Genomic DNA, 55,903 nt, shown 5'->3' with positions numbered 1-55,903 from the left:
CGATGTCGCCGGTACGCTTGCCCTGCCGCAGCACCTGCTTCACCGCGGCATCGATGCGATCGGCGAGGTCGGCACGGTTGAACGTGTAGCGGAACATCATGCCCACCGACAGGATCGTCGCCAGCGGGTTGGCCTTGCCCTGCCCGGCGATGTCCGGCGCGCTGCCGTGGATCGGCTCGTACAGCCCCTTGTTGTTCACGTCCAGAGATGCCGAGGGCAGCATGCCGATGGAACCCGCCAGCATCGAGGCCTCGTCCGACAGGATGTCGCCGAAGATGTTGCCGGTGACGATCACGTCGAACTGCTTGGGATTCTTCACCAGCTGCATCGCGGCGTTGTCCACGTACATGTGGCTCAGCGCGACGTCCGGGTACTGCTTGCCCACCTCGATCACCACCTCGCGCCACAGGCGCGAGGTCTCCAGCACGTTCTCCTTGTCCACCGAGCAAAGGCGCTTGTTGCGCTTCTGCGCCGCCTGGAACGCGACATGCGCGATGCGCTCCACCTCCGGGCGGCTGTAGTGCATCGTGTCGTAGCCTTCCTCGGCGCCCTCGGCGTTGCTGCGGCGGCCGCGCGGCTGGCCGAAGTAGATGTCGCCGGTCAGTTCGCGCAGGATCAGGATGTCCAGCCCGGCGATGACCTCGGGCTTGAACGAGGATGCGGCCGCCAGTTCCTCATAGGCCAACGCGGGACGCAGGTTGGCGAACAGGCCGAGATCCTTGCGGATGCCCAGGATGCCCTGCTCCGGGCGCACGGCGCGCGGCAGGCTGTCGTACTTGGGGCCGCCGACGGCGCCCATCAGGATGGCATCGGCCTCGCAGGCCGCCTTCTGGGTGGACGGCGGATACGGATGGCCCTCCGCATCATAGGCGGCACCGCCGAGATGGCCGAAGGACCATTCGATCTTCTCGCCCTCGGCCTTCAGCAGCTCCAGCACCTTCACGGCTTCCGCCATGATCTCGGTGCCGATGTAGTCGCCAGGGAGAATCAGGATCTTCTTGTTCATTTCTCTCTATTCGCTATGTTCACGGCCATCTCAGACCGTTCGTGGTGAGCCTGGCGAACCATGAATGGTCCATTGGCCACCGTTCACCCTTCGATCCTTCGACAAGCTCAGGATCAGGGCGAACGGTGCGGGCTTCAGTTGAACAGCCAGGGCGCTTCCGCGCGGCGCTTCGCCTCGTAGGCCCTGATCGCATCGGCCTGCTGCAGCGTCAGGCCGATCTCGTCCAGGCCGTTGACCATGTTGTGCTTGTGGTGAGGATTGATCTGGAAGCGGAACACGCGGCCGTCCGGCAGGCGCACTTCCTGCGCCGGCAGGTCGATGGTGACCTTGGCCGCCGCATCCGCCGCCACCGCCTCGAAGATCGCCTGCACTTCCTCGGCCTGCAGCGTCACCGGCAGGACGCCGTTCTTGAAGCAGTTGGAGAAGAAGATATCGGCGAAGCTCGGCGCGATCACGGCGCGGAAGCCGTAGTCGTCCAGCGCCCATACCGCGTGCTCGCGCGAGGAGCCGCAGCCGAAGTTGTCGCGCGCGATCAGCACCTGCGCGCCGGCATGCTTCGGCTCGTTGAGCACGAACTCCGGGTTCGGGCGGCGCGTCGCCGGGTCCACTTCCAGCGTGCCCGGATCCAGGTAGCGCCAGTCGTCGAACAGGAAGGGGCCGAAGCCCGTGCGCCGGATCGACTTCAGGTACTGCTTGGGGATGATCGCATCGGTGTCCACGTTGGGACGGTCCAGCGGCGCCACGTGAGAAATGACCTGCGTAAATGCCTTCATGTCTGTCTTCCTTACAACTTCATTTCCAGGCGCCGGCAATCCGGCACCGGTGAACGTGCACGGTCGCCGCGGAAGCGGCGCTCGCGCACGAACCTGAATCCGATTCCCTCGTACAGCTTCTGGGCGCGGGGATTGGTCACCGCCACGTCCAGTGCATAGAGCTGAAAGCCGCGCTGGCGCGCCTGCGCCATCTGGAAATTCAGCATCCTCGCGCCGATACCCTGGCCGCGGCATTCCGGCGCCACGCCGAAATTCGCCACGTACAGCATCTCCGGCGTCAGCGGTTTCATCATCGGCGACAGTTCCAGGCCGCGCCGGATCACGCCGAAGGCCGCCGGCAGCGGGTAGAACGACAGCACCTGCCGCATCAATCCCAGCGTCAGCCGTCCTTCGTCGCGCTGCCCGTAGAAGGCGCCCACGCCCACCACGCGCCCTTCCCGCTCCGCCACCCAGTGGTTGCGATGGCCCTGGAACCCGCCGCCCTGGGCAAAGGCATAGCGCAGGAAATCCAGCGCCCCGCGCCCCGCCGCACGCAGCATGTAGTCGAAGGCCTCGGGCCCGGCGCTGTACACCAGCGGCGCCGCGGCCTCCGCGTCCTCCGCCCGCGCCGGCCTGAAACCCAGGCTCATCGTGCCGCTTCCATGCCTACAGCGAGCGCACGTCGACGAAGTGGCCGGCGATACCCGCCGCCGCCGCCATCGCCGGGCTCACCAGGTGGGTACGCCCTCCCTGCCCCTGGCGGCTTTCGAAGTTGCGGTTGCTGGTCGAGGCGCAGCGCTCGCCCGGCTCCAGCCGGTCGGCGTTCATCGCCAGGCACATGGAGCAGCCCGGCTCGCGCCACTCGAAGCCCGCCTCGGTGAAGACCTTGTCCAGGCCTTCGCTTTCGGCCTGCGCCTTCACCAGGCCTGAGCCCGGCACCACCAGCGCCAGCTTCACGTTCGCGGCCTTGCGCTTGCCCTTCACGACCGCGGCAGCGGCGCGCAGGTCCTCGATGCGCGAGTTGGTGCAGGAGCCGATGAACACCTTGTCGATGCTGATCTGCTCGATCGGCGTGTTGGCAGCCAGGCCCATGTAGGCCAGCGCCTTCTCCATGCCGTTGCGCTTGACCGGATCGGCTTCCTTCGCCGGATCGGGGACGCGCGCCGAGACCGGGCCCACCATCTCGGGCGAAGTGCCCCAGCTGACCTGCGGCTCGATGCTCCTGGCGTCCAGCTCCACCACGGCGTCGAACTTCGCGCCCGGGTCGCTGCGCAGCTGCTTCCAGTTGGCCACGGCGGCGTCCCATTGCTCCGGCTTCGGCGCGTAGGGGCGGCCCTTGACGTAGGCGATGGTCTTGTCGTCCACGGCCACCAGGCCGGCGCGCGCGCCGCCCTCGATCGCCATGTTGCACAGGGTCATGCGGCCTTCCATGCTCAGGTCCTCGATCGCCTCGCCGGCGTACTCGATGACATGGCCGGTGCCGCCGGCGGTGCCGATGCGGCCGATGATCGCCAGCGTGATGTCCTTGGCCGTGACGCCCGGGCCCACATGGCCGTTGACGCGGATCAGCATGGTCTTGGCCTTCTTCAGTACCAGCGTCTGCGTGGCCAGCGTGTGCTCGACCTCGGAGGTCCCGATGCCGAAGGCCAGCGCGCCGAAGGCACCGTGCGTGGAGGTGTGCGAGTCGCCGCAGACCACGGTCATGCCCGGCAGGGTGGCGCCCTGCTCCGGGCCCACCACGTGGACGATGCCCTGGCGGTGATCGGTCATGCGGAATTCGGTGATGCCGTACTCCGCGCAGTTGGCGTCCAGCGCATCGACCTGGGCGCGCGAGATCGGGTCCTTGATGCCCTGCACGCGGTCGGCGGTGGTCGGCACGTTGTGATCGGCCACGGCCAGGTTGGCATTCAGGCGCCAGGGCTTGCGGCGGTTCATGCGCAGGCCGTCGAAGGCCTGTGGGCTGGTCACCTCGTGCACCAGGTGGCGGTCGATGTAGATCAGGGCGGAGTTGTCGCCCTGGTCGGCGACCACATGGGCGTCCCAAATCTTTTCGTACAGGGTTTTTGCCATGGCTGGACCTCAAATTCCCGAAGCTTGGTCTTGCGAATGGCGCGCATTCTAGGAGCGTGTTATCAATAACTCCAATGAATCGTTTTCATCCAGTCCATTCCATATGGGAATTCGACCATGGACACCCAGAACCTCACCACCTTCATCGCCGTCGCCGAGTCCGGCTCCTTCACCCAAGCCGCCGAAGCCCTGCACCTGTCCCAGCCGGCGGTGAGCAAGCGCATCACCGCCCTGGAGGAACAGGTCGGCCAGCCCCTGTTCGACCGCGTGGGCCGACAGGTGAGCCTGACCGACGCCGGCCGCACCCTGCTCCCCTACGCGAAGAAGGTGCTGCAAGACCTTGAAGATGGGAGGCGGGCGCTCTCCCACCTGCATGAGAAGGTGGCCGGGCGCCTGTCGATCGGCACCAGCCACCACATCGGCCTGCACCGCCTGCCGCCGGTACTGCGCGCTTTCACCCAGCAGTACCCGGAAGTGGACCTGGACATCCATTTCATGGACTCCGAGGTGGCCTGCCAGGCCGTGCTGGCGGGCAAGCTGGAGCTGGGCATCGTCACCCTGCCCACCCAGCCGCTGCCGCACTTGCAGCAGCGCGCCGTCTGGGACGACCCCTTGTCGGTCGTGGTCGCTCCCGGCCACCCCCTGCTGGACAAGCCCCGCGCCCGCCTGCAGGACCTCGCCGGCCACCCGGCAGTGCTGCCGGACGAGGCCACCTATACCCACCGCATCGTCACCCGCGCCCTGCAGCAGCACGGCCTGGTGCCGCGCATCCGCCTGGCCACCAATTACCTGGAAACCCTGAAGATGCTGGTGGGCATCGGCCTGGGCTGGAGCGTGCTGCCGGACTCGATGATCGACGGCAGCATCCGCCGCCTGCCGATCCCGCAGCTGGCCCTGCATCGTGAACTGGGCGCCGTCTGGCACGAGCGCCGCACCCTGTCCGGCGCGGGCCTGGCCCTGCTGGGCAGCCTGGAATCCGACATACGGGGCCGTATGGCCCCCTGAACAGTTGTTTACTGTTCCTGCGGCCAATGTCTCCCGGGTCAATGGGTGTTCAGAATACGCCCACTTATTTAGCTCGGTGACGAGGACTTTCCATGCCTGCCTACAAAGCTCCGCTGCGCGACATGCGCTTCCTGATGAACGAGGTGTTCGACTACCCCGCTCACTACGCCGGCCTCTCCAACGGCAAGGATGCAGACCCCGAGACCTGCGACGCGATCCTGGGCGAAGCCGCCAAGTTCTGCGAAGAGGTGCTGGCCCCGCTGAACCTCTCCGGCGACCAGGAAGGCTGCCACTTCGAGAACGGCAAGGTCACCACGCCCAAGGGCTTCAAGGAGGCCTACGAGCAGTTCGTGCAGGGCGGCTGGCAGGGCCTGTCGCACCCGACCGAGTTCGGCGGCCAGGGCATGCCGATGTCGCTGGGCCTGCTGAAGTCCGAGATGATGGGTACGGCCAACTGGTCGTTCACCATGTACCCGGGCCTTTCGCTGGGCGCCATGAACACCGTCATGCAGCACGCCTCCGAGGAGCTGAAGGCGATCTACATGCCGCCGCTGACCGAGGGCCGCTGGACCGGCACCATGTGCCTCACCGAGCCGCAGTGCGGCACCGACCTCGGCCAGGTCAAGACCAAGGCCGAGCCGCAGCTGGACGGCAGCTACAAGATCACCGGCACCAAGATCTTCATCTCCGCCGGCGAGCATGACCTGACCGAGAACATCATCCACATCGTGCTGGCGCGCCTGCCGGACGCGCCCCCGGGCACCAAGGGCATCTCGCTGTTCATCGTGCCCAAGATGAACGTCAACGCCGACGGCAGCGTCGGCGAGCACAACAACGTGGTCTGCAGCGCCATCGAGCACAAGATGGGCATCAAGGCCTCCGCCACGGCCGTGATCAACTTCGAGCAGTCCACCGGCTACATGATCGCCAAGCCCAACAAGGGCCTGGAAGCCATGTTCACCTTCATGAACACCGCCCGCATCGGTACCGCCGTGCAGGGCATCTGCCACGCCGAGGCCTCGTTCCAGGGAGCGCTGGCCTACGCCAAGGACCGCCGCTCGATGCGCGCCCTGCGCGGCAAGCAGGAGCCGGACAAGGTCGCCGACGCGCTGATCCATCATGCCGACGTGCGCCGCATGCTGCTGACGCAGAAGTGCTTCGCCGAAGGCGGCCGCGCGATGATCTACTTCGCCGCGCAGCTGGCGGACCACATGACCAACGGCATCATCGAGAACGACCAGGCCAAGTACCACGAGTGGGACGACAAGCTGGGCTTCTTCACGCCGATCCTCAAGGGCTTCCTGACCGAGATGGGCCTGGAAGCGGCCAACCAGGGCATCCAGGTGTTCGGCGGCCATGGCTACATCAAGGAACACGGCATGGAGCAGATCGCCCGCGACGCGCGCATCTCCACGCTGTACGAAGGCACCACCGGCATCCAGGCCCTGGACCTGCTGGGCCGCAAGGTGCTGCTGCAGACCCGCGGCAAGGCCGTGCGCGAGTTCACCGGCCAGATCGCCAAGTTCGCGGTGGACAACCTGCGCGACGCCCGCCTGCGCAACTTCGCCACCACCCTGGCCAAGTACGCCGCCGAGTGGAACGTGCTGACCATGCGCGTGATGCTGATGGCCCGCAAGGACCGCGAAGTGGTCAGCTCCGCCAGCCATCACTTCCTGATGTACTCGGGCTACGTGACCATGGCCTACTTCTGGGCCCTGCAGGCCGCGGTGGCCAGCGACAAGCTCTCCAAGGGCGGCGCCGAGGAGCCGGCGTTCTACAAGGCCAAGATCGCCACGGCGAAGTTCTACTTCGACCACATCCTGCCGCGCGCCAAGGGCCACGCCCAGTCGATGACTAAGCCCAGCAAATCCATGCTGCGACTGCCGGTGGAGAGCTTTGTTTTTGAGTAAAGCAACGAACGGCGTGGAGGGGCCCCACGCATTGCGTGGGGATCCTTAGCGTCGCGAGTCTGCGGGTTGAGTTGACTGACCCCGCCCTAACCCGGCGGGGTTTTTCTTTGCGTGGCTCCACGCATCGCATGGGAATCCTCAGCCTCGTGAATTTGCAGGCTTGAGTGACCGGCTCTGCCCTGACCCGGCAGGGCCTTATCCGTTGGGGAGCCACTTTCCCACACCCCACCCCGCCATTTTCTCTATCCAGCCCCGTCCCGCTCCCGCCGCTAGCCTCACCAGATTGCAACGAGGCCGCCCGCCATGGACATCCGTCGCAGTACCCTGCTCGCCGCGCTCGCCAGCCTGACTACCGGACCGCTGGCCTACACCCACAACTACTCCTGGACCCTGCTCTCGGCCACCTGGCGCAGCACGGGCCTGCGCCAGGAAGACCTGCGCGAGCTGCTGCGCTACTGCGTCGGAGAAGGCTACATGGAGCTGCACGGCGACGAGATCGAGGCCAGCTATCGCATGACCACCGCGGGCCAGGCGGCCATCGCCGAATCGCGCTGGTTCCCCTGGACCCGCTGGCGCGACAACCGCACCCTGGCCCAACTGCGCATGCGCGCCCGCATCCCGTCCAAGGACGGCAGCAACCGCCGCGACTCCGACCCCATGCCGGCGCCGGCTCACTGACCGGCCGCGCTCAGCCGGCGCGGATCGCCGCGTCGAACTGGTCCATGCTGGCATAACCCGGCTGCGCGGCGGTGCGCGCCAGCCAGGCCCGCACGGCCGGATAGGCCGCCAGATCAAACCCTCCCTCGTGCGCCACGTGCGTGTAGGCATACAGCGCGATGTCCGCGATGCTGTAGGCCTCGCCGACGAACCAGTCGCGGTCCGCCAGATGCCGCTCCATGACCGCCAGTGCGGCATGGCCGCCGGGATGACGCTCCTGCAGGCGCGCCTCCTGCTCCGGCGGACGGCCGAGATAGCGGATGATGTAGCGCGATGTGGCGATGTAGGGCTCGTGGCTGTACTGCTCGAAGAACATCCACTGCAGCACCCGGGCATGGTCCAGGCGGTCGGCGGGCAGCAACGGCGTGCCCTCGGCCAGGTAGTGCAGGATGGCGTTGGACTCCGCCAGGAACACGCCGCCCGGCAGCTCCAGTACCGGCACCCGGCCGTTGGGATTCCGGGCCAGGAATTCCGGGGTGCGGGTTTCCTTCTTCAGGATGTCCAGGTGTACCCAGTCATGAGCGATGCCGAGCTGCGTCAGCAGCAGCTTCTGCTTGTAGCAATTGCCCGAATAGATGTCGCCGTAGACCTTCAGCACGCCACGCTCCAGGTTATGCACCCCATCGCGCGATATTTTGTCCCTGTTGCGCCGCCCCTGTCAGCCGTATCTTGAAGCCGTCTCCACCGGAGCCGCGTCATGCGCATCAGCCCGACCGTCCTGAGTCTCGCCCTGGCCCGCCAGCTCTCCGGACCGCTGCGCTACACCGACGACTATTCGCCGCAGGTGCTGGAACTGGTCTGGCGCCGCACCGGCCTGCGCCAGCGTGACCTCGCCCTGGCCCTGGGAGACTTCTGCGAGCGCGGATGGCTCAAGCCATACCGGCGCGAAGGCCGCGAGCGCTATCACCTGACCATCGAAGGCGGCATCCAGCTGCACGGACAGCGCGAGCCCTACTGGAAGCACTGGCGCGAGGATTGGCTGCTGCAGCGGCTGCGCCAGCGCCGCCGCGATCCGCAGGCGGTCGGACCTGTACAGCGGCGCGCCGGGGACCTGGCGCCCGCCTGAGGCTACTCCCGGATGTCGCGCAGCCCGCGCCAGGCGATCAGCCAGGCCAGCAACGCCACGCCCGTCGATACCAGCCACAGCAGGTCCGGATGCAGGACCTCCCACAGCAGGCCGCTGCCGAAGCCGCCGATGGCCCCGCCGACGCCGTAGCTGAGGCCGGTGTAGATCGCCTGTCCGCGCCCCTGCATCGCCCCCGGGAAGAGCTGCTGGATCAGGCTCACGGCGGCGAAATGGTAGAGCGCGAAGCTCACCGCGTGCAGCGCCTGCACCGCGGTCATCCAGGGCATGTTGTCGATGAAGGTCATCTGCAGGAACCAGCGCAGCGCCGTGCCGGCCAGGGCCCAGAGCATCATGCTGCGCAGGCTCCAGAAGCGGCGCAGGCGGTGCATGACGAAGAAGATGCCGACCTCCGCCACCACGCCGAAGGCCCACAGGAAGCCGATCTCGAACTTGTTGTAGCCGTGGTCCTTCAGCCAGATGCTGAAGAAGTTGTAGTAGGGGCCGAAGCTCATCTGCGACAGCAGGCAGGCCACCAGCAGGGCGATGACCTCCGGCCGGCGCATCACGCCCATCACCGATTCCGCCGCGCCGGAACGCGGCCCGATGGGCGCCTCGGGGATGCGCAGCCCGGTCAGCCAGCACAGCGCGAACAGGCCGGCGACGGTCAGCGGCATCCAGCCCACGCCGATGCGCTCGAACAGCGGCCCCATCGCCATCACGGTAACGACGAATCCGATGGAGCCCCACAGGCGGATGCGGCCGTAGCGGTCGGCATTGGCGCCGAGGTGGTTGAAGGTCACCACCTCGAACTGCGGCATGGTGCCGTTGTTGAACATGCCGTAGACGAAGAAGCACAGCGCCAGCAAGGCGAACCCCGGCGCGAGCTGCGCCGCAGCGAAGGCCAGCAAACCCATGCCCAGGGTGATGCGGATGGCCGCCATGCGGCGGGCGTCACGGTCGGCGTACTGCCCCCAGAGATAGGGCGAGACGATGCGGGTCAGCGCCATCAGGCCGCCGATGGCGCCGATCTGCGCCGGCGTGCAGCCCCGCTCCTGCAGGAACAGGCCGGTGAAGGGCATCAGCGTGCCGATCGCGGCGAAGTACCAGAAGTAGAAGCCTGCCAGCCGCTTGGCCGGGACGTGCGCGCTCATGGCAGGAGGGGATGCATGGGGGCGGCATTGTACGCCGCCCCCGGGGACGACAGGCTCACCCCGTTGCGGCAGCCCTGGCGGCCGCGACCAGGTCGCCCAGTCCGCGCGATTCGGCCAGGCCGGCGAGCTTGCGGACCAGTTCCGGCCGCTGGCCGGCGATGCGCCGCACCGTGTCCGCCAGCGCCGCACGGCCCTCGGTGGGAATCGCCCGGGCCACCTCGAACAAGGGCTCCCAGAGACCCGCCTGGTCCACTTCCTCGGCAAAGCGCTCCTGCAGCTCGGCGGGCATCGCGGCGGCGATGGTGGCCATCCAGGAGCGCTCCTCGGGGCTGAACTGATCGACCAGGCCCAGCAGCTTCGGCACCAGGTGGGCCTGTTCGGCGGCCCGGAACAGCCGCAGCAGCTTCTGCGGGTCGGCGGCGCGAGCCGTCTGCGCCATCTCGCCCTCGGTCATGCCGGCCACCAGCGGCAGCATCAGGCGCCAGAGGTTGTCCTCCTCCGCGGTGCGGAACAGGCTCTGGAGCACCTGCGGATCGGCCAGCGCATCCAGGTGCACCAGGCGCGATTGCTTCTCCGGGCTCATCTGCGCGATCACCGGCAGGATCGAACCCCAGAGATCCTGCTCCTGGCTGCGCTGCAGCAGCCGCGTCAGCGCGGCATCGCCTTCGTCCGCCATCATGTCGCCGAGCTTGCGCATCATGCCGCCATCGGCATAGGCCATCAGCGACAGGGCCTCGGCCCACAGGTTCTTGCCCTCGTCCTGCGCCAGCTTGAGGAAGCGCGGAAAACGCTCGTCGGGCACCATGCGCATCAGCTTGGGCACCTGGTCCTTGGCCTCGATGAACAGACCGATGCGCAGCAGGTGCTCTTCGTCCGTGATCGCCGCCATCACCCGGCGGATGGCCTCGTCGGTGAGGTAGCCGACGAACAGGCCCATGGTGATGTACTCGCGGCGGCGGATCAGCTCCATCGCCACGTCGCGCACGATCTCCACCGGCATCTGGCGGATGATGTCGCCCACGCGGCGCGGGTCCAGCTCCAGCGTCACGTCGGCCAGGAACGGAATCTCCATGCGCTGCGCGATCTCCACCGCGCGGTCCGTCGGCATCTCGCCGGCGATGCGCGCGATGAACACCGGCGCGAAGGCCTTCTGGCCGATGAAGGCCGTCAGCTTGCCAGGCAGCAGCTTGGTGGTGGCCGCCAGCTTCTGGAACAGCGAGCGGCCGCGGTTGAACAGGTACTCGTGCGTGGTTTCGCGCAGGTGGCGGATATCGGTGGCCGGTGTGTGGCTGAGGAATTCCAGCTGCTCGGGCTTCAGGCCCAGCACGCGGGAGAGCTTGATGATCTCGGCGCGGATTTCGAGGGTGGACATGGCTACGCGACCAGCGTGGAGGGGCCCCACGTCAGTGGGGATCTTGGCGTCGGGAGTCGGAGCAGTAATGAGGCGCCCCGGAAATCAGCAGAGATCAGCATGGGTAGTCGCCTCATTACTTGATCCCCAGCACTTTCTTGACCGGGCCGCGCAGCAGCATCGGGATATGGCCCAGCGCATCCTCGATGGCCTTGGCCAGCGCCTCGCGCTGGCGCTGCTGGGTCTGCGCCACGGCATTGGACAGCAGGTCGATCTGCGCGGGCGGCAGGCTGGCCAGGGCCTGGAACTCGGAGGACGGCCGGCCCAGCGATTCGGCCAGGCGCTGCAATGAGGCTTCAGAGGACATGGTTCTCCTGCGATCTTGTTCTGGCAATGCGCGGGATCATGCCATCGGCCCGCAAATCCCGGCCTTGGCGCTGCGGACAGGGGTGGCGGCGCAGGCGCCAGTACCCCCTGCGAACCGTTCACATCGAGTAGCGCGGCGGAGCGGCGCGTATCGAGATGCCGCAGTGATTGGCCTCGATACGCACGCGAGGCTACTCGGCACGAACGGACAGGGGAATCAGCCCGGAATCCGCGGCGTCGCCGGCACCACGTCCGCATTCTGCGCGCGGTGCCTGAGATAGTGGTCCATCAGCACCAGCGCCAGCATCGCCTCGGCGATGGGCGTCGCGCGCAGGCCCACGCAGGGGTCGTGGCGGCCGGTGGTGCGCATGTCCACGGCATTGCCGTCCTGGTCGATCGACTTGCCCGGCGTGGTGATGCTCGACGTGGGCTTGATGGCGTAGCGCGCGTAGATGGTCTGGCCGGTGGAGATGCCGCCGGCGACGCCGCCGGAATGGTTGGCGAGGAAGCCCTGCGGCGTCATCTCGTCGCGGTGCTCGGTGCCGCGCATGCCGGCCACGCGCATGCCGTCACCGATCTCCACGCCCTTGACGGCGTTGATCGACATCAGCGCGAAGGCGATGTCGGCGTCCAGGCGGTCGTAGACCGGCTCGCCCAGGCCCGGCGGCACGCCGGTGGCTTCCACGTAGAGCTTGGCGCCGATGGAGTCGCCCTCGCCGCGCAAGCCTTCCACCAGCGTTTCCAGCTGGGGAATCTTGCCGGGGTCGGCGCAGAAGAAGGGGTTGTCGTACACCGCGGACCAGTCGCGGATCTCGCAGTGGATGTCGCCCACCTGCTCGGTGCAGCCGCGGACCTGGATGCCCAGGCGCTGCTTCAGGTATTTCTTGGCGATGGCGCCGGCGGCCACGCGAACGGCGGTCTCGCGCGCCGAGGAGCGCCCGCCGCCGCGGTGGTCGCGGATGCCGTACTTCTGGATGTAGGCGTAGTCCGCATGGTTGGGGCGGAACACCTGCTGGATCTTGGCGTAGTCGTAGGAGCGCTGGTCGGTGTTGCGGATCAGCAGCGCGATCGGCGTGCCGGTGGTCTTGCCCTCGAACACGCCGGACAGGATCTCGACCTTGTCCTCTTCCTTGCGCTGTGTGACGAACTTGCTGGTGCCGGGCTTGCGGCGGTCCAGTTCCGGCTGGATGTCGGCCTCGCTCAGCTCCAGGCCCGGCGGGCAGCCGTCGACCACGCAGCCGATGCCGGCGCCATGGCTCTCGCCGAAGGAGGTCACGCAGAACAGCTTGCCGAAGGTATTTCCAGACATGTTCTTGTCTTAAAGATGCTCGATCAGGTCTTCACGCGAGATGATGAACACGCCGTCGCCGCCGCGTTCGAACTCCACCCAGGTCACCGGCAGGCGCGGCCAGCGCGCCTCGAACTCGGGCACGCTGCCGCCGACCTCGCAGACCAGCCAGCCGCCCTCGACCAGGCGCGAGGGTGCCTCGGCCAGGATGCGCGCCACCAGGTCCATGCCGTCCTTGCCGGCGGCCAGGGCCATGCGCGGTTCCTGGTGGAACTCCTCGGGCAGGGCCTTCCACTCGGCGACGGGCACATAGGGCGGATTGCTGACGATCAGGTCGTAGCGCATCTCGCCCAGGCCGCTGAACAGGTCGGACTTCAGCGCACGCACCTGCTCCCCGCAGTCATGCCGCTCGATGTTGGCCTTGCACACGGCCAGCGCACCGGGCGACAGCTCGGCCAGGTCCACCTGGGCGTCCGGGAAGGCGTGGGCGCAGGCGATGCCGATGCAGCCGCTGCCGGCGCAGAGGTCCAGGATGGTCTGCGGTTCCTGCTGCAGCCAGGGCGCGAAGCGGCGCTCGATCAGTTCGCCGATCGGCGAGCGCGGCACCAGCACGCGCTCGTCCACCGTGAACGGCAGGCCGCAGAACTGGATTTCGCCGATCAGGTAGGCCGCCGGCTGGCGGGTCTTGATGCGCTGCTGCAGCAGCTTGAGGACGGCGGCTCGCTCGGCGTCGGTCACCACGGCTTCCAGGTACACCGTCGGCAGGTCCGCCGGCAGGTGCAGGGCATGGAGCACCAGGTGGAACGCCTCGTCCAGCGCGTTGTCCGTACCGTGCCCGAAGTACAGGCCGTTCGCCTTGAACTGGCTCGCCCCCCAACGCACGAGGTCGCGCACGCTGCGCAGCACGGAAGTCTGGGTGGACGGGGAAGGCATGGGCGGCGGGCTGTGGGATAATCCGGGAAAGTCGCGAATTATACGCGCCGCGTCCTCATAACACCCTGAAATCATGGCCAACGCCCATAAATCCGTCCTGTACGGCATGATCGCCGCCCTCGCCGCCGTGCTGGGCGTGGTGGTCGCCGTGACCCTCTCCCAGCCCCGCGGCACGGCCGAACTGCAGTCCGGCACCCTGCTGCCGCAGCCGCGCGCCCTGCCCGCCTTCACCCTGACCGACCAGGACGGCCAGCCCTTCACGGCCGCCAGCCTGGCCGGCCGCTGGACCTTGCTGTTCCCCGGCTTCACCTACTGCCCGGACGTCTGCCCCACCACCCTGGCCCTGCTCAAGCAGGTCAAGGCCGGCCTCGGCCCCGAGCAGCCGCTGCACGTGGTATTCCTGTCGGTGGATCCGGAGCGCGATACCCCGGCACGGCTGAAGAGCTACATCGCCCAGTTCGACCCGGCCTTCGTCGGCGTCACCGTGGGCGAGCCGCAGCTGGCCGACGTCACCCGCGCGCTCGGCATCGCCTACGCCAAGGTGCCGGGCGCCTCGCCGGAGAGCTACCAGATGGATCACTCGGCCTCGATGATCCTGCTCAATCCGCAGGGCCAGATCGTCGCCTACCTGACGCCTCCCTTCGAGGCGGGCAGGCTGGTGGCCGACCTCAAGCCCCTGGTGGCCCCCTGATGCGTACCGTCCTTCTGGCCCTGCTGCCGCTGCTGGCCCTGGCCGCCTGCCGGCAGCCGCCGGGCGAGCTGCGGCTCGGCGATGCCTGGATCCGCGAGGCGCCGTCCGAAGGCCCCATGGCCGGCTATGTGCGCATCGACAACGGCCTGCCCGAGGCCCTGCGCTGCGACGGCGCCACCAGCCCGGACTTCGGCGCCATCGAGATCCACCGCAGCGCGCTGGAAAACGGCATGTCGCGCATGCTGCGCGACCAGGTCGTCGAGGTGCCCGCGCGCGGCCAAGCCCTGCTGCAACCCGGCGACTATCACCTGATGCTGTTCCGCCCGCAGCGCGCGCTGAAGGCCGGCGACCACGCCACCATCACCCTGCTGTGCGGCACCCGGCACGCCAGCGCCGAATTCACCATCCGAGCCCCCTGATGAAACTCCGCGGCAAACCCCACACCGACGCCAGCCATGGCGACCTGCTGTTCGCCCGCCTGCAGCTGATCCTGCCGACGCGCTTCCTGTCCTGGCTGATCTACCTGGTGACGCGCATCGAGCAGCGCACCTTCAAGAACCTCTTCATCCGCCAGTTCATGAAGCTGTACCGCATCAACCTGACCGAGGCGCAGCACGTCCAGGCCGAGAACTACGCCAGCTTCAACGACTTCTTCACGCGCGCCCTCAAGTCCGGCGCCCGCGTGCTGGACCCGGATGCACAGACGCTGCTGAGCCCGGTGGACGGCACGGTCAGCCAGGCCGGCGACATCCCGGACGGCCGCATCTTCCAGGCCAAGGGCCACGAGTACAGCGCCGCCGAGCTGCTCGGCAGCGAGGAACTGGCCGCGCCCTTCAACGGCGGCAAGTTCACCACCATCTACCTGGCACCGTACAACTACCACCGCATCCACATGCCGCTGGCCGGCACGCTGCGCCATTGGGTCTATGTCCCCGGACGGCTGTTCAGCGTCAACCCGGCCACCGCCCGCGCCATGCCGGGGGTCTTCGCCCGCAACGAACGCGTCTGCGCCGTGTTCGATACCGAACGCGGCCCCTTCGCCCTGGTCATGGTCGGCGCGCTGTTCGTCGGCTCCATGGAGACGGTCTGGGCCGGCCGCATCAGCCCGCCGCACAAGCGCTCCGGCATCGAGCACTTCCACCCAATCCACCCGGTGACGCTGGATCGCGGGGCCGAAATGGGACGCTTCAACATGGGCTCCACAGTGATCCTGCTGACCCCTCCGGGCATGCTGGACTGGCAACCGGTCATGGCGCCGGGCAATCCCCTGCGCATGGGTCAGCGCATCGCCCGGTTCAGGGCCTGATCCGGAGTCCGGCCCGGGGGCTGAACCAAAGCACGCGGGCCGCGTCCAAGCGGCTACACTGCCGTCATCGCCCTGGCAACGCCGCCGCATGAAGAAAACGCTCCTGAGCTGCCTCACCGCCGCCGCCCTCCTGGCGGCCGCCGCCACGCAGGCCGAATCGCCGGCGGCGCTGGACCTGCCGCAGATCGGCGAGCCGGCGGACAATGCGCTTTCGCCCTCGGAGGAGAAGGCCCTGGGCGGCCGGGTGGTGGCGCAGCTCTACGGCGCCAACTACATGCTGGAAGACCCGGAGCTGAAGGACTACATCTCGACGCTCGGCTGGCGGTTGGCCTCGGCCAGCCAGACGAAGCCGCCGAACCTGACGTTCTTCATGATCCGCGACCCGCGCATCAACGCCTTCGCCCTGCCCGGCGGCTACATCGGCGTCAATGCCGGCCTGATGCTCGCCGCCAGCAACGAAAGCGAGGTGGCCGGCGTGCTGGGCCACGAACTGGCCCACGTCACCCAGCGTCACATCGCGCGCACCCAGGAAGACACGCAGGCCGCGACCGTCGCAACCTGGCTGGCGGTGATCGCCGCCATCATCGCCGGCTCCGCCGATCCCGACGTGGTGGTGGGCGCGCTCTCGGTCGGCCAGGCGATGAACTACCAGCGCCAGGTCAACTACACCCGTGCGCATGAACTCGAGGCCGACCGCATCGGCATCCAGACCATGGCGCGCGCCGGCTTCGACCCGGCCGGCATGTCCGGCTTCTTCTCCAAGCTGGAGCAGCAGACCCGCCTCTACGGCAGCGGCCTGCCGGAGATACTGCGCACCCATCCGCTGACCACCAACCGTATCGCCGAGGCGCGCAGCCGCGCCGCGGAGATGCCCAGGGTCTCGCTGAAGGAATCGATCGAGTTCGGCCTGATGCAGGCCCGCGCCCGCGTGCTCTCCGCCGAGCGCCCCAGCGAGGCAATGGATCACTACAGCAACGAGCTGGCCGCCGGCCATGACACGCCGACCAACCGCTACGGCCTGGCGCTGGCGCTGTCGGTGCAGGGCCAGGCCGACAGCGCCGCCGGCGTGCTCGCGCCGCTGCTGGAGAAGTACCCGCGCCATGTGACGCTGAACCTGCTGCAGGCGCGCATCCTGGCGCTGCAGCAGAAGAACGACGCCGCGCTGGCCGTGCTGTCGCGCACCACGCAGCTCTATCCGCGCTATGCCCCGGCGCTGCTGGAGTACGCCGACACCCTGATGGCCGCCGGCAAGCCTGCCGAGGCACGCCAGCTGCTGATCACGCGCGAACAGACCCTGGGCACGCAGCTGGAAACCTACAACCTGCTGGCGCAGGCCGCGCGCGAGCTCGACAACCTGCCCGAGGCCTCCTACCAGACCGGCGTCTACCTGTTCCTGCGCGGCGACGCCGGCAACGCCATCGCCCAGCTCGACGCCGGCCTGCGCCTGCCCGACCTGACGCCGCAGGAACGTGCGCGCCTGGCCGCCAAGCGACAGGAAGTGCGCGACACGCTGCCGGAGAACTGGCGGCCGCCGCGCGAGCAACGCGACCGGATGTAAAAAAACGGACCTCCAGGGTCCGTTTCTTCCTTCAGCGGGGTGCTTTCTTCAGCAACCCCGCCGTCAGCATCCAGTCGTAGCAATCCTTGAGCATGGCGTCCATCTGCTGCGGCTTGTAGCCCAGCTCGTTCTGCGCCTTGCGGCTGCTGCAGTAGATGTTCTGCGACAGCAGCACCACCGTCTCGGCGGTGATCTCCGGCTCGCGCCGGAACAGCGGGGCAAAGACCTCTTCCAGCTTGGCGTAGCCGTGCATCAGCCGCGGGTGCAGCGGGTAGAAGCGGCGGCGCAGGCCCATCACCCGGCTCACGTCCCGCGCCAGCCCCAGGTAGCTCGACTGCGCCCCGCCCAGCAGGTAGTTCTGCGCCACCGCGCCGCGCTCCGCCGCGGCCACGTGGGCGCGGGCCACCTCGCGGGCATGGCAGAAGCTGCCGCCGCCGGCGGGCACGCCCGGCAGCCGGCCCTGCTGGATCAGGCGGAACATGCGCGACCAGTTGGCGGTGTCGTAGCGGCCCAGGATGTTGGAGGGATTGATCATCACCGCCTGCAGCCCGTTGGCGATGCCCTTGTGCACCTCGCGCTCCGCCAGCGCCTTGCTGCGGATGTAGTTGACCGGCGCGGCGCTGCCGCGGGTGGGCGTGTCCTCGGTGACGATGCCGCCGTGCAGGCCGTAGGCCACCACGCTGGAGGTATGCACGAAGCGCTTGGCGCCGGATTCCAGCGAGGCGCGCACCATGTTGCGGGTGCCGCGGACATTCACCTTGATCTGCTCGGCATGCGAGCGCGACCACAGGCTGGTATTGCCGGCCACGTGGAAGACGCAGTCCACGTGCCGCGGCACGAGGCCCTTGAGCGTGCGGGAATCGGTGACGTCGCCGCAGACACGCTCGATCTGCGGGTAGCGCTGCAGGGGCGAGATGTCGGACTGGCTCCGATGCATGGCAATGACGTCCCAGCCCTGGTCGATCAGTTCCTCGACCAGGTTCAGCCCGACAAAGCCCGTCGCGCCCGTGACGAATGCCGTCCTTGCCACCCGCTCTCCTCCGCGCCTTTGCGGCGACTATGATCGCCCAACGGTGACAGAAGTAAGACGCAGAGTCAAAAACGCCCGTTTTATTAGCAGGATACGGAAGTTACTTCGCGTGAAGAACCGGCGTTGAAACCGTCACTCGCCGAAATCCTGAAGAGGCCGTCGCGAGCAAGGCCGAGGTTGCGGCCGCGACGCACAGCCGTACAGAAGTACGGCGAGCATCGCGGATGCAAGATCGGCCCGCACGGCAGGCCTATTCAGGATTTCAGGACGTCGTCGATGGGGGTGGTGGTCGCCCACTGCTTGCAGCTGGGGCATTGCCAGAACAGCTGGCGCGGGCTGAAGCCGCAGTGGCTGCAACGGTAGCGCGGCGTGGTTTCCATCAGCTTGCGGATGGCGCTGCGCAGGCTCGCGGCCGGCTTGTCCAGGCCCGCGGCAACCACGCCCGGCTGGTGCTCCAGCACCTCCAGGAATTCCGCCAGCACGGCGCGCCCGGGGCGCGTCTCCAGGCCCTGCGCCAGGTAGTCCGCCACCTCCAGGCCCTCCTGGCGCATCAGGTGTGCCTCGGCCAGGATCGGCAGGCTGCTGGGCGACATCTCCTTGGCGTCCTGCAGGAACAGCAGGTAGGCCTCCGCGTCGCCGGTCTTCTCGGCGCAGCGGCGCAGCGGTTCGATCACCTCCGGCAGGAAGCGGGGATCGCGCTCGAAGGCCAGGCGATAGTGCTTGGCGGCCTCCGCTCCCTCGCCCGCTGCCTCCTGCAGCGCGCCAAGCAGCAGCTGCGCCCGGATGCAGGACGGATCCTCGCTCGCGGCACGTTCGGCCAGGTCCAGTGCCGCCGCGGCATCCTTGCGGGCCCGTGCCTCTTCGGCCAGCTCGCAATAGTACTGCGCGATCACCTCGCGCTTGGACTCGCCCTTGGCGGACTCGATGCGCCGCGAGATCCGGATCGCCTGCTCCCAGTCACGACCCTGCTCGTAGATCGTGCGCACCAGCTCCAGCGACGGCACGGTGTACTGACCCTCCGCTGCCAGCGCCAGCGAGATTTCCTCGGCGCGGTCCATGAGGCCGGCCTTGTGGTAGTCCTGGGCCAGCTCGAAGCGGGCCTGGTTGCGCAGTTCCGGCGGCAGGTTGGGCCGCGCCAGCAGGTCCTCGTGGATGTGCAGCGCCCGGTCCACCTCGCCGCGCTTGCGGAACAGGTTGCCCAGCGTCAGGTGCATCTCGGCCGCGGAGCTGTCCATCTCGGCGGCCTCGCTCAGCGCCGCCAGCGTCTCGTCCGGGTTGTCGCTGACCAGGTGCGTCACCAGGCCGCCGAGCTTCTCCGGCGTGATCGCCCGTCCCTGGTGCGGGTAGCCGCGCGACAGGGCCCAGCCGAGGGCGAATCCCAGCGGCAGCAGCAGCCAGGAGAACAGGGCATCGATCACGTCAGGGAACCTTGGGCGGAGCGGCCAGCGGTGCGGCGGGGCTGGCAGGCGGCGCCGACAGGGCGCGCAGGTTGCGCAGCTCGGTCTCGCTGTCGCGCAGCTGCTTGCGCAGGCGGCGGATCTCGGCCTTGAGCCCGAACACGCGCAGGAAGCTCGCCCCCAGCGTCAGCAGCGCCACCAGCACGAACTCGGCGATCAGCAGCGCGATCAGCGGCAGCTCGACCATGCCGAACAGGTAGTTGAACTCGACCTTCTGGCTGTTGAAGAAGCCGATGGTGGTGCCAAGCACGAACACCGGCAGGATCACCACGAAGAAGAACAGCGAGGCCGGCGGCTTGAACGCCACGATCAGCCCTGGCCGTCGGCGGCCGCCTGGGCGGCCTTCGCCGCAGCCGCCGCGGCTTCAGCCTCGGCCTGCGCATTGGCGTTGACGCGCTCGCGCATCTCCTTGCCCGGCTTGAAGTGCGGCACGCGCTTCGGCGGGATCTCCACCGGCTCGCCGGTCTTGGGATTGCGCCCGACGCGCGCCGGCCGGTGATGCAGGGCAAAGCTGCCGAAGCCACGGATTTCCACGCGGTCATCCTTGGCCAGCGCCATGCTGATCTGGTCCAGCACCAGTTTGACCGCCAGCTCCACATCCTTCTGCATCAGGTGGGTCTGCTTGGAAGCCAGCCGCTCGATCAGTTCGGATTTGGTCATAGGGCTCATGGATTCGTTCTAATTGATTGAACCTTATAGAAAAAAAACAGGGCATGCAAGAGTCCCGTTTCCACTCCCCTCTCCCGCCCCGCTGGAGAGGGGCCGGGTGGGAGGTTTCGTGGAGCCCGCCGGCATCGGCAGGCCGCGGGAGCCGCGGAAGGCCTCGCCCATCGCTCCGCCGCCCTGCGCAGAGAGCGGTTCGGGACAGGCCCCGTGCCAAAAAGAAAAGGGGCCGCATGGCGGCCCCTTTTCCGGGTGCTGCGAGGGACAGCTTAGCGGTCGTTGCCGCCGCCGATCTGTTCCTTGAGCAGGTCGCCCAGGCTGGTGCGGCCGGTGCTGGCGTTGCGGCTGCCGTACTCCGCCATGACCTCCTGCTCTTCCTGGATTTCCTTCTCGCGGACGGACAGCTGCACGATGCGGTTCTTGCGATCCACGCCGACGAAGCGCGATTCCAGCGTGTCGCCTTCCTTGAGCACCTTGGTCGCGTCCTCGACGCGCTCGCGGGCCAGGTCGTTGGCACGGATGTAGCCCTCGACGCCGTTGCCCAGGTCGATGAAGGCGCCGCGCGCGTCGACCGTCTTCACCAGGCCCTTGACGACGGTGCCCTTCGGGGTGTCGGCGATGAACTGCGACAGCGGATCCTGCTGGACCTGCTTGACGCCCAGCGAGATGCGCTCGCGGGCCGCGTCGATGGCCAGAACCACGGCATCCAGCTCCTGGCCCTTCTGGTAGCGGCGCACGGCGGTTTCGCCGGCTTCGTTCCAGTCGAGGTCGGAGAGGTGCACCAGGCCGTCGATGCCGCCGTCCAGGCCGATGAAGATGCCGAAGTCGGTGATCGACTTGATGGCACCGCGCACGCGGTCGCCCTTCTGGTGGTTCTGGGCGAACTCTTCCCAGGGGTTCGGGCGGCACTGCTTCATGCCCAGCGAGATGCGGCGGCGCTCGCCGTCGATGTCGAGGATCATGACCTCGACCTCGTCGCCGACCTGCACGACCTTGCCCGGGTTGACGTTCTTGTTGGTCCAGTCCATCTCGGACACGTGGACCAGGCCCTCGACGCCCGGCTCGATCTCGACGAACGAACCGTAGTCGGTGATGTTGGTGACCTTGCCGAACAGGCGGGTCTTCTCGGGGTAGCGACGCTCGATGTCCATCCACGGATCGGCGCCCAGCTGCTTGAGGCCGAGGCTGACGCGGCGACGCTCGCGGTCGTACTTGAGGACCTTGACTTCGATTTCCTGGCCGACGGTGACGACTTCGGCCGGATCCTTGACGCGCTTCCACGTCATGTCGGTGATGTGCAGCAGGCCGTCGATGCCGCCGAGGTCGACGAACGCGCCGTACTCGACCAGGTTCTTGACCACGCCGCGGAGGACCACGCCTTCCTGCAGGTTGGCCAGGAGGGTGTCACGCTCGGCGCTGTACTCGGCCTCGAGCACTTCGCGGCGCGAGACGACGACGTTGTTGCGCAGCTTGTCGAGCTTGATGACCTTGAACTCGAGCGGCTTGCCCTCGAGGTAGGAGGTGTCGCGCACCGGGCGGACATCCACCAGCGAACCGGGGAGGAAGGCGCGCACGGTGCCGATGTCGACCGTGAAACCGCCCTTGACCTTGCCCGTGATGATGCCGATGACGGTTTCCTTGCCCTCGAAGGCCTTCGCCAGGCGCTCCCAGGTCTTGATCCGCTCGGCCTTCTCCTTGGAGAACTTCGTCTCGCCGAAGCCGTCCTCGACGGTCTCCAGCGCCACTTCCACGTCATCGCCGGCCGCGACCTTGATCTCGCCGTCGATCATGAATTCCTGGATGGGGATCACGCCTTCGGACTTGAGGCCCGCGTCGACGATCACGACATCCGGCTTAACAGCCAGCACCTTGGCATTGACGATGGTGCCCGACTGCATGGACTGGCCGCCCTTGAGGCTGGCCTCGAACAACTCAGCAAAACTTTCGCTCATTACAAAACACTCGGTTGGAGGTTGAACATCCGCCGCGTCCCTGCGAGCGGTCCTGGTAAATGAAAAACGGCCCACTTCCTGTGGACCGGCGGTCTGCGGGGAGATCAGAGCCCGATGCGACGCAGCAGGGTTTCCACTTTTCCGAGCACTTCGGCAGGGGAAAGTCCCGTTGTATCAACCACTTCGGCCCCTTCGGCCGGCTTGAGCGGGGCGATGGGACGGTTGCGGTCGCGCGCGTCGCGGGCGCGAATCTCTTCGCAGAGACTGTCGAGCGTAGCAGGTATTCCCTTATCGCTCAACTGCTTGTAGCGCCGGGCGGCCCTTTCGTCGGGGCTGGCATCCATGAAGATCTTGAGGGGGGCATCCGGGAAGACCACGGTCCCCATGTCGCGGCCGTCGGCGATCAGGCCCGGCGCCCGGCGGAAGTCTTTCTGCAGCTGCAGCAGGGCGGCGCGGACTTCCGGCAGGGCGGCGATGCGGGAGGCCAGGGCCCCGGAGGTCTCGGCCCGCACGGTATCGGCCCAGTTTTCGCCGTCGACCAGGATCGCCTCGTCCTGCTCGGTATCGCCGGTGAACTCGATGCGCAGGCCCGGCACCAGCGCCGCCACGGCGGGGCCGTCGCTGTCCGGCACCCCTGCCCTCTGGGCCGCCAGGGCCAGGATGCGGTACAGCGCACCGCTGTCCAGGCGGTGCCAGCCGCCCAGGCGCTGGCTCAGCCAGCGCGTGACCAGGCCCTTGCCGACGCCGCTGGGGCCGTCGACGGTGATGACCGGCACGGGAGAGTCTGGGGAGTTGCGGGACGACATATCGGTTCAGCCGGAGGTGGTCAGCGCGGCAAGCCGCGCAAAGTAATCGGGGAAAGTCTTGGCGACGCAGCCCGGATCGTTGATGCGCACGGGGATGCCGCCGCAGGCCGCCAGCGAGAAGCTCATCGCGATGCGGTGGTCGTCGTAGGTGTCGATGGCCGCGGTGCGCAGCGCCGCGGGCGGCGTGACGCGCAGCCAGTCGGGGCCGGCTTCCACGGCGGCACCGAGCTTGGCCAGCTCGGCCGCCATGGCGGCGATGCGGTCGGTTTCCTTCACGCGCCAGCTGCCGATGTTGCGCAGCAGGCTGGGGCCGTCGGCGAACAGCGCCACCACCGCCACGGTCATCGCCGCGTCGGGGATATGGTTGAAGTCGGCGTCGATGGCCTTCGGGCGGAAGCCGGACGCCAGCCCGGGTGAACGCACCTCGGTCCAGTCCTCGCCCTGCGAAACCTCGGCGCCCATCGCAGACATGACCTCGGCGAAGCGCACGTCCCCCTGCAGGCTGGCGCTACCCATGCCCTGCACGCGCACCGGCCCGCCGGCCAGTGCGCCGAGTGCCAGGAAATAGGACGCGGAGGAGGCATCACCCTCGACGGCGAACGCGCCCGGTGCGCGATAGCGGGAGCCGGCCGCCACCGTGAAGCGCGGCGTGCCGGCAGCCGTCGTGCCGCGCTGGACCTCGACGCCGAAGCGGCGCATCAGGGCGATGCTCAGGTCGATGTAGGGCCTGGAGATCAGCTCGCCCTCTACCTCCACCACCAGCTCGCGCTCCTGCGCCAGCAGCGGGGCGGACTGCAGGATGCCGGTCAGGAACTGGCTGGAGGCGTCACCGCGCACGCGCACCGGCTGCGCCGCGCGCGCCCGGGCCGGCTCGATCAGCAGCGGCGGGAAACCCTCCTTCTGCTGGTAGCCGATGCGTGCGCCCAGCGGGCGCAGGGCATCGACCAGGTCGCCGATCGGCCGCTCGTGCATGCGCGGGATGCCGGACAGGCGGTAGCGGCCGTCCATGAAGGCCAGCACCGCCACCAGCGTACGGATCGAAAGGCCCGAATTGCCGACGAAGATGTCGGCCTCGCGCCGCGGCAGGCGCGCGGCGCCGCGCACGCGCCAGCCGGCCTCGCCGAGGTCCTCCAGCGGCACGCCGCAGGCCTTCAGCGCCTCGCGCATCACGCGCGTGTCGTCGGAGTCGAGCAGGCCCGTCAGCCGCGTCTCGCCTTCCGACAATGCCGCCAGCAGCAGCGCGCGGATCGACACGCTCTTGGAGCCGGGCAGGCGCATCCGGCCGCGCGCCGAGCGGATCGGCGCCAGGTCCAGGAACTCGATGGCAGAACTCATGGTTTCTTCGCGGCGGCCGGTCTTTCGACCAGTTCCAGGTAGCGTTCGCGGGCATCGCGGGCGCGGGTGTAGATCTCGAGGATGGCGGGGCCATCATCCTGCGTGATGGCATCGCGCAGCTTGTGCAACTCGCCTAGGTAGCCGTCCAGCGCACCCAGCACCGCCGAGCGGTTGGCCCGGGTGATGTCCTGCCACATCTTCGGGCTGCTGGAGGCGATGCGGGTGAAGTCGCGGAAGCCGCCGGCGGCGTAGGCGAAGATTTCCTTGCGCGAATCCAGGGTGTTGAGGAAATCCACCAGGGCGAAGGCCAGCACATGCGGCAGGTGGCTGGTTGCGGCCAGCACCTCGTCGTGGTGCTCGGCGCTCATCTCGCAGACCAGGCTGCCGGCCGCCTCCCAGAGGCCGCGGACCGTGGCCAGGGCGGCCGGGTCCTGGTGCGCGTGCGGCGTCAGGATGCAGCGGCGCCCCTGGAACAGCTCGGCGAAGGAAGCCTCCACCCCGCTCTTCTCGTTGCCGGCCACCGGGTGGCCGCCGACGAAGCGGGCGGGCAGCGCGCCGAACACGGCGGCGACGTCCTGCTCCACCGAGACCTTGGTGCTGCCCACGTCGGTGAGGATCGCATCCGGGCGCAGGTAGGAGGCGAGCTGCGACAGCACCTCGCGGGTCTGCAGCACCGGCACCGACAGCAGCACCACGTCGGCCTCGCGCACGGCCTCCTCGAGCGAGGCGGCGGCGACCGTGGCCACGCCCAACTCCAGGGCCGCGGCAACGCGCGCCGGGTCGGCGTCGTAGCCCACCACCTCGCGCACGGCACCGGCCTTGCGCACGGCGCGCGCGAACGAGCCGCCGATGAGGCCGAGCCCGATGACGGCGAGTCGCTGCACGCTCACGACGCCAGGATCTCCTTCAGGGCCGCCACCAGGCGGTCGTTCTCGGCTTCCGTGCCGATGCTGAAGCGCAGGAACTGCGGCATCTGGTACGAGGCCACCGGGCGCACGATCACGCCGCGCTGCATCAGCGCCTGGTTGATCGGCGCCGCGTCGCGGCCGAAGCCCACGGCGATGAAATTGGCCTGCGAGGGCAGCACGGTCAGGCCCATGCCGCGCAGCGTCGCCGTGAGGCGCCCGCGCTCGCGGTTGTTCAGCTCCACCGAGCGGGCGACGTGCGCCGGATCGCCCAGCGCGGCCTCCGCCGCCAGCAGGGCCAGGCTGTTGTTGTTGAAGGGCTGGCGCACGCGGTTCAGCAGGTCCGCCAGCTCGGGGCTGGACAGCGAGTAGCCCACGCGCAGGCCGGCCAGGCCATAGGCCTTGGAGAAGGTGTGGAACAGCACCAGGTTCGGATACTGCTCCAGCCACTCGCGCGAGGGGCTGCGCAGGGCCGGCTCCATGTACTCGTCATAGGCCAGGTCCAGGGCCACCACCACATGCGCGGGTACCTGGCGGATGAAGGCCTCGATCTCCGCCGGCGACAACCAGGTGCCGGTGGGATTGTTGGGGTTGGCGATGAATACCAGCGACACGTCGGGATTGGCCTTCAGGGCCGCAGCGAAGGCCGGCATGTCATGGCCCAGGGGCTGGGCATCGTCGGCGGCGCGCGCCGGCACCACCACGGCGCGCGCGCCCTGCGCCTGGGTGATGATCGGGTAGACCGCGAAGGCATGCTGCGAGAACAGCGCCGCCCGGCCGGGGCCCAGGAACACGCGGCCCAGCAGCTCGATGATGTCGTTGGAACCGTTGCCCAGGGTGACGCGCTCGGGCGCGATGCCGCGGAAGGCGCCGATGGCCTTCTTCAGGCGGAAGCCGCCGCCGTCCGGATACAAGGCCAGGTTGCCGCCGGCCACCGAGTCGGCGATGGCCGCCTTCACCGCCGGGCTGGGGCCCAGCGGGTTCTCGTTGGAAGCCAGCTTGATCGCGTCGGCGATGCCGAGGCGGCGCTGCAGTTCTTCCAGCGGCATGCCCGGGGCATAGGCCTCCAGGCTCAGCACGCCGGTGGCGGCGTTTTTCAGCAGGGGTGAGGTCACGGTCGCTCTCGGGGCGGACTCAGAAGGGGGCGGTCGGGTAGGACCCGAGCACCTTGAAATAGGCGGCGGCCGCACGGACCTCTCCCAGCACCGATTCGATGCGCGGATCCAGCGCGTGGCCGCGGAAGTCGATGAAGAAATAGTAGTCGCGCACCGCCGCGCCCTTGACCGGCCGCGACTCGATGCGCGTCAGGTCGATGTTCTCGCGGGCGAAGGGCTGCAGCAGCTTGAACAGCGCCCCCGGCGTATTGCGCTGGGCCGTCAGCACCACGGAGGTGACGTCGTCGCCGGTGGGCGAAGGGTCGTGCTTGCCGATGATCAGGAAGCGCGTGGTGTTGTTGGGGTCGTCCTCGATGTTCGAGGCCAGGATGTTCATGCCGTAGAGCTTGGCGGCCTGCTGGCCGGCGATGGCCGCCCCGCCCTTCTCCCGGGCGATCAGCACCGCCTGGGCGTTGCTGGCCACGGTTTCCTTCTCGGCCCGGGGCAGGCGCGCATCCAGCCACTTGCGGCACTGCGCGAAGGACTGCTGGTGCGAGTAGATGTGGCGGATCGCCTCCACCGAGGTCTCGGTGGACAGCAGGCAATGGTGGATCGGCAGGGTCACCTCGCCGCAGATGCGCAGCGTGGTCTGGGCGAGTTCGTCCAGCGTATGGCTGACGATGCCGCCCAGGGAGTTCTCCACCGGGACCACGCCGTAGTCGGCATTGCCCGTCTCCACGTCGCGGAAGATCTCGTCGATGGCGGCCGCCGGGCGCGCCGTGACGCTGTCGCCGAAGTGCTTCTGCACCGCCGCCTGGGTATAGGTCCCCTCGGGCCCCAGGTAGGCGATCTTCAGCGGCGACTCCAGCGACAGGCAGGCCGACATGATCTCGCGCATCAGGCGCGCCACCGTCTCGTCGGTCAGCGGGCCGGTGTTGCGCTCCATGGCGCGGCGCAGCACCTCCGCCTCGCGGGACGGGCGGTAGTGGTTGCCGGTGCTGTCGCCCATCCGTTCCTTGATATGGGCGACTTCCTGGGCGATGCGCGCGCGCTGGGAGATCAGCGTCTGGATCTGCTCGTCCAGCGCGTCGATCCGGATGCGGGCCTGGGCCAGTTCGTTGTTCATGGCTGCCAAATGAAAACAGGGAGCGCGATTGTACGCGCTCCCTGTTCCGTCCCCTAGGGCCTGTTAACGCTACCAGGCCCCGGGGCCTCGACGGGCCTCAGCGGGCCGGGATGCAGCGCACCGACAGCACGCCCTGGATGGCCTGGATCTCCTCCACCACGTCCTGGGCGCAGCCGGAATCGACGTCCACGATGGTGTAGGCCAGGTCGCCGCGCGACTTGTTGAGCAGGTCGGCGATGTTGAGGTTGCGCTTGGCCAGGGTCGTGGAGATCTGGCCGACCATGTTCGGCACGTTCTCGTTGACGATGCACAGGCGGGTCTTGCCCGGCAGCAGGGCCATGACGGCCTCGGGGAAGTTCACCGAGTTGCGCACGTTGCCCAGTTCCAGGAACTCGCGCAGCTGGTCGGCCACCATCACGGCGCAGTTGTCCTCGGCTTCGCCGGTGCTGGCGCCCAGGTGCGGGGTGGCGATGACGCGCGGGTGGCCCTTGAGGGCGTTGCTGGGGAAGTCGCAGACGTAGGCATGCAGGCCGCCGGCGTCCAGGGACTCGATCACGGCCTTCTCGTCGACGATGGCTTCGCGGGCGAAGTTCAGGATCACTCCCTTCTTCGGCATCAGCTTCAGTCGCTCGGCGTTGATCAGGCCGCGGGTGGCATCCAGCAGCGGCACGTGCACCGAGATGAACTGGCTCTTGGAGACCAGGTCGTCCACCGACAGGGCCTGGCGCACGCCGGAGTTCAGCTGCCAGGCGTTCTGCACCGTCATGGCGGGGTCGTAGCCGTAGACCGTCATGCCCAGCTCCAGGGCGGCATTGGCCACCTTGACGCCGATGGCCCCCAGGCCGATCACGCCCAGGGTGCGGCCCGGCAGCTCGAAGCCGACGAACTTCTTCTTGCCGTCCTCGACCGCGACGTGCATGGCCTTGTCGTCACCTTCGAGCTTCTTCACGAAGTCCAGGGACTGCGGGATGTTGCGGGCGGCCAGGAACATGCCGGCCAGCACCAGCTCCTTCACGGCGTTGGAATTGGCGCCCGGGGCGTTGAACACCGCGACGCCGCGCTTGGACAGGGCGGCCACCGGGATGTTGTTGGTGCCGGCACCGGCGCGGCCGATGGCCTTCACCGAGGCCGGGATGTCCAGCTTGTGCATGTCGGCCGAGCGCACCAGCACGGCGTCGGGGCTGGAGATCTCGGAGGCGACTTCGTAGCGCTCGCGCGGCAGGCGCTCGAGGCCGTGGACGGAGATGTTGTTGAGGGTCTGGACCTTGAACATGGGTGAATTCCTTTAGATTTCGGCGACAGGCATCCATGCCGCGACATTAATTGACTTTTCCCGGCCCCGGCCCGGCCATCCATGGCCGGGCGGCAAGCCGGGCCGAGCGCCCATTCCAGGCACCCGGCTGATTCCGGCTTACCCCTTGGTACGGGCGAATTCCTTCATGTATTCGATCAGCGCGTTGACGCCTTCCTGCGTCATCGCGTTGTAGATGCTGGCGCGCATGCCACCCACCGAGCGGTGACCCTTGAGACCCGACAGGCCGGCGGCCTTGGCGCCCTTCAGGAAGTCGGCATCCAGCTCGGCGTTGGCCAGCGTGAACGGGATGTTCATGCGCGAGCGGTCGGCCTTGGCCACCGGGTTGCGGTAGAAATCCTGGCTGTCGATGTAGTCGTACAGCGCCGCGGCCTTGCGGGCGTTGCGCTCGCCGATGCCGGCCAGGCCGCCGTTCTCCTTGATCCACTTGAACACCAGGCCCGACACGTACCACGAGAAGCAGGGCGGCGTGTTCAGCATCGACTCGTTGTCGGCCATCTGCTTGTAGTCGAAGATGCCCGGGGTGCTCGGCACGGCCTGGCCGATCAGGTCCTCGCGCACGATCACGATGGTGATGCCCGAGGGGCCGATGTTCTTCTGCGCGCCGGCATAGATCAGGCCGTACTTCGAAATGTCGATGGGACGCGACAGGATGTTCGACGACATGTCGGCCACCAGCGGCACGCCGTTGGTCTCCGGCTCCTGGTGGAACTCGACGCCGTGGATGGTCTCGTTGGGCGTGATGTGCACATAGGCGGCGTTCGGGTCCAGCTTCCAGGTCTTCACGTCCGGGATGCGGGTGAACTTGTCGGCCTCGCTGCTGGCGGCGATGTTGACCTTGCCGTACTTGCCCGCTTCCTTGGCGGCCTTCTTGCCCCAGTCGCCGGTGAGCACGTAGTCGAAGCCGGTCTTGCCGCGCAGCAGGTTCATCGGCAGGAACGTGAACTGGCCGGTGGCGCCGCCCTGCAGGAACAGCACCTTGTAGTTGGCCGGAATGCCCGCGATCTCGCGCAGGTCCTTCTCGGCGTCCTGGGCGATGCTCATGAATTCCTTGTCGCGGTGCGACATTTCCATGACCGACATGCCCGAGCCGCGCCAGTCCAGCAGCTCAGCCTGCACCTGCTCGAGGACGGCCAGCGGGAGGGTCGCGGGGCCGGCGCTGAAATTCACGATTCTTTTCATGTCTGAGTCCTGGGCAATGATGGATAACTGTTCTTTACTGCTATACCGTGCATTCTTTGGCGGAAGCAACGCAATTCGCGATCTTTTCGGGCAGATCGCGACTTGCGTCGCTCCCACAACAACATCCGTTACAGCCATCCATGGCGAGACTTCAGTTCCCGATTGAGCCCTGGGCCGGCCATCCTTGGCCGGCTGCCTGCCCGGGACCGAGTGCCATGCAGGGCACTCGGTCAATTCCCGGTCAGGCCCACTTCTCCACATCGAGATTCGGCACGCTCGCAAACGCCTGCGGCCGGTCCGTCACCAGCACCAGCTGGTGGGACAGCGCCGTGGCCGCCACCAGCAGGTCGTAGGCGCCGATCTTCTCGTCCATCTGCTGCGCATAGGCCGCCAGCGTCACCGCCTGCTGGGTTTCCGCCGCGTCGAAGGCGATCACCTTCACGTTGGCAAGGAATTCCTTCAGCAGCTTGGCGTAGCGCGCCTGGGCCCTCGGCTGCGCCCTCAGCGCCGCCTCGGCCTCCATGCGGCTCACCGCCGCCACCGCGATGTCGCTGGGCTTGAGCTGCGACAGCTTCAGCACCACCGGCAGGCGGCCCTTGATGGCGCCCGCGATCACGTTGGCGTCCAGCAGGTACTTCACCAGCGCGGTTCCGCCGGGCCGCCAAGATGCTCGCGCCAGGCCTGGAAATCCAGGGTGTCCTGCGCCAGTTCCGGAGCCGGGTTGCGGAAATGCGCCAGCAGGGTCTCCGGCCAGTCCTTTTCCTCGTTCCGCGCCAGCCATTCCTGCACCGCCATGGAAATCAGGCGGTTGCGCGTGACGCCCGCCCGCTCGACCGCCTTGTTGAGGCGATCTACCGTGGCATCGTCGAAATGGACGCTGAAATTCATGGACTTAGTATATCACCTAACAGGACATGTTAGTCAATGATGCAAACCTGATCCGGCCATGGCCATACCCGCGAAGGCTGGTATCCGGAGGCGGGGAGTGATCATCGCCGGGACGGGAGCCGGCTTTGGCCGGCTTGAAGACCTCCCGCGCCGGCCCGGGCTGAGCCCCCTAAGCCGGCAGCTGCAGCTGCTCCACCATGCTGCGGGCAATCTCGCGCTCGCCCATGACGATGAAGCTGGCGCCGCGCTTTCGCAGGTAGTCCACCTCGGCGTCGGAGTGGGCGCGAGCATAGATCGGCAGCTCGGGTTGCACCTCCCTCGCCTGCTGGATCACCTGCCCGGCCTCGAAGGCATTGGGCACGGCCAGGATCAGGGTCCGAGCCTTGGTCAGCTGCGCGGCCTTGAGGGTGGCCGGATGCGCGGCATTGCCGACCAGCACCGGGATGCCCGCCTCGCGCAGGCGCTGCACCCGCTCGTCGTTCTCCTCGATCACCAGGAAGGTCTGTCCCTGCGCCTGCAGCGACTCGACCACGGCGCTGCCGACGCGGCCGTAGCCGACCAGCACCACGTGGTCGGAAATGACCGGCGTGAAGGCGCCGACCGCGCGCACCTGGCCCCAGCGCCGCTCGAGGCGGTCCGAGACGATGAAGAAGAAGGGGTTGGCGATGATCGAGAAGATCGCGCCGGCCAGGATCACGTCGCGCGCCTGCTCGGTCAGCAGGCCCAGGTCCACGCCCAGCGTGGCCAGGATGAAGGAGAACTCGCCGATCTGCGCGAGGCTCGCGGCAATGGTCAGCGCGGTGCCGCGGGGATACCTGAAGGCCAGCACGATCAGCATGGCGGCAACGGACTTGCCCAGCACGATGATCAGGAAGGCGGCCAGCACCAGCCAGGGCTGGGCGAGCAGGATGTTCGGGTTGAACAGCATGCCCACGGACACGAAGAACAGCACGGCGAAGGCATCGCGCAGCGGCAGGGTTTCCTGGGCCGCTTCCGAGCTCAGCTCCGATTCGCTGAGCACCATGCCGGCGAAGAAGGCTCCGAGCGCGAAGGACACGCCGAACAGTTGCGCGGAGCCGAAGGCCACACCCAGGGCCACCGCCAGCACCGCAAGACGAAACAATTCCTTGGAGCCGGTGCGTGCAATGACGTGCAGCACGCCCGGAATCAGCCGGCGCCCGACGATCAGCATGAAGGCGACGAATCCGGCCACCTTGGCCAGGGTCAGCAGGATCGCGCCGAGCACGCTGGTTTCGCCGCCGCTCGGCGAGGCCTCGGCCTGGCCGCCGAGCACGCCGGCAAGGGCCGGCAGCAGCACCAGTGCCAGCACCATCGCCAGGTCCTCGACGATCAGCCAGCCGACCGCGATGCGCCCGCGCGTGGTCTCGATCTGGCGTCTCTCTTCCAGGGCGCGCAGTAGCACCACCGTACTGGCGACCGACAAGGCCAGGCCGAAGACGAAGCCCTGGCCCAGCGGCCAGCCCACGGCCCAGGCCAGAGCGATGCCCAGCAGCGTCGCCACGGCCATCTGCACGATGGCGCCGGGAATGGCGATGCGCTTGACCGCCATCAGGTCGTCCAGCGAGAAATGCAGGCCGACGCCGAACATCAGCAGGATCACGCCGATCTCCGCCAGCTCGGTGGCCAGTCCGGGATCGGCGACGAAGCCCGGCGTGAAGGGCCCCACGACGATGCCGGCGAGCAGGTAACCGGCCAGCGGCGGCAGGCGCAGGCGGTTGGCCAGGGCACCGAACACGAAGGCCAGTACCAGACCCATGACGATAGTGGCGATCAGGGGCGTATGGTGCGGCACAGCATGGGTCCCTTGTTTAGGTGGAGCCCCGGGGATCGCCCGGAGCCCGCTGGATTCGTCGGAGCCCGTCGGGCGCCGCCCCTGCTCCCTCTGATCGCAAAACCGGCACCAAGTTCGGTGCCGGTTTCACAGGACCGCTTTACTCGCCCGCGTCGGCGGGCGCGTCGGGCGACGCCTCCGGCGCGGAGGCGCCGTCCGGCAGAGCCGCGACGACTTCGTCGTCCTCGGCCACGTAGCGGTCCACGCCCACCAGGCGGTCGCCATCCACCGGGCGCATGATGCGCACGCCCTGCGTGTTGCGGCCGGCGATGCGGACTTCCGAGGCCCGTGTGCGGATCAGGTTGCCGGACTCGGAGATCAGCATCAGCTCGTGACGGTCGTCCACGGTCACGGCGCCGATCAGGCGGCCGGTCTTCTCGGTCAGCGCCTGGCCGATGACGCCCTGGCCGCCGCGGCCGCGCTTGGGGAACTGGTCGATCGGCGTGCGCTTGCCGAAGCCGAACTCCGACACGGTCAGAATGTCGCCGGTCTCGGGCACGATCAGCGCGATCACGCGCGCGCCCTCGCCGCCGTCGGCGGCCTCGTCGGCCGCATCGTCGGCGTCGGCGGCAGCCGCGGCGTCGTCGCCCTCCTCCTCGGAGCCGGCGAAGGCCTTGAGCAGGCGCATGCCGCGCACGCCGGTGGCACCGCGGCCCATCGAGCGCACGTCGCCCTCGTTGAAGCGGATCGCGCGACCGGAATCGGAGATCAGGATGATGTCGTCCTGGCCGGAGGTCAGCGCCACGCCGACCAGTTCGTCGTCGACCCGCAGGTCCACGGCGATGAGGCCGTTGCTGCGCACGTTGGCGAAAGCCGAGAGCGGGGTCTTCTTCACGGTGCCGCGGCGCGTGGCCATGAAGATGTAGCGGCCCTCGCCCTCCGGCTGTTCCGCTTCGGCGGAGACGCTGCCGAAGGATTCGACCGGCAGCACCGCGTTGATCTTCTCGCCGGCTTCCAGCGGCAGCAGGTTGTTGAAGGGCTTGCCGCGCGACCCGCGAGAGCCGGAAGGCAGCTCGAACACGCGCAGCTTGTAGCACTTGCCGGCGCTGGAGAAGCACAGCAGCGTGTCATGCGAGTGCGCCACCCACAGGCGGTCGACGAAGTCCTCATCCTTGGTGGACGCCGCCAGCTTGCCCCGGCCGCCGCGGCGCTGCGCCTGGTACTCGTCCATGGCCACGGTCTTGACGTAGCCCTCGTGCGAGAGCGTCACCACCATGTCCTGCGGCGCGATCAGGTCCTCGTGCGCGATGTTCAGCGCAGCATTGGTGATCTCGGTGCGGCGCTCGTCGCCGTAGGCTTCCTTGACCTCCAGCAGCTCGCCGCGGATCACCGACAGCAGGCGCGTCTCGGAGCCGAGGATGTCGAGGTAGTCCAGGATCGACTCCAGCAACTCGCGGAACTCGCCGTGGATCTTGTCCTGCTCCAGCCCGGTCAGGCGGTGCAGCCGCAGGTCCAGGATCGCCTGGGCCTGGGCCTCGGACAGGCGGTAGCCGCCGTCGACGATGCCGAACTCGGCCGCCAGGTCTTCCGGGCGCGAGGCCGTGGAACCGGCGCGCTCGAGCATGGCGGTCACCGGGCCCGGTTTCCAGGCACGGCCCATCAGGCCGGCCTTGGCTTCCGCGGGGCTGGGGCTGCGGCGGATCAGCTCGATGATCTCGTCGATGTTGGCCAGCGCCACGGCCAGGCCTTCCAGCACATGGGCGCGCTCGCGCGCCTTGCGCAGCAGGTAGCGGGTGCGGCGGGTCACCACCTCGCGGCGATGGCGGATGAAGATCTCGAGCAGCGCCTTGAGCGACAGCAGCTTGGGCTGTCCGCCCTCCAGCGCCACCATGTTCAGGCTGAACACGATCTGCAGCTGGGTCTGCTGGTACAGGTTGTTGAGCACCACCTCGGCGTTCTCGCCGCGGCGCAGCTCGATCACCATGCGCGTGCCGTCCTTGTCGGACTCGTCGCGCAGCTCGGTGATGCCTTCGATCTTCTTTTCCTTGACCAGCTCGGCGATGCGCTCGAGCAGGCGCGCCTTGTTGACCTGGTAGGGCAACTCGGTGGTGATGATCGCCTGCTTGTCGTTGCCGATGTCCTCGAAATGCGTGCGCGCACGGATGACGATGCGGCCGCGACCGGTGCTGTAGGCGTCGACCAGGCCGTGGGCGTCCAGGATCAGGCCGCGCGTCGGGAAGTCCGGCGCGGGGATGTGGCGCATCAGGTCGCGCACTTCCAGTTCGGGGTTGTCGATCAACGCGACGCAGCCGTCGATCACCTCGGAGAGATTGTGCGGCGGGATGTTGGTGGCCATGCCCACGGCGATGCCGGAGCTGCCGTTGACCAGCAGGTTCGGGATCTTGGTGGGCAGCACCGTCGGCTCGCTTTCGGAGCCGTCGTAGTTCGGCTGGAAATCGACGGTTTCCTTGTCGATGTCGGCCAGCAGCTCGTGCGCGATGCGCGTCATGCGGATTTCGGTGTAGCGCATCGCCGCCGGAGCGTCGCCGTCCACCGAACCGAAGTTGCCCTGTCCATCCACCAGCAGGTAGCGCAGCGAGAAGGGCTGCGCCATGCGCACGATCGTGTCGTAGATCGCGCTGTCGCCGTGCGGATGGTACTTACCCATCACGTCACCGACGATGCGCGCCGACTTCTTGAAGGGCTTGTTGTAGTCGTTGTTCTGCTCATGCATCGCGTACAGCGAGCGGCGATGCACCGGCTTGAGGCCGTCGCGGGCATCCGGCAGGGCGCGGCCCACGATCACGCTCATGGCGTAATCGAGGTAACTCCGGCGCATTTCGTCTTCCAGATTTACCGACAGAACTTCTTTAGCAAAATCAGTCATATGCGAGCCTGCGTCCGCCTTGCGCGGAGCCGCGATTTATGTCTAGGAATTTGTCGATAGATTCTAACATAAACCGGGGGTGCATAGGGTCCGCGGACAGGGGCGATCCGCACCCTGCCCGCAGGCCCGAAAACCGCACAAATGCCCCGCCCTAGCGGCCCTGGCGCCGCAGGCGGATGGCCAGCCCGAACAGGGCCGCCAGCAGGCCCAGCAGGGCCCCCGCGCTGAGCACGGCATCGCGCCAGGCCTTGCCCAGGAAATCCAGCAGCTGCCATTTGTGCAGGCTGGAGAACGTCCACTGCTCGGCCACGTCCAGCGGCCTCACCTGCGCCGCCAACTGCCCGAACGCGGTATCGACGAAGGCCAGCCCCTGCGGCTGCTCCACGCGCCAGACCGGCAGGCGCTTGTTGGCGAATCCGTACTCGGCGGAGAACCCGGCCTGCAAGGCGGCGGTCCCGGCCGCGCCCACCCCGGCCAGCCGCCGCGCCAGCTCCGCATCGCCGCCCGCCAGGCGGGCGCCGCTGCGGGCGTCGTACAACGCCAGGCTCTGCGGGCCGAAGCGGGCACGCCAGACCGCCGCGCCCTGCCCCAGCGGCAGCAGGGTCAGCGACCGGGCCCCCTCCAGTTCCGCCGGCCAGGCCAGCGCCCCCCGCACCGACCGGGAGACGGCCGGCGGCGTCTCCTGCAACAGCGGCGACAGCCGCAGCAGGTGGAACAGGCCGCTGACCGAGAACATCAGCACCGGCAGCCAGGCCGCCCAGGCCAGCAGCCGGTGCCGGCGCCGCAAGGCGGGGGCGCCGGGACGGCCGCGCCGGCCCAGCAGCAGGCCGATGCCCAGCATCGCCGCCGCCAGCACGCTGCCGACCGCCGCCAGGACCAGGCCCAGCCGCAGGCCTTCCACGCCCTCCAGGAAATCCAGGGTGTGCACGGTCTGGAACAAGGCCAGGAGAACACGCTTGCGCCGGTCGGTCAGCGAAGCCAGGCGGTCCTCCCCGGTATGGACGTAGGCCGTCAGGCCGCGCTCATCGGTGAATTCCACGCGCCATACCGGCAGCAGGCGGTTCACCGCCGGATACTCCCGATCGAACGCGAGAATGTGCCGGACTTCGCCGAGCGGCTCCGCCTGCAGGCCGGTGTAGTGGCGCGCCAGCTGCACGGCGCGCACCCGATCGGCGTCCGGCAGTTCCTCGCCGGTCCGCGCATCGACATAGCGCAGCTGCTGCCGGTCGGGCGAAGCAAGCTGCCACAGCGTCCTCCCGCCCTGCGACAGAAGGCGCACGATGCCGGCGGGCTCCGCGGCCAGCGCCGGGGGCGGCTGCGCCGGCAGCGCCAGCGGCTCCCCGACCGGCGGCGCGAAGGCGGCCGGCCGGGGATTGGTCCAGGCCATCAGCGGATGCAGCAGGCCCGAGGAGGCCCACAGCAGCAGCGCGACACCGGCCAGCAGCGACAGCCGCCGGTGCCAGCGCGTCAGCCTGGCCAGCATCACCAGGCCCAGCGCAGTCCGCCGTACACCGCCCGCCCCTCACCGGGGTAGAAGATGTTGCGGCTGGTCGCCGTGCTGTAGTTGGTGGTGGCGGAGACGCTGCTGATGTAGCGCTCGTCGGACAGGTTGCGCCCCTCGATGAACAGGCTGACGCCATGCGGCAGGTCCACGCCGCCGCCGAGGTTCCAGGTGGTGTAGCCCGGGGTCTCCTGCGTGTTGGCGTAATCCACCGTCAGGCCCGAGGGCGAACGCTCGATGCCGGCCTCGACATGGAACCCCGCCGGGTGCTCATAGCGCAGTTCGGCGATGTAGTAGTGGCGCGGCTGGCCGGCCAGGCGGTTGCTGCCGTACTGCGCGTCGCCGTCGAAATGGAAATCCGCGTAGTTGTAGACCTGCTGCAGCGTCAGCGAATCGCCGGCCCGCGCGAAGTCCCTGAGCAGCTTGTAGGCCAGGCCGGCCTCGACGCCCTGGTGGACCGTCTTGTCGGCGTTGAACTGGATCGACGTGGTCGGCGAACAGGCCTGCTGCAGCACCTCGTCGCGCAGCTCGGCGCGGTAGAGCGACAGGTCCCAGGCCCAGCGGCCCTGCGTGCCGCGCGTGCCCAGCTCAGCGGTCCAGGCCTTCTGCGCCTCCAGGTCGGCAAAGCCGCCGACGGTGCTGGAGCAGCCTGCCGGGGCGTTCTGGTTCAGGTCGGAGAAGATCGGCGGCTCGTAGCTGCGGCTGAGGTTGGCGAACCATTGCGCGTGCTCGGCCAGCGTGAACAGCAGGCCGAGCTTGGGGTTGAGCCCCTTGTATTCGCGGTCCGCGGACTCGGCCGGGTTGACGTGGTCCTGGAAGTCGCGCACCGCCAGCACGCCCTGCAGGCCGCCGACCAGCGCCAGGGACGGCGTCAGCCACAGGCGGTTCTCGGCGTAGAGGTTGTACTCGGACGCTTCCTCGTCGGCATTGCCGGTCTGCGTGCCGCGCCGCCCGGCGGCATTGGTGAAGACGCGCGCATCGTTGTGACCGGCGCCGACGCGGCTGCCCAGCGTCAGCTCGTTGCGCCGGCCCAGCAGCACACCTTCGCCGGCCCATTGCGCGAAGGCGCCGAAGAAGTCGCCCTGCTGGTCGACGACGATGCCGGTGATGGGATGGAACAGCTTCTTGCGGAACCAGTAGCCGCCGACCTCCAGCTGCCCGCCGGCCAACGGCAGGCTACTGCGGTTGGCCAGGCGCGTGGACTCGATATTGCGGCCGGTATCGAAGCTGTTGGCCATGGGCAGCACGCTGTCCGGATCCTTCAGCGCCGCGTCGTAGCCGAGGGTTCCCGGGATCTCCTGGTTGATGTCGTTGACGTTGAGGTAGAAGCGCGTCTCGGCGCCGTCGCCGAGGCGGTAGCCGACGTTGCCGTTGAAGCGGCGGTTGTCGGTGTTGCTCTGGTCGCGGAAGCCGTCGGACTGGCTGGCGGTGACGCCGGCGTAGACGTCCCACTTGTCGCCGGCACGTGCCACCGCGGCATGCTCGCGGAAGCTGCCGAAGCTGCCGCCTTCCAGGCGCAGCAGGTTCTGCTGCGCGGCGGTGCGGCCGGTGGGCGTCGCCACGTTGATGGCACCGCCCAGGGCGGAGCTGCCGTAGCGCAGGCCGTTGCCGCCCTTGTAGACCTCGACGTAGCGCAGGTTCAGCGGATCCACCTCCTGGAAGTCGCCGAAGCCGTCCGGCAGGTTCACCGGCACGCCGTCCTGCAGCAGCAGGATGCCGCGCAGGTGGTTGCTGCGGCTCAGGCCGGAACCGCGGATGGAAATGCGGACTTCCTCGGCGAAGCGGGTCTGGGCGAACACGCCCGGGGTATCGCGCAGCATGTCGCGCAGGTTGACGGCGTAGCGGTCCTGGAACTCCTCGCTGGAAACCAGGTCGACCCCGCCCGGCGTCTGTTCGATGCGGTCATGGGCCTCGCGCACGCTGGGCGCGGTGGGCGAGCCGGCGCGCTCGCCGGTGACGATCACCGGTTCCAGCGTGACGCTGCCCGGCTCGGATACTTCATGGGCGGATACGGCAAGGGGAAGCAGCAAGGCGAGCGCGGCCAGCGGCCGGGCTTGCGGGCAAGGCAGGGACATCTCGATCACTCCTGGAACACGGCCACGGACGGCCGCATGAGTCGGGGTTCCGCGGCGCAGGGACCGCGGCAGCAGGGTCGACTTCAGGAATAGGAGGGAGGCCCGCGGGCGGAGGTTCCGCGCTCCCGCCAGGAAACGATGGCTGGCTGTGGCTGGACGGAGACAGAGACGGATGCGGCGGCCAGCGCCAGTGCCGCCGTTGCAGGACCGGTGGCCGCTGCCATGCCCAGCGCGAGCCCGAAGGCGCAGTGCTCGCCGCCGGCATGCTGGCCGCCGCCGATGGCGTCGCCGGCCTGCCACAGCGTCTTGGGACCCTGCGGCGTACACAGCACGATGCCGACGCCGCCGGCACCGAACTGCGGCATGAAGCCCGGGGCCACCAGGCCGCGGGCGAACAGCGCCGCCAGCAACAGCCACAGCAGCAGGTAGCGGCGCGGGGCGCGCAGCTGGTGCAGGCTGGGGGCGGTGTCGGCGGTCATGGCCGGCGATTGTAGGCCAGAAACCGGGCCCCGCAGCGGCCTGGGACAATTATTCCTAGCTTATGCAGCCGCCCCGGGAATCAGGACAGCAGCTTGCGGATCGCCGCCTCGCTCACCGGGCTGATCACGCCGCGTTCGCAGACGATGGCGTCGATCAGCTCGGCCGGGGTGACGTCGAACACCGGGTTGAAGGCATCGTAGCCCAGGGGCGCCACCGGCTCGCCGCGGAACTCGGTCAGCTCGCGCGGGGTGCGCTCCTCGATGGGAATCGCCTGTCCGCTCGGACAGGACAGGTCGAAGGTGCCGCTGGGCGCGGCCACCATGAACTTCACGCCATGGCGCCTGGCCGCCACGGCCAGGGCATAGGTGCCGATCTTGTTGGCGGTATCGCCGTTGGCGGCGATGCGGTCGGCGCCCACGATCACCCAGTCGATCTTCTCGCGCGTCATCAGGTGGGCCACGGCGCCGTCGGCCACCAGCTTGGCGGGAATGCCCTCCTCGTGCAGCTCCCAGGCTGTGAGGCGCGCGCCCTGCAGCCAGGGGCGGGTCTCGGTGTTGAAGACCTGTGCCAGGTGGCCGGCGGCCCAGGCGCTGCGGATCACGCCCAGCGCAGTGCCATGGCCGCCGGTGGCGAGCGCGCCGGTATTGCAATGGGTGACCACCTTGGCGCCCTGCCCCAGCAGCTCGGCGCCGTAGCGGCCGATCTTCAGGTTCTGCGCCAGGTCTTCCTCGTGGATGGCGATGGCCTCCGCCAGCAGCGCAGCGGCATCCGGGCGGCGGCGCCAGACCTCGCGCATCCGCTCCAGCGCCCAGCGCAGGTTCACCGCGGTCGGCCGCGAGTCGCCCAGCACCCGGAAGGCCGCGTCGAAGGACTGGGGATCGCGGCGCACGGCCAGCACCAGGCCATAGGCCGCGGCGATGCCGATCGCCGGCGCCCCGCGCACGGCCATGCCATGGATCGCGCTGGCCACGTCCTCTGCACTCTGGCAGTCGAGATAGGACAGCTCGTGCGGCAGGACGCGCTGGTCCAGCAGGCGCAGGACCGGGTCGGCCCAGACGATGGGAAGTACGGCACCGGACATCGGAAGGCTCCGCTGGCAAGGTAGAATGGGCGGCGATTCTACCCCTTCCCCATTGCGAGTCCGCTATGCAGACAGCCGACCTGCTGGTCTTTCCCCGCTGGCTGGTGACCGTCGAACCCTCCGGCACCGTGCTGGAGCGTCATGCCCTGGTGATCCGCGACGGCCGCATCGCGCAGATCCTGCCGGCCGCCGAGGCCCGCGGCATCGCTGCCACCGAGGTGCTGGAACTGCCGCGGCATGCCGTCATGCCGGGCCTGGTCAACCTCCACACCCACTCGGCCATGACGCTGCTGCGCGGCATCGCCGACGACCTGCCGCTGATGGACTGGCTGCAGAACCACATCTGGCCAGCCGAGGGCGCCCACGCCAACCGCCAGTTCTGCGTCGACGGCCTGCGCCTGGCCTGCTGCGAGATGATCCGCGGCGGCACCACGGCCTTCAACGACATGTATTTCTTCCCCGACGCCAGCGCCCAGGTGGCGGCGGAGTCGGGGATGCGGGCCACCATCGGCCTGATCATGATCGACTTCCCAACCGCCTGGGCCAGCGGCCCGGACGAGTACCTGCACAAGGGCCTTGAGGTGCACGACTCGGTGCGCGGCAACCCGCTGCTGCGCACGGTGTTTGCACCGCATGCGCCCTACACCGTGTCGGACAAGCCGCTGCTGGAGGTGCGCAAGTACGCCACCGAACTGGGCACCGGCATCCACATGCACGTGCACGAGACCGCCGGCGAAGTCGAGATGGCCGTGCAGGCCGGCGGCAAGCGCCCCTGGCAGCGCCTGAAGGAACTGGAGTTGCTGGGCCCGGATTTCATCGCCGTGCACATGACCCAGCTCAGCGACCAGGAGATCGCCGAGGCCGCGGAGTTCGGCGTGCACGTGGCGCATTGCCCGGAATCCAACCTCAAGCTGGCCAGCGGTTTCGCGCCGGTGGGCAAGCTGCTGGCGGCCGGCGTCAACGTCGGCATCGGCACCGACGGCGCTGCCAGCAACAACGACCTGGACCTGCTGGGCGAACTGCGCACCGCGGCGCTGCTGGCCAAGGCCGTGTCCGGTGACGCCCGCACCCTGGCCGCGCCGCAGGCCCTGCACATGGCGACCCTGGGCGGGGCCCGGGCCCTGGGCATCGACGGCATCACCGGCTCGCTGGCGCCGGGCAAGTCGGCGGACTTCATCGCTGTGGACCTGTCCGCCGCCGCCACCCAGCCGGTCTACAACGTCCTGTCGCAGCTGGCCTACGCCGCCGGCCGCGACCAGGTCACCCACAGCTATGTCGCCGGCCGCGCCCTGATGCGCGAGCGGCAGCTCCTGGCGCTGGACGAGGCCGCGATCCTCGCCCGCGCCCAGGAATGGAGGGAGAAGATCAAGCCATGAATACCAATGTCGACCGGCGCGAGATCGCCAACTTCGACCGACTGGCCTCGCGCTGGTGGGACCCGCGCGGCGAGATGGGCGCGCTGCACCACATCAACCCGCCGCGGCTGCGCTACATCGAGGCCTGCGCGGGCGGCCTCAAGGGCAAGCGCGCGGTCGACGTGGGCTGCGGCGGCGGCCTGCTGACCGAGGGCCTGGCCCAGCGCGGCGCCGAGGTGCTCGGCATCGACATGGCCGAGGAGGCGCTGGAAGTGGCGCGCCTGCACGGCCTGGAATCCGGCGTGAAGGCGGAATACCGCCGCGTGCCGGCCGAGGAGCTGGCGCGCGAGCTGCCGGAGAGCTTCGACCTGGTCTGCTGCATGGAGATGCTGGAGCACGTGCCTTCGCCGGAGTCGGTGATCGCCGCCTGCGCGCGCCTGTGCAAGCCCGGCGGCACGCTGGTGTTCTCCACCATCAACCGCAACCCCAAGTCCTTCGCGCTGGCCATCGTCGGTGCCGAATACCTGCTCAACCTGGTGCCGCGCGGCACGCACGACTACGCCAAGTTCATCCGCCCCTCCGAGCTCGACGCCTGGGCGCGTGCCGCCGGGCTGGAGACGCGCGAGATCAAGGGCATGCGCTACAACCCGCTGCTCAAGACCGCGACGATGGGCAACGACATCGACGTCAACTACTTCATGTATTGCGTGAAGCCGGCATGAAACTGCGCTGCATGCTGTTCGACCTCGACGGCACCCTCGTCGACACGGCGCCCGACCTCGGCCATGCGGCCAACTTCGTGCGCGGCTCGCTGGGCCTGGCGCCCCTGCCCCTGGCCGACTACCGGCCGGTGGCCTCGGCCGGCGCCCGCGGCCTGCTCGGCAAGGCGCTGGGCATCGCCGCCGACCATGCGGATTTCCCGAAGCACCGCGACGCCTTCCTCGAATACTACCGGGCCAACCTCAGCCATGAGTCACGCCTGTTTCCGGAGATGGACGAAGCCCTGCGCGCCATGGAGCGTGCCGGGGTGCGCTGGGGCGTGGTGACCAACAAGCCGGCCTGGCTGACGCGGCCGCTGATGGCCGAGCTGGGCCTGGACAGCCGCGCCGCCGTATCGGTCAGCGCCGACGAGGTCGCCCGGCCCAAGCCGGCGCCGGATTCGATCTACAAGGCCTGCGAAATCCTCGGCCTGGCGCCGGCCGACTGCGTCTATGTGGGCGACGACCGGCGCGACATCGACGCCGGCCGGGCGGCCGGAATGCGGACGATCGCCGCCGATTGGGGTTATCTTGGCGAGGGTGGCCCGATCGAGGGCTGGGGGGCGGACGCGATCCTGCGCTCGCCAGGAGAACTTCAGGGCTGGCTATGAACACGCCGCAGAACCGACCGCTGGGACAGGACAGGCGCCTCGAAGGCCTGAACGCCGCCGCCGGCCTGCTGCGCAGCAAGACCAACCGCTACGCCTGGTATGGCCTGGGCATTGCCCTGCTGGCCATCGCCGCGGCCACGCTGCTGGCGGCCCGCGCCGCCTACGGCGGCATCACCTGGGAGCAGCTGCTGCGCGCGCATGCGGAGAATCCCGCGCTGTGGCTGCTCGACGCCATGCCCCTGCTGTTCCTGGTCTGGGGCCAGTACATCGGCACCGTGCTGTCCTACCAGGCCAGCGCCATGCTGATCGACGAGACCACGGCGCTGCGCGAGCAGACCACGATCCTGCAGCACGAGCTGGAACGCTCGCCGGTGGAGGGCCATACCCTGGGCCTGCCCAACCGCCACGCCTTCATCAGCCTGATCGGGCGCGCGCTGACGCGCCGCCGCGTGCATGGACTGCCGGTGGCGGTGATGACGCTGGCCAGCGAGCAGTACCACGAAACCGAGCAGTCGCAGGGGCGCGATGCCTCCTATGCCTTGGTGAACCAGCTCACCGAGCGGCTCAAGAGCGTGCTCGGCGAGAATGACGTGCTGGCCCATTTCGGCCACGACGACTTCGGCATCCTGCTGCCCCAGGTCAGCGACGAATCCGAGGCGCGGCGCTTCGCCAGCCGCCTGCAGTTCGCGCTGGACACGCCGATCACCGTCGGACGACAGAGCGTGGGCCTGCGCGTCAGCGTCGGCATCGCGCTGGCGCCGGAGCACGGCGAGGACGCCGAGACGCTGATCCGCCATGCCGAGATTGCCAAGTACGCCGCCGCCGGCGACCAGCGCGACTACCGCGTCTACGAAGCCGATCTGGACGAGTCCCGCAACGCCAGGCCCCGCCGCATCGCCGAGCTGCATGCCGCGCTGTACAACGACGGCCTGGCGGACGACTACATGCTGCAGCAGCCGCTGCAGGCGGAATTGCCGCCGCGCGTGCGCCTGGTGCCCTACTGGAACCACCCGCGCCAGGGCCGCCTCGAAGAAGCCGAATTCCTCAACCTGCCGGACCGCCTGAGCCTGGTGCACTCGCTGACGCTCTGGCAGTTCCGCGAGGGCCTGGCGCGCCTGGCGCAGTGGCGCGGCCAGGGACGCCCCGGCCTCGGACTGGTCATCCGCGTCCCCGATGCGGCACTGCGCCAGCTGGCGCTGGCCGACATGGTGACGCGCCTGCTGGGCTCGCACGACCTGCCGCCGGCGGCGCTGACGCTGGAAGTGACCGAGGCCGCCCTGGTCGGCGGCGGTGACCACGCCCGCGGCCAGGTGGCGACGCTGCGCGGTGCCGGGGTCGGCTTCTGCGTCACCGGCGCCGGACAACCCGGCAGCTCCGCACTGACCTCGCTGTACTTCCCGGTCAACGAAGTGCGCCTGTCGCCGCTGCCGCTGCAGCGCGCGCTGACCGAAACGCCGATGCGCGAGGCTTTCGACGCCCTGTTGAGCGTGCTGCGGCACCTGCGCCAGGGCATCACGCTCGGCGGGGTCGACAGCCCCGAGCTGCTGGCGCTGGCCAGGGCCCGCGAGGTCGCCTACCTCGAAGGCCAGGCAGTGCGCGCGCGCATGCGCCCCGAGGATGTCGAGCGCTGGCTCGGCGAGAGCTGAGCCTCATCCCTCTTTCTTCTTCATCACGATTCTTCAATGCTGCCTGAAAACTATCAGCCCGCCGCGGGCCTGCTGAAAGACCGCGTCATTCTCGTCACCGGCGCCGGCGACGGCCTGGGCAAGGCCGCCGCGCGGGCCTTCGCCCGCCATGGCGCCACCGTCGTGCTGCTCGGCCGCACGGTAAAGAAGCTGGAAGCGACCTACGACACCATCGAACAGGCCGGCGGCCCGGTCCCGGCGATCTACCCGATGAACCTCGGCGGCGCCAGCTGGAACGACCACGGCGAGCTTGCCGCCACGCTGGGCCGCGAGTTCGGCCGGCTCGACGGCATCCTGCACTGCGCCGCCCATTTCAAGGCCTTCGCGCGCATGCAGGACGTGGAGCCGCGCGAGTGGATCGAGAACCTGCAGGTGAACCTGACCGCGGCCTTCGCCATCACCAGCCAGTGCCTGCCGCTGCTGGAGCAGAGCGCGGATGCCTCGGTGGTCTTCTGCAGCGACCGCGCCGGCCGCGAGGCCAAGCCCTTCCACGGCGCCTATGGCGTGGCCAAGGCCGGCCTGGAGAACCTGTCGCGCGCCTGGGCCCTGGAGACCGCGGACCGGCCGCAGCTGCGCTTCAACAGCTACTGCCCGCCGCCGCTGCGGACCGGCCTGCGCCAGAAGGGCTATCCGGGCGAGGTGCTGGACAGCCTGCCGCCGGCGGACAGCGTGACGCCGCAGCTGCTGTGGCTGCTGGGACCCGACAGCCGTGGACAGAGCGGCAAGGCGTTCTAGGGAAACTCTGAGAAAGTCGGTTCGTGCTGAAGTCCAGAGCCTGTCGAAGGATCGAAGCATCGGCGGACTTTCCCCGCCGTTGGCCAACGAGGTACCGTCCACCCCTTCGACAGGCTCAGGGCGAACGGTAACTTCTTCAGATCTTCCCCAAGGATTCTTTCGTGGGACCGACGCAAGCCGCGATCCTTGAAGCGCCTGAAAGGATCGCGGCCAGAGCCAACCCCAGAGCAGCATCGCCACACCGGCTTTCGCCGGCATGACGGACATTTGGATCCGGACTCCCAGCGAACGCCAGGCGCCTAGCGCGAAGGCTTGCGGACTCCGCCCGGCTTCTTCGCCGCGAACTTGCCCGCAGGCTTCTTCGACACCGTGGGCTTGCCGGTGGGGCGCGCATCACGCGAGGAAGGTTGCGCCGCCCAGGAATGCTTCTTCTTGTGGTCCAGGCGCGACAGCTTCTTGGCCCGGAACGGCACGTCGGACTCCTCGCGGGCGCGCTCGCGGCGCTCGGCACGGTTCCCCTTCTCCGGCCTGGGCAGCTCCAGCTCCACGCAGTCGAACAGCGCGCGCAGCTCCTCGGGAGTGGCCTCGCGATAACCGCCGCTGCGGATGCCCCGACCCAGTTCGATCGGACCATAGGACACGCGGATCAGGCGGCTGACCTGCAGGTCCTGCGACTCGAACAGGCGCCGCACCTCGCGGTTGCGGCCCTCGCGCAGCATCACTTCATACCACTGGTTGGCGCGCTCGCCGTCCTCGTTGACGCCGGGCACGATCGACTCGAAATGTGCCTCGCCGTCCTCCAGCTTCACGCCCTTGCGCAGGCGCTGCAGCTTGTCGTCGGTCATCTCGCCGAGCACGCGCACCGCATAGCGCCGGGGCACCTCGAAGCTGGGATGGGTCAGGCGGCGCGCCAGTTCACCGTGGTTGGTGAGCAGCAGCAGGCCGGAGGTATTGATGTCCAGGCGCCCCACCGCGATCCAGCGGCCGCTGTCCAGCTCCGGCAGCTTGCGGAAGATGGTCTTGCGCCCCTCGGGATCCTCGCGCGTCACCAGCTCGCCGGTGCGCTTCTTGTAGAACAGCACGCGCGGCACTTCGGCCCTGGCCGATAGGCGCACCGGCCGGCCGTCCACCGTAATGCGATCCTCCGGCGAAACCTGCTGGCCGGTCGTGGCCGGCTTGCCGTTCACCTGGATGCGGCCGTCCGCCACCATGGATTCGATCTCGCGGCGCGAGGCCACGCCGGCGGTGGCGAGGGCTTTCTGGATGCGTTCAGTCATTTTCCGTTTAGTCCCCTCTCCCCCCGGGAGAGGGGTTGGGGGTGAGGGAACACGCGTCGCCACCATTGGCCACCCTTGTTCCCTCACCCTGGCCTCTCCCGGAGGGAGAGGGTTAAGAAATCAAGATGCCTTCGGCTCGTCGTCCGACGCTTCGTTGGGCGGCTCATCGCCGAGCGCATCCGGCTCGTCGGCCTCGACCTGCGCGTCGGCAACCGGCCCTTCCGCCGCCGCAGGCTGCGCTTCAGCGGTTTCATCCTCGGCAGCCGCTGCGGCGGGCACACCTTCCGCCGGAGCTTCCCCGGCAGCCTCGCCCTCGCCGTCCCCGCCCTCCGGCGCCGGCAGCGCCGCGGCGCCCGGCAGGCCTTCGCCCAGGCGCGACAGGGCCGCTTCGAGCTGGGCCGGATCCTTGATCTCGGGCAGGCTCGGCAGCTCGTCCAGCGAGCGGATGTTGAGATCGTCCAGCATCTGGTGCGTGGTGCCGAACAGCGACGGCCGGCCCGGCACTTCCTTGACGCCCACCTCGCGGATCCAACCGCGCTCCAGCAGGGTGCGGATGATGTTCGGCGACAGCGCCACGCCGCGGATTTCCTCGACCTCGCCGCGCGTCACGGGCTGGCGGTAGCAGATGATCGCCAGCGTCTCCAGCAGCGCGCGCGACATGCGCGGCGGCTTCTCCTGCCACAGCTTGCTGACCCACTCCGCATAGTTCTGGCGTACCTGGATGCGAAAGCCGCTGGCCACCTCCGAGAGCTCGCAGGCGCGGCCCTGCAGCGACTCGGACAGGGCATCCAGGCCGGCGCGGACATCCTTCTTGCCCAGCCCCAGCTCCGCGCCCAGCAGCCGGTGCAGCTGTTCCAGCGACAGCGGCAGTTCCGAGGCCAGCAGCAGGGCCTCCAGGATGTTGACCAGCTGCGCGGCCGAATCGCTGGCCAGCAGGGCCGGCTGCTCGGGTTCGGCGACTTCGATTTCCGTGGTTTCTTCGTTCATGCGTCTTCCCCGGCGTCGGCCGCGCCGAGCGCCTCTTGTTCTTCATCGTCTTCCAGCGAGGGCCGCGGCTTGGCGGGCTCCACCATCAGCGGCGAGAACGGCCCGTCCTGCACGATGTCGAGCATCGCGGACTTGGTCAGTTCCAGGATCGCCAGGAAGCAGACCACCACGCCGAGCCGCCCCTCTTCGGGATCGACCAGTTCCTCCAGCCGCATGGGCCCGCCGCGCACGCGCGACAGGATGTGGGACATGCGCTCGCGCACCGACAGCGGCTCGCGCGAGATCTGGTGATGGGTGAACAGCTTGGCCCGGTCCATCACGTCGCGGAAGGCCATCAACAGGTCGCGCAGCGTCGGCATCGGCAGGCGCGAGACCTGCGGGATCACCTCGGGGCGGGCCTGGGCCATGAACAGGTCTCGGCCGACGCGCGGCAGCTTCTCCAGGTTCTCGCCGGCGCTCTTGAAGCGCTCGTACTCCTGCAGGCGGCGCACCAGCTCCATGCGCGGATCGCCTTCTTCCTCCGCCTCGTCCGGCGGTGGCCGCGGCAGCAGGATGCGCGACTTGATCTCGGCCAGCAGCGCGGCCATGACCAGGTACTCCGCCGCCAGCTCCAGCTTCATCTCGCGCATCAGGCCGATGTAGCGGATGTACTGCTGCGTGATCTGCAGCACCGGGATGTCGAGGATATTGAGGTTCTGGCGCCGGATCAGGTACAGCAGCAGGTCCAGCGGCCCTTCGAAGGCGTCGAGGAACACCTCCAGCGCATCGGGGGGAATGTAGAGATCCTCCGGCAGCTTCTCCAACGGCTGGCCGTGGATCTTCGGCATCTTCAGCGCCTCGGCCTCGGCCAGCGCCGTTGCCGGAAGCTCCTCGCCGGCGACCTTCTCGCCTTCGGTCTCGTTCTCGCTCATTCCGGAATGAACCCCAGCACGTCATGTACCTTCTGCAGCGTGGCGTCGGCCCGCTTCGACGCGGCCTCGGCGCCGGCGCGCAGCACGCGGCGCAGGCCCTCGGTGTCCTCGCGCACGGCGGCATAGCGCTCCTGCACGGGCCTGAGGCATTCCACTACCGCCTCGGCGACCTCGGTCTTGAAATGGCCGTAGCCCTTGCCGACGTAGCGCGCCTCGATATCGGCGAAGGACTCGCCGCGGATCGCGGACAGGATCGACATCAGGTTGGACACGCCGGGCTTCTCCGCGATGTCGTGGCGGATTTCGCTGCCCAGGTCGGTGACGGCGCGCTTGATCTTGCGCGTGATCACGTCGGGGCCGTCCAGCAGGTAGATGGCGTCGGTCTCGGCGTCGCCGGACTTGCTCATCTTGGCGGTGGGCGTCTGCAGGCCCATGATGCGCGCGCCCACCGGCGGGATCATCGGCTCCGGCACGGTGAAGACCTCGCCATAGAGGTTGTTGAAGCGCATGGCGACGTCGCGCGTCAACTCCAGGTGCTGCTTCTGGTCGTCCCCCACCGGCACGGCCTTGGCCTGGTACAGCAGGATGTCGGCCGCCATCAGCACCGGGTAGTCGAACAGGCCGGCATTGATGTTGTCCGCATGCTTGGCCGACTTGTCCTTGAACTGCGTCATGCGGTTGAGTTCGCCCATCTGCGTATAGCAGTTGAGGATCCAGCCCAGGCGGGCATGCGCGGAAACGTGGCTCTGCACGAACAGCGTGTTCTTCGCCGGGTCCAGGCCGCAGGCGATGTACAGCGCCAGGAACTCCTGGCAACGCTCGCGCAACACCTTGGGTTCTTGGCGCACGGTGATCGCGTGCAGGTCCACCAGCATGTAGTAGCAGTCGTACCGGTCCGACAGCGTCACCCAGTTCTTCAGCGCGCCGAGATAGTTGCCGAGCGTCAGGCGGCCGGAAGGCTGGATGCCGGAGAGGACGATGGATTTGGAGGCGGTCACGGTCAGTAGAGCAAGGAGGAGTTGAGGCCCAGCAGCCGGTACAGGAAGTACTCGGACAGCGTCAGCGGCCAGTACATGATCTTCGACAACAAGCCGGTGGCCAGCAGCACGACCACGATCACCAGCCCATAGGGTTCCAGCCGGGCATAACGCATCGCCAGCGGCAAGGGCAGCAGGCCTGCGAGGATGCGGCCGCCGTCCAGCGGTGGCAAGGGCAGCAGGTTCAGCACCATCAGCACCAGGTTGATGACGATCCCCGCCACGGCCATGTAGCGCAGGCCCAGCCACAGCCCCTCGTCGGCATTCATCGCCAGCGCCAGCTTCAGCAGCAGGCCCCAGCCGATGGCCATGGCCAGGTTGGCCAGGGGGCCTGCGGCGGCCACCAGGGCCATGTCGCGGCGCGGGTTGCGCAGCCGGCGATAGTCCACCGGTACCGGCTTGGCCCAGCCGAACAGGAAGCCACCGCCCACCAGCTTGCTCAGCAGCAGCAGGACCACCGGCACCGCGATGGTGCCGACCGGGTCCACATGCTTGATCGGATTGAGGCTCAGGCGGCCCAGCATGGCGGCCGTGGGGTCGCCCAGGCGCCGCGCGGCATAGCCGTGGGCCACCTCGTGCAGCGTGATCGCGAAAAGGACCGGGAGGGCCCAGATGGCGACGGTCTGGACCAGGCTGAATTCGACAGGCATCGCCGGATTATACGGGAAGGAGTCTTATGAACCAGCGTTCATAATCCCAGGCGGGAGACATCGCCCCGGCCCTGGCGCACCAGCTGGATGGCGCCCTCGCTGAGGTCCAGCACCGTGGTCGGCTCGGTACCGCAGTTGCCGGCATCCAGCACCAGGTCCACCTCGCGGGTCAGGCGCTGGCGCATCTCCTGGGGATCGCTGAGCGGGCCGTCCTCACCGGGGAACTGCAGGGTGCAGGAGATCAGCGGTTCGCCCAGGGCCTCCAGCAGCGCATGGGCCACCGGGTGTTCCGGCACGCGGATGCCGACGGTCTTGCGCTTTTCATGGGCGATGCGCTTGGGCAGTTCCTTGGTCGCCTGCAGGATGAAGGTATACGGCCCCGGGGTCAGGCTCTTCAGCAGGCGGAACTGTTGGTTGTCCACCCGGGCATAGGTGGCGATCTCGGACAGGTCGCGGCAGACCAGGGTGAACTGGTGGTGGCGGTCGAAGTCGCGGATGCGGCGCAGCCGCTCGGCGGCGTCGCGGTCGTCCAGGTGACAGCCCAGGGCGTAGCAGGAATCCGTGGGCCAGGCGATCACCGCGCCCTCGCGCAGGCGCTGCACCGCCAGCGCCAGCAGGCGCTTCTGCGGATTGACGGGGTGGACCTCGAGCCATTGCGCGGACATGAAGGGATTTTAGTTCATTTCCCGAATCGATCACCCCGAGTAGCCTCGCGAAGCGTGCGTATCGAGGGGCGTTCCGAGAGCTGCCTCGATACGCACGCTCGCTACGCTCACGAGGCTACTCGGCATGAACGGACCGCATGTAGCGCCGTCCAAGGCGCAGACAGCTACAATGGCCGCATGAAATTCCTGCTCGACTCCCTGCCCGCGCTGGTGTTCCTCGGCGCCTACTTCCTCTACGACGTCTACACCGCGACGATCGCGCTGATCGTCTCGCTGTTCGGACTGGTGGCCTTCTACTGGTTCGCCGAAAAGAAGCTGCACAAGGCTCATTTCGTCACCGCGCTGGTGGCGCTGGCCTTGGGCGGCCTGACGATCTACCTGCACAACGAGACCTTCATCCAGTACAAGCCCACCCTGGTCTACGGCATCTTCGCGCTGGCGCTGGCCGCCAGCCACCTGATCGGCGACAAGGTGCTGCTGCAGCGCATGGGCGAAAAGTCCGTGCCGCTGCCCGAGCCGGTCTGGCGCAAGGTCAACATCGCCTGGGTCGGCTACTTCGCCTTCAGCGCCGTGCTCAACGTCTGGGTAGCGAAGACCTTCAGCTACGACACCTGGATGCTGTTCAAATTCCCAGGCACGCTGGTGCTGATGTTCGTGTTCCTGCTGGCGCATGCCCCGTTCCTGGGACGCTACCTGCAGGACGCGCAGCAGGACCAGGGGCAGAACTGATGCTCTACGCCATCTGGGGCGTGGACACGCCCGACAGCCTCGCCGGCCGCCAGGCCACCCGCCCCGCCCATGTCGAACGCCTCAAGGCCCTGCTGGCCGAAGGCCGCCTGGTACTGGCCGGCCCGCGTCCGAAGGCGGACGCCGCCGACGCGCCGCAGGCCGGCTTCCACGGCAGCCTGATCGTGGCGGAGTTCCCGAGCCTGGAGGCCGCGCGCGCCTGGGCCGACGCCGACCCCTATCTCGCCGCCGGCGTCTACGCGCGCGTCGAGGTCACGCCCTTCGTCCAGGCGCTGCCGTGAGCCGCATCGAGCGCATCCGCGACCGCCTGGCGCAGGCCTTCGCGCCGGTGGAGTTGGCGGTGGAGGACGAAGGCCACCTGCATGCCGGCCACGCCGGCGCCGCCACCGGGCGCGGGCATTTCCGCGTCAGGATCGTGTCGGAAGCCTTCGCTGGACAGAGCCCGGTGGCGCGTCACCGGCAGGTGTACACAGCTCTGGGCGAGATGATGCAGACCGACATCCACGCACTGGCGATCAGCGCGCGGACGCCCGGGGAAGCGACTGTCTCTGGCTGAGGCCTGCCGTCCCTAGCCTTCGGCAGGCCTTGGCGCCAGCGCGCCGTCGGGCAGCGAGCGGATGTAGACATCCTGCTGCGGGAACGACACCTCGACGTTGGCCTGCTTGAAGGCCGCGACGATGGCAAAACGCAGGTCGCTGGCCACGCTGCCCTTGGCATCGCTGTCGATGATCGGTGCGGACAGCAAGCGTAGGGTGGGCTTTAGCCCACGCGAAGGCTACTCTCCAAACTTCTTGGCAGAGCCGGGATCAATGCCACCCCAGTCGGGCGCCAACATTCCCTGGCGAACATATCGATGAAAGCTTGAATGTGGCCAATCGGCCACCTTGGCAACCAAGCCATGCTTGACGGGATTGTAGTGAATGTAGTCGACGTGACGCTTCAAGTCTTCGGCATCGCGTATCTGATGTTCCCAGAACCGGCGCTGCCAGATGCCCTTCTCGCGCTTGCCTTGCTTGCTGTCGCTGCGGTTGGAAGAGATGGGCAGATGCCTGGAGAACCCGCTCTTGATCGCGCTCCAGCGAAGCGAATAGTCAGCGTCGTCGGGAGGCAGTTCCCAAATCGCATGCAGGTGATCCGGCAATACGCAGATCGCAATGGTCTTGAACGGTATGCGTAGGGAGACGGACCGATAGGAGGCGCGAAGGTTTTCAACTTGACTCGCTAACAGGGCGCTGTCTCGCTGAGCGAGCGTTACCGTGAAGAAGAAAGTGCCACCTGCGACTTTGGCGCGTCGATATCGAGACATGGCCTCATTGTGCGATGTCCCGCGTGGGCACGCTACGCTCTGCCCACCCTACGCTTGCTGGGTTTCGATGCGTGCCAGGGCGGCTTCGATTGGCTCCTGGTACAAGGCAAGTGCATCTGCGGCCTCCAGCGCGGCGGCGATCTGGCGCAGCTGGTTGGCGGCGAGGACGACGGCGCGGGTGCGCTCGGCCTGCTCGGGGGAGACGGCGGCCTCGGGGGCGCGGCGGGGCTTGGGCGGCGGGGCGCCATCCAGGGCCAGGCGCCGCAGCCAGGCGGCGACCGGCTCGTCGCCGGCACGCGCACGCACGGCCTCCAGCTCGTCTGGCGACAGACGCAGCTTGAGGACGTGGGCGCGTGGGTCGGCCATGCGTCAGCGGGCCGATGCTTTCGGAGGTGTCGGAGGCGCAGCCTCTGACGCACCTGGCGAGGGCCCGGGAGGGCCCTGGCCTATGGTGCCTGTCGGCGCAAGACGACGGGCCGGGTCTGCACCGACAGCGACCCGTTCCGAGCGCCAGCGAGCCGGCCGGGCCGGGATGCCGGGGCGCGCGAGCGGCAGGAAGCCAAGGCCAGGGGACAGGTACAGGACCGCGGCGCCAGGCGGCGCGGCGGGCAGCAGACCAGGCGGCGGCTGAGAAGTGGCCGCACAACAGCAGGCAAGAGAGACGGTGTCGCCCATACGTCCTCCGGTGAGGGGCGACACCTACTCTATGACACGACTATCTCCCGATGCGCGAATGCAGCGCGGCAGCAAAACCCGACTGCCCGCCAGACCGAATCAGAGGCGCCCGGGAACGAAAAACCCCCGCCGGGGCGGGGGTTTAGGGAGTCAATATCGAACGCTATCTAGCTTCAGTGCTTGCGTACAAAGTCACCCTGTGCATCTGAGGTCGGCGTCCCAAGCTCCTGGATGAAGCTGTCTCGAATCTTCTGCAACGACTCGGCCACATTGGTCGAATACCCAGATTCCAAGGCTTTGGCTACATGCCTCGCCACGTCGGCGAGAATCGTTCCCCAAGCCTTCTCTTCGGACACCTTCATCGTTTCGCGATACATGCCTACTTTCATCGAGCAGTGAAGGCCTCTTTCTGCGATCCAGACGCGAAGCATTTCGACCGCGTCCTCATCGCGGAGCGCAGCCTCGGGTATCGGTCGCTGTTTCAACTGAATCTCTTTATCGCTCATGGTGGGGTGATTCCTTTACTGGGCCAGTGCTTCGGGGCAACTTCATTGCGCTTATTGTCGAGATTATTAACACCACCCCTGTCGTTGATCGCCTGCTGCTCTTTTGCTCGGCGTGTATCACGATCGCCCTTGGGGTAGGTATCGACCACCTCTGCTCCCTCACGGTCTCGTCCATCAGACTTGTCGCGCTGTCGATTCCCCAGGTTGTCGGTCGATCCAACATAGTCCTTGCCAGAGCCCGTTTTGTCGCCTTTGACACAATAGATGCAGCCTTCTTCGCCTGCGACATCTGCTTCATCGCTCTCGCCGGCCTCATTCATCATCCAACATTTGCCGTAGCTCGGCGAATCCGGCATCTCGCACTCGGGAGCATCCAATGACGGCGTGTACAAAAGGCAAGCAGCCGCGATGGAGTATGGTGAGACCGCCATGGCTCTCCGGACGATGTTCTTCACCGTCGTCGACATTCCCGACGACTCCGCTGCGGATGCCGCCGCCGCTGCCGCTGTAGCGGTCTGCAGCCCTAGCGGATCGATGTAGTTGCCAGGACTGCTTCCAGCGTAGGCATAGGTGTTGATGCCACCAGCAAGTCCGATTGGGTCAGATTGGATGTATCTGCCGAGGCTCGGGTGGTAATCCCGGAAATAGTTCTGATGCAGCCCCGTCTCTGAGTCGTAGTACTGCCCCGGAAATCGCAGGTTGTAGACAAAGGGCGTGCCGGTCGCCAGCGGATCCTCATCCGGCGTCGAGTTGCCGAAGGTGATCGTGTCCCACACCCACACCGGATCGCCGGCCTGGTCGTTGATCTGCCGGGGGGTGTTCAGGTGGTCGGCATGCACGTAGTAGGTGCCGGAGCCCTTGACCACGGCAATGGGCGTATCGCCCATCCAGACCGTCTCCTGGATCGGGTTGCCGGTGGCGGCGTCGTACTCCCCCACCAGGTGGCCGGCCTCGTCGTAGGCGTAGACGGTGCCGGTTCCTGACGCGGTCTTGCTGACCCGCTGGCCCAGGCCGTTGTAGGCGTAGGCGGTGCTGCCGTCGACGCTGCTGAGCCGTCCGGTCTTGTCGTAGCCGTAGGTATGGCTGCCGTCGGCGGTCAGGCTGCCGTTGGCGTCGTAGCTGAAGCCCTGGGTGGTGACGCCGTCGGTCAGGCTGTCCAGGCGGTTGCTGGTGGGGCTGGTCGTGTAGTCGGTGGTACCCGCCGTGCCGGTCTGCTGGCTGCGGTTGCCGTTGGCGTCGTAGCCGTAGCCGATGTTGAAGCT

Annotated in this window: 57 protein-coding genes (1 of these 57 cut by a window edge); 16 read left to right on the top strand and 41 right to left on the bottom strand. The window is 68.2% G+C overall.

Annotated features, from left to right (window positions below; translation table 11 throughout):
• The 4 genes from leuB to leuC form a co-directional block, all read right to left on the bottom strand.
• A protein-coding gene (gene leuB / locus C3942_RS21225) for a 3-isopropylmalate dehydrogenase (protein ID WP_104232377.1) crosses the window boundary here: on the bottom strand, positions 1–1,006 show its 5' portion. 71 nt of this gene lie to the left of the window's left edge; 1,006 of the gene's 1,077 nt are visible here — the first part of the coding sequence; the start codon lies at positions 1,004–1,006; its stop codon lies off the left edge, out of view.
• A gap of 134 nt (positions 1,007–1,140) precedes the next feature.
• Positions 1,141–1,779: a 3-isopropylmalate dehydratase small subunit gene (leuD, locus tag C3942_RS21220; protein ID WP_104232376.1), complete on the bottom strand. Its 639-nt coding sequence runs from the start codon at positions 1,777–1,779 to the stop codon at positions 1,141–1,143.
• An 11-nt stretch (positions 1,780–1,790) separates the two neighbouring features.
• The gene (locus C3942_RS21215) at positions 1,791–2,408 is read right to left on the bottom strand and encodes a GNAT family N-acetyltransferase (protein ID WP_104232375.1); all 618 of its coding nucleotides are present in this window, start codon (positions 2,406–2,408) and stop codon (positions 1,791–1,793) included.
• Between the two features lie 16 nt (positions 2,409–2,424).
• Positions 2,425–3,828, bottom strand: coding sequence for a 3-isopropylmalate dehydratase large subunit (leuC, locus tag C3942_RS21210; protein ID WP_104232374.1), 1,404 nt, complete (start codon positions 3,826–3,828; stop codon positions 2,425–2,427).
• A 117-nt stretch (positions 3,829–3,945) separates the two neighbouring features.
• Here leuC and C3942_RS21205 point away from each other — a divergent pair, with 117 nt between their 5' ends.
• The 3 genes from C3942_RS21205 to C3942_RS21195 all read left to right on the top strand — a co-directional run bounded on the left by C3942_RS21205 (position 3,946) and on the right by C3942_RS21195 (position 7,421).
• Positions 3,946–4,833: a LysR family transcriptional regulator gene (locus C3942_RS21205; RefSeq protein WP_104232373.1), complete on the top strand. Its 888-nt coding sequence runs from the start codon at positions 3,946–3,948 to the stop codon at positions 4,831–4,833.
• Between the two features lie 92 nt (positions 4,834–4,925).
• Positions 4,926–6,743 carry an acyl-CoA dehydrogenase C-terminal domain-containing protein gene (locus C3942_RS21200; RefSeq protein WP_104232372.1) on the top strand — a complete coding sequence of 606 codons (1,818 nt, stop codon included), beginning with the start codon at positions 4,926–4,928 and terminating at the stop codon, positions 6,741–6,743.
• A 303-nt stretch (positions 6,744–7,046) separates the two neighbouring features.
• Positions 7,047–7,421 carry a hypothetical protein gene (locus C3942_RS21195; RefSeq protein ID WP_104232371.1) on the top strand — a complete coding sequence of 125 codons (375 nt, stop codon included), beginning with the start codon at positions 7,047–7,049 and terminating at the stop codon, positions 7,419–7,421.
• Positions 7,422–7,431: 10 nt separating this feature from the next.
• On the opposite strand, the gene C3942_RS21190 is transcribed toward C3942_RS21195, so the two are convergent.
• Positions 7,432–8,058, bottom strand: a complete 627-nt coding sequence (locus C3942_RS21190; RefSeq protein ID WP_104232370.1) for a glutathione S-transferase family protein — start codon at positions 8,056–8,058, stop codon at positions 7,432–7,434.
• Between the two features lie 99 nt (positions 8,059–8,157).
• On the opposite strand from C3942_RS21190, the gene C3942_RS21185 reads away from it, so the two are divergent.
• On the top strand, positions 8,158–8,526 hold the full coding sequence (locus tag C3942_RS21185; protein ID WP_104232369.1) for a hypothetical protein: 369 nt from the start codon (positions 8,158–8,160) through the stop codon (positions 8,524–8,526).
• 2 nt (positions 8,527–8,528) lie between these two features.
• On the opposite strand, the gene C3942_RS21180 is transcribed toward C3942_RS21185, so the two are convergent.
• The 5 genes from C3942_RS21180 to prmB form a co-directional block, all read right to left on the bottom strand.
• Positions 8,529–9,677 carry an MFS transporter gene (locus tag C3942_RS21180; protein ID WP_104232368.1) on the bottom strand — a complete coding sequence of 383 codons (1,149 nt, stop codon included), beginning with the start codon at positions 9,675–9,677 and terminating at the stop codon, positions 8,529–8,531.
• 55 nt (positions 9,678–9,732) lie between these two features.
• Positions 9,733–11,049 (bottom strand): hypothetical protein, encoded by a 1,317-nt coding sequence (locus tag C3942_RS21175; protein ID WP_104232367.1) that lies wholly within the window; start codon positions 11,047–11,049, stop codon positions 9,733–9,735.
• Between the two features lie 115 nt (positions 11,050–11,164).
• A complete protein-coding gene (locus C3942_RS21170) occupies positions 11,165–11,395 on the bottom strand; it encodes a hypothetical protein (protein ID WP_133164390.1) in 231 nt (76 codons plus the stop codon).
• Between the two features lie 216 nt (positions 11,396–11,611).
• Positions 11,612–12,703 carry a chorismate synthase gene (aroC, locus tag C3942_RS21165; protein WP_104232365.1) on the bottom strand — a complete coding sequence of 364 codons (1,092 nt, stop codon included), beginning with the start codon at positions 12,701–12,703 and terminating at the stop codon, positions 11,612–11,614.
• 9 nt (positions 12,704–12,712) lie between these two features.
• Positions 12,713–13,615 carry a 50S ribosomal protein L3 N(5)-glutamine methyltransferase gene (prmB, locus tag C3942_RS21160; protein ID WP_104232364.1) on the bottom strand — a complete coding sequence of 301 codons (903 nt, stop codon included), beginning with the start codon at positions 13,613–13,615 and terminating at the stop codon, positions 12,713–12,715.
• A gap of 73 nt (positions 13,616–13,688) precedes the next feature.
• Here prmB and C3942_RS21155 point away from each other — a divergent pair, with 73 nt between their 5' ends.
• From C3942_RS21155 to C3942_RS21140, 4 genes are all read left to right on the top strand, one after another.
• A complete protein-coding gene (locus tag C3942_RS21155) occupies positions 13,689–14,306 on the top strand; it encodes an SCO family protein (protein ID WP_104232363.1) in 618 nt (205 codons plus the stop codon).
• Positions 14,306–14,725, top strand: coding sequence for a copper chaperone PCu(A)C (locus tag C3942_RS21150; RefSeq protein ID WP_104232362.1), 420 nt, complete (start codon positions 14,306–14,308; stop codon positions 14,723–14,725). The genes C3942_RS21155 and C3942_RS21150 overlap by 1 nt, the downstream gene beginning before the upstream one ends.
• Positions 14,725–15,612, top strand: a complete 888-nt coding sequence (gene asd / locus C3942_RS21145) for an archaetidylserine decarboxylase (RefSeq protein WP_104232361.1) — start codon at positions 14,725–14,727, stop codon at positions 15,610–15,612. The genes C3942_RS21150 and asd overlap by 1 nt, the downstream gene beginning before the upstream one ends.
• Before the next feature lie 88 nt (positions 15,613–15,700).
• Complete coding sequence (locus C3942_RS21140; RefSeq protein ID WP_104232360.1) at positions 15,701–17,170, top strand: M48 family metalloprotease; 1,470 nt, start codon at positions 15,701–15,703, stop codon at positions 17,168–17,170.
• A 31-nt stretch (positions 17,171–17,201) separates the two neighbouring features.
• Here C3942_RS21140 and C3942_RS21135 read toward each other — a convergent pair whose 3' ends face one another.
• The 20 genes from C3942_RS21135 to mtnA all read right to left on the bottom strand — a co-directional run bounded on the left by C3942_RS21135 (position 17,202) and on the right by mtnA (position 40,736).
• Positions 17,202–18,200 carry an NAD-dependent epimerase/dehydratase family protein gene (locus tag C3942_RS21135; protein ID WP_104232359.1) on the bottom strand — a complete coding sequence of 333 codons (999 nt, stop codon included), beginning with the start codon at positions 18,198–18,200 and terminating at the stop codon, positions 17,202–17,204.
• A gap of 254 nt (positions 18,201–18,454) precedes the next feature.
• Complete coding sequence (locus C3942_RS21130; protein WP_104232358.1) at positions 18,455–19,618, bottom strand: hypothetical protein; 1,164 nt, start codon at positions 19,616–19,618, stop codon at positions 18,455–18,457.
• 1 nt (position 19,619) lies between these two features.
• Positions 19,620–19,964 carry a LapA family protein gene (locus C3942_RS21125; protein ID WP_243393702.1) on the bottom strand — a complete coding sequence of 115 codons (345 nt, stop codon included), beginning with the start codon at positions 19,962–19,964 and terminating at the stop codon, positions 19,620–19,622.
• 2 nt (positions 19,965–19,966) lie between these two features.
• Positions 19,967–20,317, bottom strand: a complete 351-nt coding sequence (locus tag C3942_RS21120; RefSeq protein WP_104232357.1) for an integration host factor subunit beta — start codon at positions 20,315–20,317, stop codon at positions 19,967–19,969.
• A gap of 272 nt (positions 20,318–20,589) precedes the next feature.
• A complete protein-coding gene (gene rpsA, locus C3942_RS21115; protein WP_104232356.1) occupies positions 20,590–22,272 on the bottom strand; it encodes a 30S ribosomal protein S1 in 1,683 nt (560 codons plus the stop codon).
• A 104-nt stretch (positions 22,273–22,376) separates the two neighbouring features.
• A complete protein-coding gene (gene cmk, locus C3942_RS21110) occupies positions 22,377–23,078 on the bottom strand; it encodes a (d)CMP kinase (RefSeq protein WP_104232355.1) in 702 nt (233 codons plus the stop codon).
• A 6-nt stretch (positions 23,079–23,084) separates the two neighbouring features.
• A complete protein-coding gene (gene aroA, locus C3942_RS21105) occupies positions 23,085–24,401 on the bottom strand; it encodes a 3-phosphoshikimate 1-carboxyvinyltransferase (protein ID WP_114409791.1) in 1,317 nt (438 codons plus the stop codon).
• Positions 24,402–24,409: 8 nt separating this feature from the next.
• The gene (locus C3942_RS21100) at positions 24,410–25,303 is read right to left on the bottom strand and encodes a prephenate dehydrogenase (protein WP_104232353.1); all 894 of its coding nucleotides are present in this window, start codon (positions 25,301–25,303) and stop codon (positions 24,410–24,412) included.
• A complete protein-coding gene (gene hisC / locus C3942_RS21095; protein ID WP_104232352.1) occupies positions 25,300–26,433 on the bottom strand; it encodes a histidinol-phosphate transaminase in 1,134 nt (377 codons plus the stop codon). The genes C3942_RS21100 and hisC overlap by 4 nt, the downstream gene beginning before the upstream one ends.
• A gap of 19 nt (positions 26,434–26,452) precedes the next feature.
• Positions 26,453–27,538 carry a prephenate dehydratase gene (gene pheA / locus C3942_RS21090; protein WP_104232351.1) on the bottom strand — a complete coding sequence of 362 codons (1,086 nt, stop codon included), beginning with the start codon at positions 27,536–27,538 and terminating at the stop codon, positions 26,453–26,455.
• A 97-nt stretch (positions 27,539–27,635) separates the two neighbouring features.
• Complete coding sequence (locus tag C3942_RS21085; RefSeq protein ID WP_104232350.1) at positions 27,636–28,811, bottom strand: phosphoglycerate dehydrogenase; 1,176 nt, start codon at positions 28,809–28,811, stop codon at positions 27,636–27,638.
• Positions 28,812–28,949: 138 nt separating this feature from the next.
• Positions 28,950–30,032: a 3-phosphoserine/phosphohydroxythreonine transaminase gene (gene serC / locus C3942_RS21080; protein ID WP_104232349.1), complete on the bottom strand. Its 1,083-nt coding sequence runs from the start codon at positions 30,030–30,032 to the stop codon at positions 28,950–28,952.
• A 241-nt stretch (positions 30,033–30,273) separates the two neighbouring features.
• Positions 30,274–30,672, bottom strand: a complete 399-nt coding sequence (locus C3942_RS21075) for a PIN domain-containing protein (RefSeq protein ID WP_104232348.1) — start codon at positions 30,670–30,672, stop codon at positions 30,274–30,276.
• A complete protein-coding gene (locus tag C3942_RS21070; RefSeq protein ID WP_104232347.1) occupies positions 30,669–30,920 on the bottom strand; it encodes a ribbon-helix-helix domain-containing protein in 252 nt (83 codons plus the stop codon). Before C3942_RS21070 ends, C3942_RS21075 begins: the two co-directional genes overlap by 4 nt.
• Before the next feature lie 169 nt (positions 30,921–31,089).
• Positions 31,090–32,733 (bottom strand): YbaL family putative K(+) efflux transporter, encoded by a 1,644-nt coding sequence (gene ybaL, locus C3942_RS21065; protein WP_104232346.1) that lies wholly within the window; start codon positions 32,731–32,733, stop codon positions 31,090–31,092.
• Positions 32,734–32,872: 139 nt separating this feature from the next.
• On the bottom strand, positions 32,873–35,599 hold the full coding sequence (gene gyrA / locus C3942_RS21060) for a DNA gyrase subunit A (RefSeq protein WP_104232345.1): 2,727 nt from the start codon (positions 35,597–35,599) through the stop codon (positions 32,873–32,875).
• 151 nt (positions 35,600–35,750) lie between these two features.
• Complete coding sequence (locus C3942_RS21055) at positions 35,751–37,082, bottom strand: PepSY domain-containing protein (RefSeq protein WP_104232344.1); 1,332 nt, start codon at positions 37,080–37,082, stop codon at positions 35,751–35,753.
• Positions 37,082–39,175, bottom strand: coding sequence for a TonB-dependent receptor family protein (locus C3942_RS21050; protein WP_104232343.1), 2,094 nt, complete (start codon positions 39,173–39,175; stop codon positions 37,082–37,084). The genes C3942_RS21055 and C3942_RS21050 overlap by 1 nt, the downstream gene beginning before the upstream one ends.
• An 83-nt stretch (positions 39,176–39,258) precedes the next feature.
• Positions 39,259–39,654 (bottom strand): DUF2946 family protein, encoded by a 396-nt coding sequence (locus tag C3942_RS21045; RefSeq protein ID WP_104232342.1) that lies wholly within the window; start codon positions 39,652–39,654, stop codon positions 39,259–39,261.
• A gap of 80 nt (positions 39,655–39,734) precedes the next feature.
• Positions 39,735–40,736: an S-methyl-5-thioribose-1-phosphate isomerase gene (mtnA, locus tag C3942_RS21040; protein WP_104232341.1), complete on the bottom strand. Its 1,002-nt coding sequence runs from the start codon at positions 40,734–40,736 to the stop codon at positions 39,735–39,737.
• A gap of 65 nt (positions 40,737–40,801) precedes the next feature.
• Here mtnA and C3942_RS21035 point away from each other — a divergent pair, with 65 nt between their 5' ends.
• From C3942_RS21035 to C3942_RS21015, 5 genes are read left to right on the top strand one after another with little or no spacing between them, the layout of a single operon-like run.
• Entirely contained in the window at positions 40,802–42,112 is a 1,311-nt protein-coding gene (locus tag C3942_RS21035) for a TRZ/ATZ family hydrolase (RefSeq protein WP_104232340.1), read from the top strand.
• Positions 42,109–42,813 (top strand): bifunctional 2-polyprenyl-6-hydroxyphenol methylase/3-demethylubiquinol 3-O-methyltransferase UbiG, encoded by a 705-nt coding sequence (ubiG, locus tag C3942_RS21030; RefSeq protein WP_104232339.1) that lies wholly within the window; start codon positions 42,109–42,111, stop codon positions 42,811–42,813. Before C3942_RS21035 ends, ubiG begins: the two co-directional genes overlap by 4 nt.
• Positions 42,810–43,460 (top strand): HAD family hydrolase, encoded by a 651-nt coding sequence (locus tag C3942_RS21025; RefSeq protein WP_104232338.1) that lies wholly within the window; start codon positions 42,810–42,812, stop codon positions 43,458–43,460. The genes ubiG and C3942_RS21025 overlap by 4 nt, the downstream gene beginning before the upstream one ends.
• Positions 43,457–45,106, top strand: coding sequence for an EAL domain-containing protein (locus C3942_RS21020; protein WP_104232337.1), 1,650 nt, complete (start codon positions 43,457–43,459; stop codon positions 45,104–45,106). Before C3942_RS21025 ends, C3942_RS21020 begins: the two co-directional genes overlap by 4 nt.
• Before the next feature lie 36 nt (positions 45,107–45,142).
• Positions 45,143–45,880 (top strand): SDR family NAD(P)-dependent oxidoreductase, encoded by a 738-nt coding sequence (locus C3942_RS21015; RefSeq protein ID WP_104232336.1) that lies wholly within the window; start codon positions 45,143–45,145, stop codon positions 45,878–45,880.
• 299 nt (positions 45,881–46,179) lie between these two features.
• Here the strand turns inward: C3942_RS21015 and C3942_RS21010 are convergent, their stop codons facing one another.
• The 6 genes from C3942_RS21010 to C3942_RS20985 all read right to left on the bottom strand — a co-directional run bounded on the left by C3942_RS21010 (position 46,180) and on the right by C3942_RS20985 (position 51,407).
• The gene (locus C3942_RS21010; RefSeq protein WP_104232335.1) at positions 46,180–47,157 is read right to left on the bottom strand and encodes a pseudouridine synthase; all 978 of its coding nucleotides are present in this window, start codon (positions 47,155–47,157) and stop codon (positions 46,180–46,182) included.
• A 120-nt stretch (positions 47,158–47,277) separates the two neighbouring features.
• Complete coding sequence (scpB, locus tag C3942_RS21005; RefSeq protein ID WP_104232334.1) at positions 47,278–48,144, bottom strand: SMC-Scp complex subunit ScpB; 867 nt, start codon at positions 48,142–48,144, stop codon at positions 47,278–47,280.
• Positions 48,141–49,055 (bottom strand): segregation and condensation protein A, encoded by a 915-nt coding sequence (locus C3942_RS21000; protein WP_104232333.1) that lies wholly within the window; start codon positions 49,053–49,055, stop codon positions 48,141–48,143. The genes scpB and C3942_RS21000 overlap by 4 nt, the downstream gene beginning before the upstream one ends.
• A complete protein-coding gene (trpS, locus tag C3942_RS20995; protein WP_104232385.1) occupies positions 49,052–50,059 on the bottom strand; it encodes a tryptophan--tRNA ligase in 1,008 nt (335 codons plus the stop codon). The genes C3942_RS21000 and trpS overlap by 4 nt, the downstream gene beginning before the upstream one ends.
• Positions 50,056–50,742, bottom strand: coding sequence for a site-2 protease family protein (locus C3942_RS20990; protein ID WP_104232332.1), 687 nt, complete (start codon positions 50,740–50,742; stop codon positions 50,056–50,058). Before C3942_RS20990 ends, trpS begins: the two co-directional genes overlap by 4 nt.
• Positions 50,743–50,780: 38 nt before the next feature.
• Positions 50,781–51,407: an L-threonylcarbamoyladenylate synthase gene (locus C3942_RS20985; RefSeq protein WP_104232331.1), complete on the bottom strand. Its 627-nt coding sequence runs from the start codon at positions 51,405–51,407 to the stop codon at positions 50,781–50,783.
• Positions 51,408–51,584: 177 nt separating this feature from the next.
• Here C3942_RS20985 and C3942_RS20980 point away from each other — a divergent pair, with 177 nt between their 5' ends.
• Genes C3942_RS20980 through C3942_RS20970 form a run of 3 tightly spaced genes read left to right on the top strand, consistent with a single transcriptional unit; the run spans position 51,585 to position 52,710 of the window.
• Positions 51,585–52,136 carry an inner membrane-spanning protein YciB gene (locus C3942_RS20980; RefSeq protein WP_104232330.1) on the top strand — a complete coding sequence of 184 codons (552 nt, stop codon included), beginning with the start codon at positions 51,585–51,587 and terminating at the stop codon, positions 52,134–52,136.
• Entirely contained in the window at positions 52,136–52,435 is a 300-nt protein-coding gene (locus C3942_RS20975; protein ID WP_104232329.1) for a YciI family protein, read from the top strand. The genes C3942_RS20980 and C3942_RS20975 overlap by 1 nt, the downstream gene beginning before the upstream one ends.
• A complete protein-coding gene (locus C3942_RS20970) occupies positions 52,432–52,710 on the top strand; it encodes a BolA family protein (protein ID WP_104232328.1) in 279 nt (92 codons plus the stop codon). The genes C3942_RS20975 and C3942_RS20970 overlap by 4 nt, the downstream gene beginning before the upstream one ends.
• Positions 52,711–52,722: 12 nt before the next feature.
• Here C3942_RS20970 and C3942_RS22460 read toward each other — a convergent pair whose 3' ends face one another.
• The 5 genes from C3942_RS22460 to C3942_RS20950 form a co-directional block, all read right to left on the bottom strand.
• Positions 52,723–52,899, bottom strand: a complete 177-nt coding sequence (locus C3942_RS22460; protein ID WP_165797566.1) for a hypothetical protein — start codon at positions 52,897–52,899, stop codon at positions 52,723–52,725.
• Between the two features lie 30 nt (positions 52,900–52,929).
• A complete protein-coding gene (locus C3942_RS20965; protein ID WP_104232327.1) occupies positions 52,930–53,460 on the bottom strand; it encodes an REP-associated tyrosine transposase in 531 nt (176 codons plus the stop codon).
• Positions 53,461–53,508: 48 nt separating this feature from the next.
• Positions 53,509–53,766 (bottom strand): hypothetical protein, encoded by a 258-nt coding sequence (locus tag C3942_RS20960; RefSeq protein WP_133164389.1) that lies wholly within the window; start codon positions 53,764–53,766, stop codon positions 53,509–53,511.
• 542 nt (positions 53,767–54,308) lie between these two features.
• A complete protein-coding gene (locus C3942_RS20955; RefSeq protein WP_104232325.1) occupies positions 54,309–54,641 on the bottom strand; it encodes a DUF5076 domain-containing protein in 333 nt (110 codons plus the stop codon).
• Positions 54,638–55,903 (bottom strand): RHS repeat-associated core domain-containing protein (locus tag C3942_RS20950; protein ID WP_279331311.1); only part of this gene is annotated, 1,266 nt, incomplete at its 5' end. The genes C3942_RS20950 and C3942_RS20955, both read right to left, overlap by 4 nt.

This window comes from Solimonas fluminis, from assembly GCF_002930645.1.
GTDB lineage: Bacteria > Pseudomonadota > Gammaproteobacteria > Nevskiales > Nevskiaceae > Solimonas_A > Solimonas_A fluminis.
Note: the sequence above shows the minus strand (reverse complement) of the source record. Positions and strands in the feature narration are given on the sequence as shown.

Coding starts and splice junctions, on each gene's coding strand:
- C3942_RS21010 (WP_104232335.1), bottom strand. CDS start 47,157: ATGACTGAACGCATCCAGAAAGCCCTCGCCACCGCCGGCGTGGCCTCG.
- C3942_RS21155 (WP_104232363.1), top strand. CDS start 13,689: ATGGCCAACGCCCATAAATCCGTCCTGTACGGCATGATCGCCGCCCTC.
- asd (WP_104232361.1), top strand. CDS start 14,725: ATGAAACTCCGCGGCAAACCCCACACCGACGCCAGCCATGGCGACCTG.
- C3942_RS21050 (WP_104232343.1), bottom strand. CDS start 39,175: ATGTCCCTGCCTTGCCCGCAAGCCCGGCCGCTGGCCGCGCTCGCCTTG.
- C3942_RS21200 (WP_104232372.1), top strand. CDS start 4,926: ATGCCTGCCTACAAAGCTCCGCTGCGCGACATGCGCTTCCTGATGAAC.
- C3942_RS21180 (WP_104232368.1), bottom strand. CDS start 9,677: ATGAGCGCGCACGTCCCGGCCAAGCGGCTGGCAGGCTTCTACTTCTGG.
- prmB (WP_104232364.1), bottom strand. CDS start 13,615: ATGCCTTCCCCGTCCACCCAGACTTCCGTGCTGCGCAGCGTGCGCGAC.
- C3942_RS20975 (WP_104232329.1), top strand. CDS start 52,136: ATGCTCTACGCCATCTGGGGCGTGGACACGCCCGACAGCCTCGCCGGC.
- leuD (WP_104232376.1), bottom strand. CDS start 1,779: ATGAAGGCATTTACGCAGGTCATTTCTCACGTGGCGCCGCTGGACCGT.
- pheA (WP_104232351.1), bottom strand. CDS start 27,538: ATGAACAACGAACTGGCCCAGGCCCGCATCCGGATCGACGCGCTGGAC.
- C3942_RS21025 (WP_104232338.1), top strand. CDS start 42,810: ATGAAACTGCGCTGCATGCTGTTCGACCTCGACGGCACCCTCGTCGAC.
- ubiG (WP_104232339.1), top strand. CDS start 42,109: ATGAATACCAATGTCGACCGGCGCGAGATCGCCAACTTCGACCGACTG.
- C3942_RS21055 (WP_104232344.1), bottom strand. CDS start 37,082: ATGCTGGCCAGGCTGACGCGCTGGCACCGGCGGCTGTCGCTGCTGGCC.
- gyrA (WP_104232345.1), bottom strand. CDS start 35,599: ATGACTGATTTTGCTAAAGAAGTTCTGTCGGTAAATCTGGAAGACGAA.
- scpB (WP_104232334.1), bottom strand. CDS start 48,144: ATGAACGAAGAAACCACGGAAATCGAAGTCGCCGAACCCGAGCAGCCG.
- leuC (WP_104232374.1), bottom strand. CDS start 3,828: ATGGCAAAAACCCTGTACGAAAAGATTTGGGACGCCCATGTGGTCGCC.
- rpsA (WP_104232356.1), bottom strand. CDS start 22,272: ATGAGCGAAAGTTTTGCTGAGTTGTTCGAGGCCAGCCTCAAGGGCGGC.
- serC (WP_104232349.1), bottom strand. CDS start 30,032: ATGAAAAGAATCGTGAATTTCAGCGCCGGCCCCGCGACCCTCCCGCTG.
- C3942_RS21045 (WP_104232342.1), bottom strand. CDS start 39,654: ATGACCGCCGACACCGCCCCCAGCCTGCACCAGCTGCGCGCCCCGCGC.
- C3942_RS21070 (WP_104232347.1), bottom strand. CDS start 30,920: ATGAATTTCAGCGTCCATTTCGACGATGCCACGGTAGATCGCCTCAAC.
- cmk (WP_104232355.1), bottom strand. CDS start 23,078: ATGTCGTCCCGCAACTCCCCAGACTCTCCCGTGCCGGTCATCACCGTC.
- C3942_RS21170 (WP_133164390.1), bottom strand. CDS start 11,395: ATGTCCTCTGAAGCCTCATTGCAGCGCCTGGCCGAATCGCTGGGCCGG.
- C3942_RS21015 (WP_104232336.1), top strand. CDS start 45,143: ATGCTGCCTGAAAACTATCAGCCCGCCGCGGGCCTGCTGAAAGACCGC.
- C3942_RS20980 (WP_104232330.1), top strand. CDS start 51,585: ATGAAATTCCTGCTCGACTCCCTGCCCGCGCTGGTGTTCCTCGGCGCC.
- C3942_RS20985 (WP_104232331.1), bottom strand. CDS start 51,407: ATGTCCGCGCAATGGCTCGAGGTCCACCCCGTCAATCCGCAGAAGCGC.
- C3942_RS21205 (WP_104232373.1), top strand. CDS start 3,946: ATGGACACCCAGAACCTCACCACCTTCATCGCCGTCGCCGAGTCCGGC.
- mtnA (WP_104232341.1), bottom strand. CDS start 40,736: ATGTCCGGTGCCGTACTTCCCATCGTCTGGGCCGACCCGGTCCTGCGC.
- C3942_RS21140 (WP_104232360.1), top strand. CDS start 15,701: ATGAAGAAAACGCTCCTGAGCTGCCTCACCGCCGCCGCCCTCCTGGCG.
- aroC (WP_104232365.1), bottom strand. CDS start 12,703: ATGTCTGGAAATACCTTCGGCAAGCTGTTCTGCGTGACCTCCTTCGGC.
- C3942_RS21085 (WP_104232350.1), bottom strand. CDS start 28,811: ATGTTCAAGGTCCAGACCCTCAACAACATCTCCGTCCACGGCCTCGAG.
- C3942_RS21000 (WP_104232333.1), bottom strand. CDS start 49,055: ATGAGCGAGAACGAGACCGAAGGCGAGAAGGTCGCCGGCGAGGAGCTT.
- C3942_RS20990 (WP_104232332.1), bottom strand. CDS start 50,742: ATGCCTGTCGAATTCAGCCTGGTCCAGACCGTCGCCATCTGGGCCCTC.
- C3942_RS21175 (WP_104232367.1), bottom strand. CDS start 11,049: ATGTCCACCCTCGAAATCCGCGCCGAGATCATCAAGCTCTCCCGCGTG.
- C3942_RS20965 (WP_104232327.1), bottom strand. CDS start 53,460: ATGTCTCGATATCGACGCGCCAAAGTCGCAGGTGGCACTTTCTTCTTC.
- C3942_RS21150 (WP_104232362.1), top strand. CDS start 14,306: ATGCGTACCGTCCTTCTGGCCCTGCTGCCGCTGCTGGCCCTGGCCGCC.
- C3942_RS21185 (WP_104232369.1), top strand. CDS start 8,158: ATGCGCATCAGCCCGACCGTCCTGAGTCTCGCCCTGGCCCGCCAGCTC.
- C3942_RS21035 (WP_104232340.1), top strand. CDS start 40,802: ATGCAGACAGCCGACCTGCTGGTCTTTCCCCGCTGGCTGGTGACCGTC.
- C3942_RS21195 (WP_104232371.1), top strand. CDS start 7,047: ATGGACATCCGTCGCAGTACCCTGCTCGCCGCGCTCGCCAGCCTGACT.
- C3942_RS21215 (WP_104232375.1), bottom strand. CDS start 2,408: ATGAGCCTGGGTTTCAGGCCGGCGCGGGCGGAGGACGCGGAGGCCGCG.
- C3942_RS21020 (WP_104232337.1), top strand. CDS start 43,457: ATGAACACGCCGCAGAACCGACCGCTGGGACAGGACAGGCGCCTCGAA.
- C3942_RS20955 (WP_104232325.1), bottom strand. CDS start 54,641: ATGAGCGATAAAGAGATTCAGTTGAAACAGCGACCGATACCCGAGGCT.
- C3942_RS21120 (WP_104232357.1), bottom strand. CDS start 20,317: ATGACCAAATCCGAACTGATCGAGCGGCTGGCTTCCAAGCAGACCCAC.